Origin of the sequence: Serratia sp. NPDC078593, assembly GCF_050268245.1 — a bacterium.
Lineage (GTDB): Bacteria > Pseudomonadota > Gammaproteobacteria > Enterobacterales > Enterobacteriaceae > JBNNGK01.
This window is the reverse complement of sequence record NZ_JBNNGK010000017.1, coordinates 1-56881: the sequence shown is the minus strand read 5'-3', so window position 1 is coordinate 56881 and position 56881 is coordinate 1. Positions and strand designations below refer to the sequence as shown.

Below are 56881 nucleotides of genomic sequence, written 5' to 3'. Positions count from 1 at the left end.
AAAAACGATGCTTCCGCTTTCCTCCACTAATGCGCAGCGTAATGGCGTAATGACCAATCGCCCGCTGCTATCCGTTTCCGCATGGTTGGCGTCCTGCCAACCCATGACATTACGGGCATATTCCACCACTGCGTATTGGAACCCACCGCAGGAACCGAGAAAGGGAACATTTTGTTCACGCGCGTAGCGAATGGCCATAAAGACGGCGCTGTCGTTCAGATAAGGGCTGCCGGGCACCACCCAAATAGCATGATACTCATTGAGAACTGTAATATCAGTAAGTGTTGTGGTGGGTAACCACTGTGTCTGAATATCAACATCAAGGTGCGAGGCGGCTAGGGCGAGTGCGACGGGAATGGCTTGATGGGCGATGGCCTGTGGCCGGTAGTCGCCGATCAGCGCAATACGGATTTGAGTTTTCATCACCATCTTCCTGTTCGGGAAAGCATGATGTTACACCAAAGTTAAATGTTAATGCGCTGAGTTTTTCTACGGTTAGCAGGATGGGGCGGAGGGAAGCATTATGGGCGCTGCGTATGCAGTGCCCAACAATGGCGGTATTAATAGAGTGAAGGGGCGCCTATCGGCCGAGTCTTAAAGCGGCGGTGTAGCCACATATATTGCTCTGGCGCACGCATAATCTCTTTTTCCACCACTTTATTCATGTAAGCAGCGGCGGCCATTTCATCGTCGATAGGGTAATCTTCCAGCGCGGGTTGGATCAGTAGATCGTAACCGCTACCGTTTTCACGGCGAATCAGGACAACCGGAACCAGAGCCGGTTTCGCCATACGCGCCAGCATAAATGTACCGCTGGTGGTGGCGGCTTGATCGACCGCGAACAGCGGGGCAAAAACGCTGCCGCGCGGGCCGTAATCCTGATCGGGAGCAAACCATACTGCTTCCCCGCGTTTTAACGCCTGCACCATGCCGCGTAAATCTTTACGATCCAGCATGGCTTTGTTGGAGCGCATACGGCCTTTGGTTTGTGCCCACTCCATCGCTTTGTTGTTATGAGGGCGATACATCGCCATCATCGGTTGGCATAGGCCCATCGCCCGGCCGCCAAGCTCCAGCGACATAAAGTGTACGCCAATGACCAATACGCCACGCTCGTTCTGTTGTGCCATTTTCAGGTGATTGATTCCTGAAACATTGAACCAGCGCTTAACGCGTTTATCAGACCAAAACCACGCGATACCGGTTTCCAGCAGACCCATGCCGAGGGATTCGAAGTTACCGATCACTTTACGTTCACGCTGAGCTTCGTCCATTTCTGGGAAACACAGTTCCAGATTACGACGGGTGATGGAAACACGGCGTTTTAGAAAACGCATTGAAGTACGACCCATCCATACGCCCAGCTTGTGCAGAACGGGATAGGGGAGTTGGACGAGGAGAAAAAGTATCGCTAGGCCAAACCAGGTCAGCCAGTAGCGGGGGTGCAGCAAGGTACGTTTGAATTTTTGCGGACGCTTCATATCAACTCATTTATGCGTTTAGGGGTAGAAACCTGTAACGCATAAAGAGGCCACTCGATAGCGATACAATTACTCAGACACCCTAATCAGATTATCGTTTAATCATTGACTAAATCTTTACATTCGAAGGGCGGTTGGCGTGCTAATCAGGCGGAGGACGAACGGCTGTTGGCAAGCCGAAGTGGCTCTAAGAATGTACAGTATACCACAGCCTACGTGAGTGGATAGCAGAGCGGCATACGAATAGTCTGATTCAAACCGAGATGAAGATGCCGCAGTATGAATACCAGCAAAGAAAAAGGCGCTTATCAAATGAGATAAAGCGCCTTTTTTCAACATGTTAACTGACTAGTATCAGTTCATGCCGTATTTTTTCAATTTCTTACGCAGGGTACCGCGGTTGATGCCCATCATCAGGGCTGCACGGGTCTGGTTGCCACGGGTGTATTGCATCACCATGTCCAACAGTGGCTGTTCAACTTCAGCCAATACCAGCTCATACAGGTCGTTAACGTCTTGACCATTCAATTGAGCAAAATAGTTCTTCAGTGCTTGCTTAACCGAGTCACGCAGAGGCTTTTGAGTCACTTGATCCTGTGAGTTCACGGTTGAAACGGTCAGTACGTCAGAATTTACGCGTTGTTCGAACATAGTTCTGTCAGCTCTTTTTTGTTACGCAAGATTTTCGAAATATGCCTCCAACGCCTCCAGCTGTTCGCTGGCATCCTCTATGGCGTTGAATGTGCGCCGAAACTGGTCATTTGGGGCGTGCTCTTGAAGATACCAAGAGACGTGTTTACGAGCGATTCGGAATCCCTTGCCTTGGCCGTAAAAGCCGTGCAATTCCCGAATATGCCCGATCAACAAGCGCTTCACTTCGCCAAGCGGCAGCGGTGGCAGCAACTCCCCAGTGTCCAGATAATGCTGGATTTCCCGGAAGATCCAGGGTCTCCCCTGAGCAGCGCGGCCTATCATCAGGGCATCAGCCCCAGTGTAGTCGAGCACTGCTCTGGCTTTATGCGGGTCAGTAATGTCGCCATTCGCGATAATCGGAATGGAAACGTTCTGCTTAACTGCCCGAATGCTGTCGTACTCCGCGTCGCCGTTGAACAGGCAGGCACGGGTTCGGCCATGAATCGTCAAAGCCTGAATACCACAGTCTTCGGCCAATTGGGCAATCTCTACACAGTTACGGTGTTCTGGCGCCCAGCCGGTACGGATTTTCAGCGTTACCGGCACATCCACGGCATTAACGACCGCGTGGAGGATCTGTTTAACCAGATCCGGGTACTGCAATAAAGCAGACCCTGCAAGCTTCCGGTTCACTTTTTTAGCCGGGCAACCCATATTGATGTCGATGATCTGTGCGCCGCTAGCCACGTTGATCCGGGCGGCGGCGGCCATATCATCCGGGTCGCATCCGGCAATTTGCACGGAGCGAATCCCAGGTTCATCGCTATGAACCATGCGCAGACGCGACTTATCCGTTCGCCATACCTCCGGATTGGAGGAGAGCATTTCGGATACAGCCATCCCAGCCCCCATTGCATGACACAAGGTTCTGAACGGGCGATCGGTGATCCCGGCCATCGGGGCCGCAATCAAGCAATTTGTTAACTGGTGGTGTCCAATGCGCATAGACAAAGATTGACCATACTGTGTCCGCAAGGGCGCGTATATTACGCATTTTTGCGTCGAGATGAAAGGCCAAACTTTGACCGATTTGATGCAGTTGATCAATGAAAATGCTGTTCACAGCGAGAGCTGAAAATATTATATATATTTAACAAAGACTTGACCAAATGTGCTTATTTTGTATGCAGGTAAATAATCGCAAAACAACAGAATATTATCTGCAAATGATGGGCATTTAAGCCGAGAGCGACGGGAATTGACGGCATTTATCAGGGTAATGCATTGACTTGGTTACGGAAAAACCATTTTATCAGTAGGGGGAAGGGGAGGGACTCAGCGGCCCCTCTATGTCGCTAAACACGACAATGCCCAACCCTTAATCGATAATGATACGGCCATTCAGTGGCTGCACAGGACGGTTATTCGTGTGATGGATCACCGTGCTGAACTGACTCACTTGTTCAGCAGAGGCGGTAACCGGTTTATCCAGTACCAGCCAACTGACGCCCTCAGTGCAGGGTGGCGTTGTCAGTGAACCACTAAAGCGATAATAGTTGAATGCGCTAGGCAATAAGGTTTTTATGTCGATTGGCGTAAACAGGTCAGCAGACTCGCCGATATGTGTAGGCATTTGCTGCCAAGCCTGTGCCAACTGAGCATTAGCCGTGCCTTGATTGAACATCAAAGCCAATACCGCTAAAGCGCCAGCGCTGTCCTTATAGACAAAATGCGCCTCTAACGGGAAGTGTTCGCCGTCTATCTCATTTTCGCTGGGGGAATGAAAGTGGAATTGTTGCAGCGTAAAGGTGTTGCCATCCATCACTAGCGTATTACCCGCGTCGACGTTGACTTGAATGGTATGGCCGTTATTGACGATGCGCTGCTTACTGGGATGGAAAACCAGTTCCAGCTTACCGTGGTGAGTTTTCAATGCGTTTTGAATATTGACCGGTGACTGGTTTTTACCAGTGTCACACAGTGAGAAATCCTGAGTCAGTTTGCCCCAACGATCCGGGCCATCTTTGCCCTCGTAACTCCAATGCGTATGTTGCGCTGCGTGGGCAGAGAAGCCGCTCGCCAATATAGCGGCAATCAGTAGTGTGTTTTTCATTTCCAATCCCTTTAAAAACGACAAAATACCAGACTGATAGCAAAGTGAGTGTGGTACTGAATACGTATAGAAAATAGATCCGCAACGCGCTAACCCAATGGTTACGTGGCAGGAATTCCTTACATCCGTAGCGTGCGACAACTTTGTCAGCAGTTTGCAACAGTGGTGCAGTTTTTTCGGTGCGAGGATACGCTTAGCGTTAGACTGGAAAAATAAGAAAATACTGGACAAGAAATAAAAACCATCATAACTATTTAAAATTACGATGGTTTTTTATTTTGGCGGAAAAGTGTAATTATTTGCGTTGGCCGGTGATACGACACCAGTCTTCGCGTTCCGCAACGGGATCAAGCACGAATTTATCCTGATAGGCTTCCGCTACGCTGCTGGCCTGGGTTGCCAATATGCCAGAAAGGCCAAGGTAGCCGCCCGATTTCGGCAGACAACCGATCAAAGGTGCCAGCTCACGCAGCGGGCCTGCTAAAATGTTTGCGACGACGACATCGGCCAGCAGATCGGCTGGCTGGTCTTTTGGCAGGTAAAGCTCCAGACGCTCTGAAACGCCGTTACGTTGCGCGTTGTCACGGCTGGCTTGAATAGCCTGGGGATCGATGTCAATGCCGATAGCGCGTGCGGCACCGAGCTTCAGCGCCGCAATGGCTAGAATGCCGGAACCGCAGCCGAAATCGATCACGGTTTTGCCTGCCAAATCGAGCCCGTCAAGCCATTGCAGGCACAGTGCGGTGGTTGGATGGGTACCGGTGCCAAACGCCAACCCCGGATCCAGCATTACGTTAACTGCATTGGCATCCGGTACGTCGCGCCAGCTTGGGCAGATCCACAAACGTTCGCCAAAACGCATTGGGTGGAAGTTATCCATCCACTCGCGTTCCCAGTCTTTGTCTTCCAACTGCTCGATTTTATGGCGGAAATCATTGCCCAGCAGAGGGTGCAGCGCCAGTAGTTTCACGACTTCCGCCATATCGGTTTCTGCATCGTAAAGGCCGATAACATCGGTATCGCCCCACAGTAGAGTTTCGCCGGGCAGTGGTTCAAACACCGGGTTGTCGTGAGTGTCCTGAAAGGTCACTGAGACCGCGCCGCTTTCGACCAGCGCATCGCTCAGGTCTTCCGCTTGGCTGCCGGTGGTGTTCAGTTTAAGTTGGATCCAAGGCATAACAATTCTCTTCAAGAGGATAAAGATGACGCCGAACGACGTTTTTCGCCGAAGACGTTACCGATGTAAAACGCCAGCAGGCTCAGCAGCAACGCGGGCACAATAGGGTGTAGCCCAGCCAGTTGCAGGTTGAGGCTGGCCAATAGCGTATAGCATACCGCACCTGACGCCATTGAGCTAAGCGCCCCCTGCGCATTGGCGCGCTCCCAATACAGGCCGAGTACCAGCGGCCACAGGAACACCGCCTCCAGGCCGCCAAACGCCAGCAGATTCAACCAAATGATCATTTCCGGTGGTCGCCATGCCGCTAAGAGCACCAGTAACCCCAGGATCAGCGTCGTCAGACTGGAAAAGCGTTTAATCATCTTCTCATTATGTATCTGCTGCGGCCGGATACCGAGGTACAGATCTTTAATGATCGTGGCGGAAGATTGTAGTAGCTGGGCATTGATGGTCGACATGATGGCCGCCATCGGTGCTGCCAAAAAGATACCCGCAGCATAAGGCGGTAGCACAGTGATCATCAGCGTTGGGATCACCTGATCGGGGACTTTTAAATCGGGCAACACTGCGCGGCCCAACGCGCCGGCCAGATGCATACCGAACATCAGCAACGCGACCACAATGGTGCCTAGAATAATGCCGCGATGCACCGCTTTACTGTCTTTATAGGAAATACAACGCACGGCGGTGTGGGGTAGGCCAATGACGCCGAAACAGACCAAGATCCAGAAAGAGGCCATAAAGGGCAGCGTGAGCACCTGTTCGCCGCCCTGTGGTGAGACCAGTGACGGATCGATCTGTTGCAGTGTATCCACTGCGTTGTGCAACCCTCCGGCGGCATGAATTACCGCTACCAGCAGTAAAACGGTGCCCAGCAACATCACTAATCCTTGCATTGCGTCATTTAGCACACTGGCGCGGAAGCCACCAAAGGCGGTGTACAACGCAATACTGATGCCGAAAATCAGCAACCCGGTGTTATAAGGAATACCCGCTGCGGTTTCTAATAGGCGGGCTCCGCCAATAAATTGTACCGTCATGGCACCGATAAACGCCACCAATAGGCTCAGACTGGCGAGCCAAACTAACAAGCGGCTTCGATAACGCGCAAACAGCATATCGTTTAGGGTAATGGCATTATAGCGCCGCGCCAAAATGGCAAATTTTTTGCCCAGTACGCCAAGCGACAGCCATACCGCAGGTAACTGAATCATCGCCAGCAGTACCCAACCTAGCCCATATTTATAGGCAGCACCGGGCCCACCGATGAAAGAGCTGGCGCTAATGTAGGTGGCGGTTAGCGTCATTGCCAACACGAAACCGCCCATGGAACGACTGCCGAGAAAATATTCGTTGAGGAAGTTACCACGCTGGCGGCGGCTGTAGGCATAAGCTGACAACCCAAACACCAGTAATAAATAGGCGATCAGCGGCACAATCACTTCAGTTTGCATCGCTGTCCTCCAGTGGGATGTCGCGGAACACGCCGCGCACCATCAACCAGCATAAAATAATGAACACCAGTGGTACCAACAGGCAGGCCATCTCAAACCAGTGCGGCAGACCGGTGATGCCGATGTCGTTGTCCGGCAGATAGGCCGCTAGCGACCAGGCCAACACATAAAGTAGCGTGAGCCCTAGAGCCCAACGTGCCTCACGGTGGGCTTGAATAAAGCGTTTTTCCATCCGTAGCTCCAAATGGTTTACGGTTTTTTCCCTGTCTGTTTACGCCATGACGTAAAGCAATGGGATTATGGATTGACCAAAGGAAAGGGATTTTACGACAAGACCGGCATTTGCCAAGCGATCAAACTACGGCAGCCGCAAAGAAAAAGGCCGGTGATTCACCGGCCTTGATGACATGACGTCAAGCAGTGTGCCTTAGGTTTCCTGCAGGCCAAGCTTCTTCTCCAGATAGTGGATATTCGTTCCACCGTGCTGGAAGTTTTCGTCGTTCATGATCTTTTGCTGTAGCTCAACGTTGGTTTTGATGCCATCGATGATCAGTTCAGCCAGCGCATTCTTCATGCGAGCAATCGCGACATCACGGTTTTCACCGTAAGTGATCAGTTTACCGATCATGGAATCATAGTATGGCGGCACGGTATAACCGGCGTAAATATGTGATTCCCAGCGAACGCCAAAGCCACCCGGCGCATGGAAGCGGGTGATTTTACCCGGGCTTGGCAGGAAGGTGTTCGGATCTTCGGCGTTAATACGGCATTCTACCGCATGGCCTTGAACCTTCACTTCATCCTGTTTGATCGACAAAGGCTGACCGGCAGCGATGCGCAGTTGCTCTTTGATCAGATCCACGCCGGTGATCATTTCGGTTACCGGATGCTCTACCTGAATACGGGTGTTCATTTCGATGAAATAGAACTCGCCGTTCTCATAGAGAAACTCGAATGTACCGGCACCGCGATAGCCGATTTCTACACAGGCTTTCGCACAGCGATCGCCAATGTAGCGGCGCATTTCATTGGTGATGCCCGGTGCTGGCGCTTCTTCCACCACTTTTTGGTGACGACGCTGCATTGAGCAATCACGCTCTGCCAGATAGATGGCATTACCTTGGCCGTCTGCCAATACCTGAATTTCGATATGGCGTGGGTTTTCCAGGTATTTCTCCATGTAAACCATGTCGTTGTTGAAAGCCGCTTTGGCTTCTGCTTTCGTCATGGAAATGGATTGCTCAAGATCTTTGTCGCTGCGCACAACGCGCATACCACGGCCGCCGCCGCCGCCAGACGCTTTGATAATGACCGGATAGCCGATGCGCTTGGCAAAGGCACGGTTCTTATCCATGTCGTCAGTCAGTGGGCCGTCGGAGCCGGGTACACAGGGAACACCTGCTTTCTTCATGGCATTGATGGCGGAAACTTTATCGCCCATCAGGCGAATAGTTTCGGCTTTCGGGCCAATGAAGATGAAACCGGAGCGCTCAACCTGCTCGGCAAAGTCAGCGTTTTCAGACAAGAAGCCGTAACCCGGGTGGATAGCCACCGCGCCGGTGATTTCAGCAGCGGCAATGATAGCCGGGATGTTTAAATAGCTTTTAACCGATGGCGCAGGACCGATACACACGGTCTCGTCAGCCAGCAGTACGTGTTTCAGATCGCGATCGGCAGCAGAGTGAACGGCAACGGTCTTGATGCCCAACTCTTTACAGGCACGCAGGATACGAAGCGCGATCTCGCCACGGTTGGCGATTACAATTTTATCAAGCATGTGGTGCGCCTCGTTATTCGATGACGACCAGTGGCTCGTCATATTCTACCGGTTGGCCGTTTTCAACCAAGATGGCTTTAACCACACCGGACTTATCCGCTTCGATCTGGTTCATCATTTTCATCGCTTCAACGATGCACAGCGTATCGCCAGCGTTCACTTTCTGACCCACTTCGATGAAGGCTTTCGCGTCTGGACTTGGGGTACGATAGAACGTCCCTACCATTGGAGAACGAACAACGTGGCCACTCATGGCCGCTGGTGCTGCAGGAGTTTCTGCCTCAGGTGAGGTGGCAACGGCGGTCGCCAGAGCAGGTTGCTGCTGTGCTGGCATTGCGTAGGCCTGTTGCATCATTGGGTAAGCCTGCGCCGGTGCGGCACGGCTGATGCGAACTGACTCTTCGCCTTCAGAGATTTCCAGTTCAGAAATGCCTGATTCTTCAACCAGTTCGATCAGTTTCTTGATTTTACGAATATCCATGAGTGTGATTCCGTACTCTTTTTGCGTAAACCCGTAATGCTTGACGTTACAGAGACGTTGGCTGCTCTCACTTATCCCAGCCACGTACCGACAGTACGCAGTGAGGACATGTTGCGTTGCCAGGTTCCTGCAACACCAATGATTTTGGGTATATTAGTTGGATTTTGACAAGCGGTTAGCCGCTGCCTGTAAAGCAAAACTGTAGCCATCCGCGCCAAGACCGCAAATCACCCCTACCGCGATGTCGGACAGGTAAGAGTGATGACGGAAAGGCTCGCGGGCGTGCACGTTAGACAGGTGGATCTCGATAAATGGGATCTGCACTGCCAACAGTGCGTCGCGCAACGCCACGCTGGTATGCGTGAACGCCGCAGGGTTAATCAGAATAAAATCCGTGTTGCCGCGCGCCTGATGAATGCGATCAATCAGCGCATGTTCGGCGTTTGATTGCAGATGGCTCAGGGTTATATTCAGCGCACGCGCCTGGTTTTCCAATCCGTTAACAATCTCGGCCAACGTCGTGCTGCCGTACTTCTCCGGCTCACGCGTCCCCAGCAGATTCAGATTGGGGCCGTTTAGAAGCAAAATGTGAAACTTATCCGCCATTGTGCTGATATCTCCGGCAATAAAACCATCATCGTCCAAAATAACCCGACCTTAGCGATTTGTCACCTATTTCGGGGAAAAATCGCGCTACCCGCAAGGGTAAGGTCGGGCATTATAACGATATCGTAGCAATTCGCAGCTAAATACTGGTCTTATCAGCGAAGATATTCAAGTCCAATCTGCCCAATTTACTGGGTTATGAGGTTTGTTACACAGAAAAGTTCCGCTGGCTTTAGCGCCATCTTGCGCGAAATTTCTTGTAACGCAACGCTAACAGCAGCACGGCCAATAGCGCGTAGATGAGAGGCTGCGGCGATAAGATCTTTACTGACCACAGGTAATGAATCGGGGCGAGGATCGCCACCAGATAGACAAAATTATGCAATTTTTGCCATTTGGCACCTAACTTGCGCATTGCCCATTGGGTTGAGGTTGCCGCCAGTGCCAACAGCACTATCCAACTGATGATACCCAGCGTTAAATACGGTCGGGTGACTAACTCACGGCCAAGCAAGCCGAGATTATTCAGCCCCAGTTCGAGCGCAGAATAGCTTATCAGGTGCAGCGTGCCCCAGGCAAAGCACCACAAGCCGAGCAAGCGGCGGCAACGCATTAATAATGCCTGTCGGCTATAACGCGCCAACGGGGTAACCAGCAGCGTGGCCAGGAGCATTTTTAACGTCATGCGGCCGGTAAAATGCTGAATGTCTTTGGCCGGATCGGCACTGAGCCAACCTTGATTTACCGCCAGCATGAGCCACAGAAGCGGCAGGAATGCGGCCAAATGAATCGCCACTTTTAAGCCGATGATGTGAGCCGGTTTCAGACGCACTTAAAAGTTCTCCCGCAAATTCATATTGCTGTATAGCGAAGCAACCTGATCGCCATAACCGTTAAACATCAACGTAGGTTGACGTTTTACATCTAAAATACCGCCAGAGCCAATAACGCGTTCGCTAGCCTGTGACCAACGCGGATGATCAACCTGCGGATTGACGTTAGCATAAAAACCGTACTCGTTCGGCGCGGAGAGATTCCAAGTGGTCGGCGGTTGCTCACGCGTCAGGCTAATATGTACGATCGATTTAATCCCTTTGAAACCGTATTTCCATGGGGTAATCAGCCGCAACGGTGCCCCGTTTTGCGGCGGTAGCGTTTTACCATAGACGCCTACTGTCAGTAATGCCAATGGATGCATGGCTTCGTCTAAGCGTAACCCTTCAACGTACGGATATTTCAGACCGCCGCCGATAAAACGATCTTTTTGACCCGGCATTTGTTCTGGATCGTACAGCGTTTGAAAGGCTACGAACCGCGCATGGCTGTTCGGCTCCGCCAGTTTTAATAACTTATTCAGTTCAAAACCGATCCACGGCACCACCATCGACCAGGCTTCTACGCAACGCATGCGATAAATACGCTGCTCAAGCGGGAAGCGCTTCATCAGGTCATCAATATCGAGCGTGATCGGATTGGCGACCTCACCATCGATACGTACTTTCCAGCCTTCGGTTTTCAAGCCCCCGGCATTGGCTGCCGGGTCGGCTTTATCCAAGCCAAATTCGTAGAAATTGTTGTAACCGGTCACTTTGTCTTCCGGCGTTAAATCCAATTTGGCCTGCCACTGTGGCGGCTGGCTGAATACTAACGGTTTGCCTGCTGGCGCTTTAGGGCGGTCATTACCTTTAAACCATGACAAGAGATCGGCCTGTGCGCTGAGTGGCAAAGCCAGTGAGGCCGCGCTAATACCTAATGCTTGTAAGACTTTGCGCCGCTGATAAAACACGCTTTCTGGCGTGACATCGGCTTCGGTCAGTTTACGCAATTTGCTCATGGCTATATCCTCTGTGATGATGACTTAAGCATGGCGTGAATTGGCGGTATTAGCGATATGTCAGAAGAAAATATGAAATTTCGCAGAGGAAAAATCACGTGGCTGGCAACGTGCTTATAGGGAGCTAGCCGATGTGCGGCACAGAACGAATACCCTAGCCTCTGGCGCATTTCGCCTATGGTTGAGACGGTGTTCAATCTCTGCCATAGGCGAATTTTGCCGCATCAAAGGGGCGTCAACGGCGTTGCGCCCCTCGACATCAACGAATTTTCACTAACGTACGCCCCGTGACCTGATTATTTAATAAATCGGCGGCGGTCGCAGGCACGTGTTCGAGCGTAATTTCGTGGGTTGCCTGCTGATAGAAGCTATCCGGCAAGATACCCGCCAGCCGTTCCCATGCAGATTGGCGACGGTGCAACGGTGTATGTACGGAATCTACCCCTTGCAAGCGCACGTTGCGCAGGATGAATGGCATAACGGTGGTGGGCAATTGATATCCCCCCGCCAGCCCACAGGCGGCCACGGTGCCGTTGTAATTCATCTGCGCCAATACGCGCGCAAGCAATTTATCGCCGACGGTATCTACCGCGCCAGCCCACAACTGTTTTTCCAGTGGCCGTGGGGTTTCGATATAATCACTGCGTGACAATATTTCTTTGGCTCCCAGCGATTTCAGATAGTCAGTATTACTTTCGCGCCCGCTGATGGCGGTCACCTGATAGCCCAGCGCGGACAGAATCGCGATCGCGGTGCTACCAACGCCGCCGCTGGCACCGGTGACCAATACGTTACCGTCATCGGGGCGGACGCCGCCATCTTCCAGCGCCATCACACAGAGCATGGCGGTGAAGCCCGCGGTGCCGAGGATCATCGCTTTTCGTTCGTCAAGCCCTTGCGGCAGCGGAACCAGCCACTCGCCAGAGACGCGAGCCTGCTCTGCCAAGCCTCCCCAGTGGTTTTCGCCCACGCCCCAACCTGTCAGCACCACACTTTGGCCTTGTTTGAAGCGCGGATCCTTACTGCTGGCCACGGTCCCGGCGAAATCAATGCCTGGCACCATCGGGAAGTTACGGACGATTTTACCTTTACCGGTGATCGCCAGCGCATCTTTATAATTGAGGCTAGACCAATTGACATCGACCGTGACATCGCCTTCGGGCAAGCGATCGTTGTCGATCTCCCGAACCTGGGCTACCGTATGATCGTCTTTTTGTTCCAATAACAGTGCGCGCATCTCGTTTCCCTCGCGTGAGTATTCATAATGTGAATGCTTTATTTGAGTTTATTTGACTATATGCATAATAGAAAATTGATGCCCTGATAAATGACAAAAAAATGCGGATAAAAGGTTTCATTCGCTTGCGAGGCTTGGTAGCTTGTGGGGCAGAACTCAAACTCCAAATCTTAGCTGCTGTAATCAGAAAAAACAGGCAGTTATCGATGAATAAAAACAGGGCAACGCGTTGGAGTTTTTGTACATAGCCGGCACATTTTTTTCTCAAAATGTGCACATTTACTTAACCATAGCGCACAAGGCACAGGGATGCGATTTACTACCAAACTCTCTGCATTGATTACCTTGCTCGTTGCATTGGCTATGTTCTTAATGCTGATAGGCTGCTCGTTCAGCTTTTTCTATGTCACTCAGGAGCGGATGGAGCGCCGGTTTGGCGCGTTGATGACATCGCTCGATCAAGCGATGTTGTTGGAAGCCCCGCCAGAGCAGGAGAAGTGGCTGCCTTTGGTGATGCGGCCATTAGGCGTTGTTGCAATCAGTGTTACGACCTCACGCAGTACCGTACTTGAGTATAAAATCTCGAGCGACGAAGCGCCATGGGATGCGCTGACAGGCTATCGTCAGGCATCTTTGCCTATGATGCAACACCCTGGCAGTTCGCTGAATATTACCTATATTGATTCCTTTGCTGGCGATATGCGCTCGCTGCATTCCACTCTGGCGGTGACGCTATCGATTATCTTGATGGTCGTCATTTTACTGTTTGGTCTGCGTTGGCTGCGCGAGCAAGCCGAAGGTGAAGATCGGTTGGAGTTGCGGGCGCGCCGTATCCTCAATGGTGAACGTGAGGAAGTGGCAAAAGGGGATATGCGCGAATGGCCTGCCAACGTTAGCGGTGCGATCGATCGGTTACTGAGTGACTTGGCGGAAGCGCGTGAAGAGCGCAGCCGGGTTGATACGCTCATTCGGGCTTTTGCCGCGCAGGATGCCAAAACCGGGTTGAACAATCGGCTGTTTTTCGACAATCAATTGACGACCCAATTAGAAGAAGACGGATCGCATGGGATTGTGATGATGGTACGGTTACCGGACTTCGATACCCTGCGTGAAACCCATGGCAACACGGCAGTGCAGGAACTGATGTATTCACTGGTAAACCTGCTGTCTACCTTTGTGATGCGCTACCCAGCCGCCCTGTTGGCGCGTTATTTCCACAGTGATTTTACCGTATTATTACCGCATCGTACGTTGAAAGAAGCGGATGGCATTGCCGCGCAATTAGTGAAGTCGATAGACACCATCCCCCCAACGGCGTTGATCGATCGCGAAACGTTTTTGCACATAGGTATTGTGGCGTACCGCGGCGGTCAAACCACCGAGCAGGTGATTGATTACGCTGAACAGGCTACGCGCCACGCCACGTTGCAGGGGGGAAACGGCTGGTACACCTATGATAGTCAGGTGCCGGAAAAAGGCCGGGGCAGTGTGAAATGGCGTACTTTGTTAGAGCAGATGCTGGCGCGTGGTGGTCCGCGCTTGTATCAAAAACCGGCGGTTACCGTTGACGGTGAGGTTCACCACCGGGAAATTATGAGCCGTATTTATGACGGTACTTTGGAATTATTACCGGCGGAATATATGCCGCTGGTGCAGCAGCTTGGATTAGCAGAAAGTTACGATCGCCAGCAGATGAGCCGTATTATTCCTTTACTGGCGTTATGGCCTGAAGAGACGCTGGCCTTCCCGCTGTGCGTGGATTCATTATTACAGCGTTCATTCCAGCGTTGGCTACGTGATACCTTACTGCAATGTGAAAAAAATCATCGGCGACGTATTCTGATTGAACTTGCAGAGGCAGATGTGTGTCAACATATCGATCGTTTGCGCCCGGTACTGCGATTGCTTTCAGGGTTGGGTTGCCGTTTGGCGGTTTCTCAGGCGGGGTTAACCGTGGTCAGTACCTCCTATATCAAATCGTTGCAGGTTGAAATTGTTAAGCTTCATCCTGGCTTGGTGCGGAGTATTGATCGGCGCGATGAAAATCAACTGTTTGTTCAAAGTCTGACCAGTGCCTGCAACGGCACCAGCGCGCAAGTGTTTGCTGCCAGCGTGCGTACACGTAATGAATGGCAAACGCTGAAGGAGCGTGGGATCCTTGGTGGACAGGGTGACTTTTTCGCATCGCCAGAACCGATCGACGTCGGGCGCAAAAAATATTCGCGTCGATATCGTGTTTAAGCTGAATATTTGAGTGATTTTTAACGTAGAATAGCCCGTCCTTTCCCGTAGTGCGTTGGTGGGCACTTACCATCGGTGGCAATCAGGGAAAATGTTAGATTTTATGAGCTGTGTTACGCCGTTTTGTGCGTTGACAGGGTGCTAAACTGAACCCGTGTTCAGGGAGTTCAGGACTCATCCCATTTCCGCGCATTTGTGCAGAAACAATACAGACTATTTTTCACCGAAGTAGAACGTTTTTGCGCCTTGTCGCTGCTTCGTGTGGTTGGTAAAGTAGGCGGATTTTATTTTCCGCCCCCAGCTTGCAGGATTATCCTTTAGTTATGTTTAAGAAATTTCGTGGCATGTTTTCTAATGACTTGTCCATCGACTTGGGTACCGCCAATACCCTGATTTATGTTAAAGGGCAAGGCATTGTACTGAATGAACCGTCGGTGGTTGCCATTCGCCAAGATCGTGCCGGTTCACCGAAGAGCGTTGCGGCCGTGGGTCATGATGCTAAACAAATGCTGGGGCGTACGCCTGGCAATATCGCAGCGATTCGTCCAATGAAAGACGGCGTTATTGCCGATTTCTTTGTGACAGAGAAAATGCTACAGCACTTCATCAAGCAAGTTCACAGCAATAGCTTCATGCGCCCAAGCCCGCGTGTGCTGGTGTGTGTGCCGGTTGGCGCCACTCAAGTTGAACGCCGTGCTATTCGCGAATCTGCCCAAGGGGCCGGTGCGCGAGAAGTGTTCCTGATTGAAGAGCCGATGGCTGCTGCGATTGGTGCGGGGCTGCCGGTTTCTGAAGCAACCGGCTCGATGGTGGTTGATATCGGTGGCGGTACCACTGAAGTGGCGGTGATCTCACTGAACGGTGTGGTTTACTCTTCTTCTGTACGCATTGGCGGCGATCGATTCGACGAAGCCATCATTAATTATGTGCGTCGTAACTATGGCTCACTGATTGGTGAAGCGACCGCTGAGCGCATCAAGCACGAGATCGGTTCGGCTTATCCTGGCGATGAAGTGCGCGAGATCGAAGTGCGTGGTCGTAACCTGGCTGAGGGTGTACCGCGTGGCTTTACCTTGAACTCCAACGAAATCCTCGAAGCCTTGCAAGAGCCGTTGACCGGTATTGTCAGCGCGGTGATGGTGGCGCTGGAACAGTGTCCGCCGGAGTTGGCTTCCGACATTTCCGAACGTGGTATGGTGTTGACCGGTGGCGGCGCGCTGCTGCGTAACTTAGATCGTCTGCTGATGGAAGAAACCGGTATTCCAGTCGTGGTCGCAGAAGATCCACTGACCTGCGTGGCTCGCGGTGGTGGTAAGGCGTTGGAAATGATCGACATGCATGGCGGCGATTTGTTCAGCGAAGAATAGTCAGCCACTGGAGGGAGGTATCATAATAGATGAATGCTGATGGCGTTCGTCTTCTAAGGTGCCTCCTTCTGTAGTCGAGGAACACGCATAATTTATGAAGCCGATTTTTAGCAGGGGGCCCTCCCTGCAGCTACGACTTTTTTTGGCGGTGATCGCGGCTATTGCCCTGATTATCGCCGACAGCCGGCTCGGTACGTTTGCTAAAATACGCAACTACATGGATACCGCTGTCAGTCCCTTCTATTTTTTGGCCAATGGGCCGCGTAAAGTTTTGGACAGCGTGTCAGAAACGCTGGCAACCCGCCAACAGCTTGAGCTCGAGAATCGCGCTCTTCGCCAGGAACTGCTGCTGAAAAACAGCGATATTCTTCTTCTTGGTCAATTTAAGCAGGAAAATGCCCGTTTGCGTGAGCTGTTAGGCTCGCCGCTGCGTCAAGACGAACATAAAATGGTCACGCAGGTGATCTCAGCCGGCTCAGATCCTTACAGCGATCAGGTGGTGATCGATAAAGGTTCCGACAATGGCGTGTATGAAGGCCAGCCGGTCATCAGTGATAAAGGCGTCGTTGGGCAGGTTGTGGCGGTAGCGAAAGTGACCAGCCGCGTGTTGTTGATTTGCGATGCGTCTCACGCGCTGCCGATTCAGGTGTTGCGTAATGATATTCGGGTTATCGCGGCAGGGGGCGGTTGTGCCGATGATTTACAGTTAGAGCATCTACCCGGGAATACCGATATTCGCGTTGGCGATGTGTTGGTCACTTCTGGCCTAGGCGGCCGTTTCCCCGAAGGTTATCCGGTGGCCGTGGTGTCTTCGGTCAAAGTCGATAATCAACGAGCCTATACCGTGATTCAAGCACGGCCGACAGCCGGTCTGCAACGTTTACGATACCTGTTATTGTTGTGGGGTGCCGATCGTGACGGCGAGGCGCCATTACCGCCTGCAGACGTACACCGCGTGGCAAATGAGCGTTTGATGCAGATGATGCCACATGTTTTGCCGCCAGCTGATGCCATGGGCCCTCCGGCACCGTTGCCTGCACCGTCGACCGGCTTAGCGGTTCCGCGGCCAGCGGCCGCAGCCGTGAAGCCTGGAGCTGCGCAATGAATCGCTATCGTAGCAATGGGCGCTGGATTATCTGGCTATCATTCCTGATCGCGCTAGTGCTGCAAATCATGCCTTGGCCGGAACAGATCTACATGTTCCGTCCTTCTTGGGTGGTGCTAATCCTAATCTATTGGGTCATGGCTTTACCCCACAGGGTCAATGTGGGAACAGGTTTCGTCTTGGGCTTGATCATTGATCTGATTCTTGGTTCAACGCTTGGCGTACGTGCGTTGGCGTTAGGCGTTATCGCTTATCTGGTGGCATTCAGATTCCAACTGTTCCGCAACATGGCCTTGTGGCAGCAGGCATTAATGGTGGTGCTATTGTCATTGGCGATGGACGTGATGGTGTTCTGGGTCGAGTTTTTGGTGATCAATGTCTCGTTCCGGCCAGAGGTATTCTGGAGTAGCGTGGTTAACGGCATTTTGTGGCCGTGGTTGTTCCTGCTGATGCGCAAAATTCGCCGTCAGTTCTCTGTACAATAAGGGGATTCATGACTTCACTCTATTTGGCTTCGGGTTCGCCACGTCGTCGTGAACTACTGACTTTGCTTGGTGTGCCGTTCGATATCATCCTGACTCATACCGAAGAACAACGCCAGCCAGGCGAAACGGCGCAAGCCTACGTGCGCCGTTTAGCGCAGGATAAGGCGCAGGCTGGAGTGCGCCTAGCGCCGGAAGCGCGGCCCGTGTTGGGGGCCGATACCATTGTCGTGCTGAATGGCCAAGTGTTGGAAAAGCCGCGTGATGAAGCGCATGCGGCAGAGATGCTGGCGTTGCTTTCCGGCAAGCAGCATCAGGTCATGACGGCCGTGGCGATCGCCGATCGGCACGATGTGTTATGTCAACGGGTGGTGACCGATGTGACCTTCCGCAATCTGTCGCAGCAGGATATTCGCGACTATATTGCTACAGGTGAACCGATGGATAAAGCGGGCGCCTACGGGATTCAAGGAAAGGGTGGTTGTTTCGTCAGAACGATAACCGGGAGTTATCACGCGGTGATGGGTTTGCCGTTGGTCGAGACACATGAGCTGCTCAGTAATTTTGTCGCATTACGTGATGTAAGAGCGAGCTGATGGACGTTGTGTTGGTCTGTCAATTGGCTCTGAGGAGAAGAGATGACAGCTGAGCTATTGGTAAATATCACACCGTCTGAAACGCGGGTTGCCTATATAGATGGCGGCATCCTGCAAGAGATCCACATCGAACGTGAATCCAAACGTGGCATCGTTGGCAATATCTATAAAGGGCGTGTCAGCCGGGTATTGCCGGGGATGCAAGCGGCCTTTGTCGACATCGGTCTGGATAAAGCGGCATTTCTGCATGCCTCGGATATTATGCCGCATACCGAATGCGTCGCCGGTGACGAGCGGAAAAACTTCCACGTTCGTGACATCGCAGAGTTAGTCCGTCAGGGGCAGGATCTGATGGTGCAGGTGGTAAAAGACCCGCTGGGCACTAAGGGGGCGCGTCTGACGACTGACATCACGCTACCGTCGCGCTATCTGGTCTTCATGCCAGGTGCCGCGCACGTCGGGGTGTCACAACGGATTGAAAGCGAAGCTGAGCGCGAACGGTTAAAGAAAATCGTCGGTGCCTACTGTGACGATCTCGGCGGATTTATCATCCGTACGGCGGCGGAAGGGATTGGCGATGATGAACTGGCGCAAGACGCTGCGTTTCTTAAACGTCTGTGGACCAAGGTCATAGAGCGTAAGAAGCGCAACAAGACCAAGTGCAAACTGTATGGTGAACTGGCGCTGGCGCAACGCATTCTGCGAGATTTCGCCGGTGCTGAACTCGATCGCATTCGGGTCGATTCACGGCTGACGTTTGAGTTATTGGTGGAGTTCACCGCCGAATACATTCCTGACATGAGCCGTAAACTGGAGTTGTATTCAGGCAGTCAGCCAATCTTCGATTTGTACGATGTGGAAAACGAAGTACAGCGCGCACTTGAACGCAAGGTTGAACTGAAATCAGGGGGTTACCTGATTATCGACCAGACCGAAGCCATGACCACTATCGATATCAACACCGGTGCCTTTGTGGGCCACCGTAACCTCGATGAAACGATTTTCAATACCAATACGGAGGCGACACAGGCAATTGCCCGGCAACTCCGTTTACGTAATTTGGGCGGCATTATCATTATTGATTTCATTGATATGAATAATGAAGATCATCGTCGCCGGGTATTACATTCGTTGGAGCAGGCGCTGAGCAAAGATCGCGTTAAAACCACCATTAATGGTTTCTCGCAGTTGGGGCTGGTCGAAATGACACGTAAACGAACGCGTGAAAGCATTGAACATGTGCTGTGTCACGATTGTCCTACGTGTAATGGTCGCGGTACGGTTAAAACGGTCGAAACGGTCTGTTACGAAATCCTGCGTGAAATCGTGCGGGTGCACCATGCTTATGATTCCGATCGCTTCCTGGTTTACGCGTCTGCCGCAGTGGGTGAAGCGCTAAAAAGTGAGGAGTCTCATGCACTGGCCGAAGTGGAGATCTTCGTCGGTAAGCAGGTGAAGGTGCAAATCGAACCGTTGTACAGCCAGGAGCAGTTCGACGTCGTCATGATGTAAGCTGCCGATGATGAGGGGCAGCCTGCAAAGCCCATAAATTCCCGTTGCCGGGCAGCGGAGGTAAGGAGATAGTGTGAGGCGACTGCCTGGGATATTGTTAGCAACAGGCGCCACGCTCATCGTAGTTGTGGCGTTGGTGGTTAGCGGGTTGCGCCTGATGCTGCCTGAATTGAATCAGTATCGCCCACAGTTACTTGCGAAAATCGAGGCCATTTCTGGCATACCGATTCAGGCAGGCTTTATGCAGGGAAGTTGGGAAACCTTTGGCCCAACGTTAGAGGTGCGCAATGTTCACGCCCAGTTACCGAAAGGTCAGTTGCAGATCGACCGTGTCACTCTCGCGCTGGACGTATGGCAATCTTTACTGCATTGGCGTTGGCAATTCCGTGACCTTACCTTTTATCAATTTCAACTCGATCTGGATACCACGCTGGGCGGCGAAGCGCATAAGGGCAGTACCGTTGAGCCGGGCACCATCAGCGATTTACTTCTGTATCAGTTCGACCATTTCGATTTGCGCAATAGCCGTATTTCTTTTCTGACCCCCTCAGGCTCGCGTGCCGAGTTTGCCATCCCGCAATTGACCTGGCTGAACAGCCACGAGCGCCACCGTGCCGAAGGGCAAATTAGTCTGTCGACCCTCAACGGCCAGCATGGTGTGGTGCAAGTTCGGATGGATTTGCGTGACAATCGCGGATTATTAAATACCGGCACGGTCTATATGCAGGCCGATGATATTGATATGAAACCGTGGTTCAGCCGCTGGTTGACAGCCAATACCGGCCTTAACAGCGCGGACTTCAGTCTGGCTGCCTGGCTGCAAATTGAAAACGGTGAGATATACGGCGGGCATGCGCTGCTAAAGCAGGGCGTGGCCAATTGGACGGTGGGTAAACAGTCACATCGGTTGGATGTCGATAATATGTCGTTGGCGATATCTCGCCGAGGCAACGGCTGGCAGGTAGATGTGCCGCAGCTCAACGTGAAGACGGACGGGCAAGCATGGCCGCAGGGCGCGTTGTCTGGCCTATGGCTGCCGGAAAATAACCGCTTTCTTGGCCCAGCGCAGGGGGAAGAGCTTCGTATCCGTGCCAGCGATATTCAACTGGAGCGATTAGAGGCGCTGTTGCCAACGTTCTCTTTCCTTAGCCCTGCGGTGCTCGAACGTTGGAGTGACCTGCAGCCAAAAGGGCAACTCGATGCGCTGGCGCTGGATATTCCGCTCAAACAGCCGGAGAAAACCCGTTTTCAAGCCCGTTGGCAGGATATGAGCTGGCAACCGTGGAAACAGCTGCCGGGGGTAAATCACTTCTCTGGCGAACTGAGTGGTGGAGTAGACAATGGCCGCCTGATACTGGATTTGCAAGACAGCACCTTGCCTTACGGTGAGACTTTCCGCGCGCCGCTGGCGGTCAGCAGTGCTAATGGTACGCTCTCATGGCAGCGCAACCCACAAGGCTGGGAACTGACCAGTCATAATCTGGACGTGAAAGCCAAATCACTGTGGGTCAAGGGAGATTTCCGTTATCAGCAACCGGTCAAAGGTGAGCCGAGATTAAGCATCTTAGCGGGGATACGGCTGTATGATGGCGCAGATGCTTGGCGTTACTTCCCCGAGCCGCTGATGGGAACCCACTTAGTCAATTACCTCAGCGACGCGATTCAAGGTGGGCAGGTCGACAACGCAACGTTAATTTTTTCTGGCGATCCACAGCATTTTCCATTCGAGAAAAATGAAGGCCAATTTGAGGTGTATGTACCGCTGCGTCATGCAACCTTCCAGTTCCAGCCGGGCTGGCCAGCGCTGACCGATCTGGCGATTGATCTCGACTTCCTGAATAACGGGCTGTGGATGCATGCGCCAGCGACCCAATTGGGCAAGGTCGACGGCAAGAACATTCGTGCGGCTATCCCTGATTATCTGAAAGAACGCTTGCTGATCGATGCTGATGTTACCGGGGCGGGGTCAGACATCCGCGATTATTTCAAACAGACACCGTTGGATGATTCGGTTGGCACTGCGCTGGATGAGTTGCAGGTGGGTGGTAATGTCAGTGGGCGCTTACATCTTGATATTCCCTTAAATGGTGAGGAAGTTGCGGCCAAAGGGGACGTGACATTGAATAACAATTCCCTGTTGGTCAAACCGCTGAGTAGCACTCTGGAGCAGGTGAGCGGCAAGTTTCGTTTCGCCAATGGCAACCTGGCTAGCGATACCTTGACGGCCAACTGGTTCGGCCAGCCCATCGCAGTGGATTTTACCACTCAGGAAGGCGCTAAGGATTATAAGGTGAACGTCGGCTTGAAAGGCAACTGGCAACCGAGCAAGTTCCCCGGGATACCGTCAGCGGTTGCCGAAGCGTTGAGCGGAAGTGCGCCGTGGAACAGCTCAGTTGCTATTACTCTGCCGCACAAGGGAACAGCGCGGTATGACATTGGCGTCACGGCTGACATGAAGAGTGTAAGCAGTCACTTACCCTCTCCACTAGCTAAACCGGCCGGTGAGCCGCTACCGCTGAATGTAAACGTGAAAGGTGGCCTAAATGGTTTTAACCTGACGGGCAACGTCGGTAAGCAGAATAATTTCAACAGCGAATGGTCGTTTGCTAAACAGCAGGTGACATTAACACGTGCGGCGTGGCGCAACGGAGCGGGTACGCCCCCCTTGCCGGAAAACCCGTCATTAACGCTCAATTTGCCGCCGCTAGACGGTGAAAAATGGCTGGGGCTGCTGGCTCCGGCCATGACATCGGGCAGCGCCAGCGGGAAGCTGGGCGGCATTCACTTTCCAAGCACCGTCGCGTTGACAACGCCACAGTTGCTGTTGGGCGGACAGGCGTGGCATAAGCTGCACTTGGCGGCACAACAACAGTTCGGCGGCGTTAATGTCACGGTCAACGCTGAGGAAGTCGAGGGTAGCTTGCACATGGCCGAACGCGGGCCGTGGCGAGCAGATATCCACTACCTCTACTACAATCCGCCGTTTGCTGACGAGAGCGGTGCCGCCAAAGTGACCGATCCGTTGGCGGTTGCTGAACGTGTTTCGTTCCGCGATTGGCCTTCCTTGATGTTACGTTGTCAATCTTGTTGGATCATGGGGCAGAAGCTTGGCAAAGTTGAGGCGGATCTGAACGTCGCTGGCGATACGCTGACGCTTGAACACGGCCTGATTGATACCGGCAAGGGGCGGATGACCGCGAGCGGTTTGTGGAAGCAGAACGATCAAGAAGAGCGTACTGCCCTGAAAGGTAAGCTGCTAGGCAGCAATATTGATGAGACGGCCCGTTTCTTTGGCATTGTCACACCGTTAAAAAATGCACCTTATGATGTTGATTTCGATCTGCATTGGCGTGGTCAACCGTGGCAGCCCAACATGAATACGTTCAACGGCACCATGCAAATTGATATCGGCAAAGGGGAGATCGACAGCCTGGGCGGCGGCCGTGCCGGGCAATTGCTGCGTTTGGTTAGCTTTGACGCCTTACTGCGCAAACTGCGGTTTGATTTCAGTGATACCTTTGGCAAAGGTTTTTACTTCGACTCTATTCGCAGCACCATATGGTCGAAAGATGGCATAATGCACACAGAAAACTTATTGGTCGACGGGTTGGCGGCGAATATCGCCATGAGCGGTCAGATCGATCTGGTAAAACGTCAGATTGATATGGAAGCCGTCGTCGCGCCGGAGATCTCAGCCACGGTAGGCGTCGCGACCGCATTCGTGATTAATCCTATCGTTGGCGCTGCGGTGTTTGCTGCTTCTAAGGTATTGGCACCGCTGTGGAACAAGATTTCACTGATTCGCTACCATATTAGTGGCAGTATGGATCAGCCGAAAATCAATGAGGTTTTGCGTAAGCCAAAAGAGGATAAGGCGTCATGAGAAATGCTAACGTTGCGTTGTTACAACTGTGCAGTGGCGAGCAGGTACGGGATAACCTGGCGCAAATTGAGCAGCAGATAAAGCAGCTCAATGCGGGGATTAAACTGGTCATGACGCCGGAAAATGCGCTGCTTTTCGCTGATGCGCAAGCCTATCGTCAACATGCGGAAACGGAAGGTGATGGCCCGCTACAGCAGGCCGTGCGTGAGTTGGCGCGCCGTTATCGCGTATGGTTGCTGATTGGCTCCATGCCATTGGTGAGCCGCGAAAACCCGCAGCGTATCACCACCAGCAGTGTGCTATTTGACGACCAAGGCGTTATTCGCGCCCGCTACGATAAATTGCATATGTTTGATGTCGATATTAATGATATGCACGCCCATTATCGGGAGTCGGATATTTATCAGTATGGCCAGCAGTTGAGTGTGGTGGATACGCCGGTGGGGCGTTTGGGTATGACGATATGCTACGATCTGCGTTTCCCCGGTTTGTTCCAGGCATTGCGGGAGCAGGGGGCGGAGTTGATTTCGGTGCCTGCGGCCTTTACCCGTGTGACCGGCGAGGCGCACTGGGAGATTTTGCTCCGCGCCAGAGCGATAGAAAACCAGTGCATAATACTGGCGCCAGCACAGGTTGGCCGTCACGGCCTGACACGTCGCACTTGGGGGCACTCGATGGCGGTGGACGGTTGGGGTAAGGTCTTGGCAGAAAACCCGGACGCCGTTTCTGCACTGAAGGTGCGCGTTGATACCGATGCGCTAAAGACGATTCGCGCTCAGATGTCGGTACAGCGGCACAATAGATTCCAAACGTCGCTCACTGCGCCGTTTGAAAATACATCCTCCAATAAGAGTGAATAATTATGAGCCTGACGCTTGTCAGTGAACACTTACTTGCTGCGAATAAGCTGAGTCATCAAGACCTGTTCGCTGTATTAGGGCAACTGGCTGAACGCCGCCTCGATTACGCCGATCTCTATTTCCAGTCCAGTTTCCATGAGTCATGGGTTATTGAAGACGGCATCATTAAAGACGGTTCTTACAACATCGATCAAGGCGTTGGCGTGCGTGCCGTCAGCGGTGAGAAAACCGGCTTTGCCTACGCAGACCAAATTACGCTCAATGCCTTGCAACAAAGTGCGCAAGCGGCGCGCAGTATCGTGCGTGAACAGGGAGACGGTAAAGTACGTACGTTGGGTGAAATTGTGCATCCCGCCATGTACTCGTTACTCGATCCGTTGCAAAGTTTACCGCGTGAAGAAAAAATCGCGTTGCTGCATCGAGTGGATAAAATCGCCCGTGCCGCCGATAAGCGAGTGCAGGAAGTCAGTGCTAGTATCACTGGCGTCTATGAGCAAGTGCTGGTAGCGGCCACTGACGGTACGCTGGCGGCGGATATTCGCCCGTTGGTGCGTCTTTCCGTGAGTGTTTTGGTTGAAGAAAACGGTAAACGTGAACGGGGATCGAGTGGCGGCGGCGGCCGTTTCGGGTATGACTATTTCCTAGAAAAGGTTGACGGTGAAACGCGCGCCGATGCGTTTGCCAAAGAAGCGGTACGGATGGCCTTGGTCAATCTTTCTGCGATCGCCGCGCCGGCTGGCGGTATGCCCGTCGTGCTGGGCGCAGGCTGGCCGGGCGTGTTGTTGCATGAAGCGGTCGGCCATGGTCTTGAAGGGGATTTCAACCGTCGCGGTACTTCCGTGTTCAGCGGCCAAATGGGCCAACTGGTGGCATCGGAACTGTGTACCGTGGTCGACGATGGCACCATGCAGGGCCGTCGAGGGTCGTTGGCGATCGATGATGAGGGCGTACCCGGTCAATACAACGTATTGATTGAGAATGGCATTCTGAAAGGTTATATGCAGGATAAGCTTAATGCGCGTCTCATGGGTGTCGCGCCAACGGGCAACGGCCGCCGTGAGTCTTATGCGCACCTACCGATGCCACGCATGACCAATACCTACATGCTGGCCGGTAAATCGACGCCGGAAGAGATTATTGCCAGCGTCGAATATGGCTTGTATGCGCCAAACTTTGGCGGTGGTCAGGTGGATATTACCTCCGGTAAATTTGTTTTCTCCACGTCGGAAGCCTATCTGATTGAAAATGGTCAGATCACCAAACCGGTGAAAGGCGCGACGCTGATTGGTTCAGGCATTGAAGCTATGCAGCAAATTTCGATGGTGGGTAACGATCTGGCGTTGGATAAAGGCGTGGGCGTGTGCGGTAAAGAAGGCCAAAGTTTGCCTGTCGGCGTTGGTCAGCCGACGCTGAAGCTGGATAATTTGACCGTTGGCGGAACCGCGTAATAGTTATCGTATCCATGAATATCAAGGGCGCACAGTGCGCCCTTTTTTACGATAGGAAAGAGGCTTAAGCGGCTTTCACGGTGTCAGCCAGAGCGTATTCATCACGTTCAGTTCTGCCAAACGCGACGGGTTGCAGCATTTGCGTGCTGTCTCTCAATAAAACGGTTTCGCTATCAAACGGTTGTAACAATAAATTAACCTCACTTCGTCAAATCCCTGCTCGCGAAATTGAGCTTATTCACGAAGAGAGGCATATATGTCATATCCAACAAGCAAACTTATCGGCCTGACGGGCTTTGCCAAAGCGGCTAAAGTGACCGGCGGATGGTCAGGTTCCGTGGTCAATATTAACACCCTCGAACAATTGAAAAGCAATATCGCCGATACCACACCGCGAGTGTTGGTGTTAAATAGTAATATTTCAGCCTCAAGCCTGACTAAAGTCTCAATGGGAGCGAATAAAACGCTGGTTGGATCTTTCCAGAACCGGGTCCTCAAAAATATTCATCTGCGGGCGACCCCTAGCTCGCAAAATATCATCTTGCAGAATGTCGTTTTCCAGCATTCTCAAGGGATTAATCAGAATGATGATATTCAGGTGTATCTCAACTACGGCAGTAAATATTGGATCGACCACTGTTCCTTTGTCGGGCATAGCTGGTCAGCAGATGATGGTAGCACGGATAAATTACTGTATGTAGGGGATAAAGCTGACTATATCACTATTAGTAATTGTTCATTTGCCAATCATAAGTATGGTCTGATTTTGGGACATCCGGCTGATGACAATAACCCGGCGTATAATGGTTATCCGCACCTGACTATTTGCCACTGCCATTTTGAAAATATGCAGGTTCGGGCGCCAGGCTTGATGCGTTACGGTTACTTCCATGTCTACAATAATTATATTAATCAATTCCAGTTAGGTTTTACGTTGGCGCAAAACGCTAATATTCTCTCCGAAAATAACTATTTCGGTGCCGGTAGTGAGCGTAACGGCATGCTGGATGATAAGGGTAACGGTACTTTTACTGATAAGGGCAGTATTCCTGCTATTACCAATCAGACATCGTCCCCAGCCAAATGGACTGCGTCGTCCAATTACAGCTATATACTGCAAACAACGGCGGAGGCAAAATCCTTTGCTGCCGCCAATGCAGGCGCGAAGCCCGGCTCGCTGGTTTTCGGTGGATAACCCTTTGTTGTTAATTTATTGTTAAAAGCTGCCAGCCATAAGACGTGGCCGGTAAACACAACGTCATCGTTCTATCCGTACTTAACGATGAATAGTGAGGTGGTGAGTGGATGAGGGGTTAACGATAGCCCTGATAAATCTCGCCAACTTTCTGAAAGTATTCAGTCAGATAATTAATGCAGACCTGTACCTTGAGCGGCATTTTGTCTTTTTCCGTGTAAAGTGCGTAGACGGGGCGCGGATCGGAGTGATAGCGTTTAAATAGGATCTCGATCTCGCCGCGTTTGATCTCTTCAATCACCCACATCAGAGGAACATAGGCGATACCCGCACCGGCTTTTAACCAGCGGATCATCGTTTGGGAATCATTAGTGACGAAGCGTCCTTGCGGCGAAATGCGCGTGCTGATGCCTTCCGGGGCGATCAGTTCGAATTGGCTGTCCGGCCTCACGCTGTATTCCAACCAAGAAAAATTCACCATGTCATTGGGTTTTTGTGGCGTGCCGAAGTGGGCCAAATAACTTTTGGCGGCGCACACCACCATTGGCATCGACCCGAGGCGTTTAGAAAACAGGCTGGAATCTTGCAGTGCGCCGACGCGGATCACCACGTCCAACCCATCTGCGATCAGATCCGGTGCTGGAATGCCGGTCACGAGGTTCACCGTCAGGCCGGGGTATTCTTTCAGCATATCGGCGGTCATCGTCGCCAATACATTTTGCGCCATTGTGGAAGAACTGCCAATGCGTAGACTACCGGTGGGAGTATTGTTAAACGCATAAAGTTGTTCGTGAACTTCGCTGACTTCCTGCAGCATACGGCGGCAACCTTGATAATAAATTTTACCGGCTTCAGTCAGACCAATGCTGCGTGTGCTGCGATTGAGCAGCTTCACTTGTAATTCATTTTCCAGTTTAGACACTGTTTGGCTGATGGATGAAACGCTCATGTCGAGCTGGCGTGCGGCGGCGGTAAACGAGCCACACTCAACGACTTTTGCGTACACCGACATCCGTTTAAGTCTTTCCATTGTTCACTCTGGCTTAAAAGTGATTTAGATCACAGATTGTTGATGCCTTGATAGTAAGCAGGCTAATATAATGCGTACAACGAAGTTTTGTGACGCCACCGTCGCTAATTATCCTCGCATTCCCATTCACGGACGTATGTCCTGAGTTTAACTCTTTTTCAGGTTTATGACCTGGACAACCTGTCTGGGAAACACCGTGTGGCGTTCTTCCGCTAGAATGTAAAGAGAATGTGAATGAGAATGAGAATAGTGCTTGTTCCCCGGCTAAGTAAACAATAAGGAAAACTTGATGAGTTTGCTTCCGGTTATGGTCATCTTTGGACTGTCATTTCCACCGATATTTTTTGAGCTGATTGTCTCGCTGGCGTTGTTTTTTGTGCTTCGCCGCCTATTACAGCCGACCGGGATTTATGATTTTGTCTGGCATCCTGCGCTGTTTAACAGCGCGCTGTATTGCTGCCTGTTTTATCTGATTTCGTGTCTTTTTATTTGAGGTCGCTGTGAAAAATTTTTCAATAAAAATAGCCAGAATCGCGATCACTTTGATTCTTGTTTTGCTGGGGATTATCGCCGTATTTAAAGCTTGGGTGTTTTATACCGAATCGCCTTGGACGCGGGATGCCAAATTTACTGCCGATGTGGTGGCGATCGCGCCGGATGTGAGTGGTTTGCTGACCCAGGTGCCGTTGCAAGATAACCAGTTGGTCAAGAAAGGCCAGGTATTGTTTGTTATCGATCAGCCGCGTTATCAACAGGCATTGGCAGAAGCCAACGCCGATGTGGCCTATTACAAGACGTTAGCCGCAGAGAAACGGCGCGAAGCCGGTCGCAGAATTAAACTCGGTATCCGGGCGTTGTCGCAGGAAGAGATCGATCAGGCGAATAACGTGCTGCAAACCGTGCAACATCAGTTATCGAAAGCGATCGCGGTACGCGATCTGGCAAAATTGGATCTGGAACGCACCACTGTGCGCGCCCCGGCCGATGGTTGGATCACCAATCTCAATGTGCACGAAGGGGAATTTATCACCCGTGGCTCAACCGCCGTGGCGTTGGTGAAAAAGAACACCTTCTATGTGCTGGCCTACCTGGAAGAAACCAAGCTGCACGGTTTGAGCAAAGGTGACAGGGTTGAAATTACGCCGTTGGGGAGCAACCGCATTATGCGCGGAACGGTGGACAGTATTGCGGCGGGGGTGAATAACAGCAGCAGTACCAACAATCCTAAAGGGCTGGCGGCCATCGACAGTAATCTGGAGTGGGTGCGTTTGGCTCAGCGTGTACCGGTGAAAATTATCCTTGATGCGGAAGACCAACAGCATCCTTATCCCGCCGGGACGACCGCGACCGTGGTGGTCACCGGTAAAGACGTGCGCCACAAGGATAAAAGCTCGCCTTTCGTGAGACTGATGCATCGGCTGCGTGAGTTCGGTTAATGAATAATCCCGTATTTATTCGCCTGAGGTTTGCCTTCAAGCTGAGTTTTGCGATTGTGTTCGCACTGTTTGTCGGTTTTCACCTCAACCTGGAAACGCCGCGTTGGTCAGCCATGACCGCTGCTATCGTCGCTGCCGGCCCGGCATTTGCCGCCGGTGGTGAACCCTTCTCTGGTGCAATCCGTCATCGTGGTTGGTTACGTATTATCGGCACGTTCATTGGCTGTTTTGTTGGCCTAATTATCATTGTGATGACCGCGCGTGCTCCGGTGGTGATGCTGTTACTGTGCTGCGCTTGGGCCGGTTTCTGTACCTGGGTTTCCTCGCTGATTAAAGTAGAAAACTCTTACGCGTGGGGTCTGGCTGGCTATACCGCCTTGATTATTATCGTCACCGTGGCGACCAGTGAGGCGCATCTGCTGGAGGCGCCTCAGTTTGCCGTGGAGCGCTGCAGTGAGATCGTGCTCGGTATCGTCAGTGCTGTGTTGGCCGATCTGATTTTCTCGCCACGTTCGATTAAACAAGATATCGATCGTACGGTGGATAAATTACTGGTGGATCAGTACAAACTGATGCAGATGTGTATCAGCAATGCGGAAAAAGAAGATATCGACCGCGCCTGGAGCAATTTGGTGAAAGGTGCGACGGCGCTGAACGGTATGCGTAGCAGCCTGATGTTGGAGTCTTCGCGCTGGCAGAAGGTGAACCGCCGCGTACGTGCGCTGCATACGCTATCGTTGACGCTGATTACCCAAGCATGTGAAACCTATTTAATCTTGCTTAATCATCCGAATGCGGTGAAAGAGAACGTGCGTGAACTGCTGATGGTACCCGCGGAAACGCCGCAGGCGATCCATAAGCGCCTGAAACTGTTGCGCCAAGTGTTGACCACCAATCGCACCGATGAAACGTTGTTAACCGTCACCAGTTGGGTCGGTGCCGCGACTCGCTACCTGCTGTTGTCCAAAGGTGTTCACACCAACAGCAGCATCAGCGCAGTGGAAGAGGGCGTATTGAGCAGTGAAGTGGTGGTCAAACCGACGTCGGCGGAAGGGCATCACGCAATGATCAATGGGTTGCGAACCTTCACCGCGACAGCGTTGGGGAGTTTGCTGTGGCTGTGGACTGGCTGGACATCAGGCAGCGGTTTTATGGTGATCATCGCGGTGATTACCTCACTGGCGATGCGTACGCCGAACCCGCGCATGGTGGGGTTGGACTTTGTCCTCGGTATGATGATGGCCGTCCCTATTGGCGCACTGTATTTTATGGTGATCATCCCTGCGACCCAGCAAAGTATTTTGTTGCTGTGCCTGAGTTTGGGGATACTGGCTTTCTTTATCGGCATTGAAGTGCAAAAACGGCGATTGGGCTCATTGGGTACGCTGGCGGGCACCATCAACATTTTGGTGCTGAGTAACCCCATGGAGTTCAATGTCACACAGTTTCTTGATGCATCACTCGGGCAGCTTCTTGGCAGTTGCGTTGGCCTGATGGTGTTGCTGTTGATTCGTGATAACTCGCGTGAACGTACCGGGCGTACCTTATTGAATCAGTTTGTCAGCAGCGCGGTGTCTGCGTTGACCACCAAAGCCGCCAAGCGCCATGAAAACCATTTGCCGGCGCTGTATCAACAATTGAATCAATTGCTGATGATGTTCCCCAATGACATTGCCAAGTATCGTTTGGCGCTGAATCTGATTATTGCGCACCAGCGTATGCAACGTGCCAATATTCCGGCGAGCGAAGAGTTATCGGTATTCCACAAGCAAATTCGTAAAACGGCAGATTGGGTGGTTAATGCCAAAAATGACGTCAAGCGCGCCTATTATTACGATCGGCTGTTGGATGAGATGAATGAATACCAGCAGAAGCTGGTGGAGAATCAGGCTCCGCTGAGTGTGACTGGGCCGGTGAAAAGGTTGGCAGATATGCTGCACCGCTATCGCCATGCCTTGATCGATTAATATTCGTGCACGGATGCTGCCGCAGAGTGCTGTGCGCGGCACTATACTGAATATCTGTAGGGCTTGCGTGTCAGCAGCGCCTGAAAGTGGCATCATTAGCACTGATGAACGTGCAGTGTCCGTCGTGTTGGCACTGTTTGAGAGTATGACAGCCGTGTACAGGTCACGGGAAGTGAAAACGTTACACATTGGTCATATTGAGTTCATAATATTCAGATATATAACTAACCAGCGAGTGGCATACCGTGTCACCCATGTCAGGGAAAGTAATGAATAAGCGAATTCTTGTCGCGGTGTTGATCGCCGTAATCATTGCCGGTTTTACTGCGTTGCGAGGTAATGGCGATCGGGTGATTGCGGATGTGCCGGCGGTGGCGGTAACGGACAGTATTGATCAACTGACGCAGCAAAAGCGGGTCGTGAGCTATCTCAAGCAGCATCAGCGTTTACCGAACTACTACATCAGCAAAAAACAGGCGCGAAATCAGGGATGGGATGCGCGTAACGGCAATTTATGTTCCGTCTTGCCGGGCAAAGCGATTGGTGGCGATCGTTTCTCAAACCGTGAGGGGCGCCTGCCCGCGACGCATAAGCGTGTCTGGCACGAGGCAGATATCAATTATCAATGTGGCCGGCGCGGTGCCGATCGCCTGCTGTATTCCAATGATGGTCTGATTTTTGTTACGCGTGACCATTATAAAACCTTCATTCGGGTGGAGTGAGCGTGATGGAAAAAGTAGAGTTTGATTTTAGCCAGATACTCGATCTACCGGCTTTCTACCGTGATTTTGCCGCTAAGTTCTCACTGGGCAACGAGTTTGGGGCTAATCTGGATGCGCTCTGGGACGTGGTGACGGGGGATATCGGATTACCGGTCGAGATTGAATTTATCAACCTCGATAACCGTCGTAAGCGTCGCTTTGGCGCGATCATTTTGCTGTTTGAAGAAGCAGAAGAAGAGCTGGAAGGCCGCCTGCATTTTAATATTCGTGAGGGCAGCAGCGCACCGGCGCATCATTAGGGATGAACGCTGAGGTTCATCCCATCATGCGGGCGGCGCTGCGGCCTTTCATTCTGCCGTCTCGGCCAGTTCACGCAGATATTGGAAGATCTGGCGATAAGCTTTAGGCGGCTTGTTGGCTGCCTTTTCTTTCTGGGCGTTACGTACCAGTGAGCGCAGCTGTTGGCGATCGGCTTCTGGGTAGAGATCCAGCACCGATGGGATCGCATCATCCCCTTCTTCCACCAGGCGGTCACGCAGTGTTTCCAGCTTATGAAACAGCGAAACCTGTTGGTTATGGCGGTTTTTCAGCTTGTCGAGCGCGGTTTGAATCGGTTCGACATCGCGGGCGCGCAACATTTTGCCAATCAATTGGATCTGGCGGCGGCGGCCTTCTTTTTTGATCTTTTGCGCCAGTTCAATGGCCGTGCGCAGATCTTCATCAAGCGGGATACGTTCCAGCGCGTTTTTCCCCAGTTCAACCAATTCGGTTCCTAGGTCTTTCAGCGCTTCTGCATCACGTTTGATTTCACTTTTACTCACCCAGATAATCTCGTCATCGTCCTCGTTGTTGTTCTCCGGGACTTCGTCGAGCCAGTCTTCAGGCTGTTTGTTCATGGTAGGCTCCGTTAAAAAGAGGCTAATCCTAACAGGTTGCTGCCTTTATGCGAAATTCCACGCAGTTCCTGTTAGACTCAAAGGCATTATTCATCTGATTTTGCGTGCCCGCTCGTTCCATCATGCCGGCACGGCACTTTTCTCAACGATTCTAATTATGGCAGATTGATGAAAGTAGAAACGACAGTGGCAGAACAGCGCAAGACGCTAGAACGAGCCGTTTCGCAGGCTCTGGAACTGGCAGGTGCCGATTCCGACGCGGCAGAAGTTGCCGTCACCAAAACCACCGGTATCAGTGTGAGCACCCGCTTTGGCGAGGTAGAAAACGTTGAGTTCAACAGCGATGGCGCTTTGGGTATCACCGTTTATTATCAGCAACGCAAAGGCAGTGCGTCATCGACCGATCTGAGCCCTGATGCCATTGCGCGTACCGTCAGAGCCGCGCTTGATATTGCACGTTATACTTCGCCGGATCCGTACGCTGGTCCGGCTGAAAAAGATCTGTTGGCGTTTGACGCGCCGGATCTTGATCTGTTCCATCCGGCCGAATTGGATGCCGAACGCGGCATTGAGCTGGCCGCCCGTGCTGAACAGGCTTCTTTGGCAGCAGATAAACGCATTACCAACACCGAAGGTGGCAGCTTTAACAGCCATTATGGCATTAAAGTGTTTGGTAATAGTCATGGCATGCTACAAAGTTATTGTTCCAGCCGTCATTCGCTTTCAAGCTGTGTGATCGCGGAACATCAAGGCGACATGGAACGCGATTATGCCTACACCATTGGCCGTGCGATGAGCGATTTAGCAAGCCCTGAGTGGGTCGGCGAAGAGTGTGCTCGTCGAACGCTCTCGCGTTTGGCTCCCCGCAAACTATCGACGATGAAAGCACCGGTACTGTTTGCCTCTGAAGTGGCGACTGGCTTATTTGGCCATCTGGTTGGGGCGATCAGCGGCAGCAGCGTGTACCGTAAGTCGACTTTCTTGCTGGATTCGCTGGGTAAACAGATCCTGCCGGAATGGCTGACCATTGAAGAGCATCCGCACCTGTTAAAAGGATTAGCGTCGACGCCGTTCGATAGCGAAGGGGTACGCACCCAACGCCGTGACATTGTCAAAGATGGCGTCTTGCAGACTTGGCTGTTGACCAGCTACGCGGCACGTAAGCTGGGCATGCATAGCACCGGCCATGCCGGTGGTATCCATAACTGGCGTATTGCCGGTCAGGGTAATGATTTTGCGGGTATGTTGAAACAATTGGGCACGGGATTGGTGGTAACCGAGCTGATGGGGCAGGGTGTCAGCGGCGTTACCGGTGACTACTCACGCGGTGCAGCTGGGTTCTGGGTAGAAAATGGCGAAATCCAATACCCGGTCAGTGAGATAACCATTGCGGGAAATCTAAAAGATATGCTGCGCAATATCGTGAGCATCGGCAGTGATATTGAAACGCGCAGTAATATCCAGTGCGGTTCAGTGCTGCTGCCAGAAATGAAAATCGCCGGCGAGTAATCGCCATGTTGGCCGGCGTTCGTCGGCCAGCGCTTTTCCACCCTCGCTTCCCCGTTTTAATCTTGTCTCTAGTCTAGAGACAGCATTGTCGTTTGCAAGATCATGGCGAACAGGTATGCCGGAAGGTCTGCTCCAGATAAGAGATGGACACGGCGTTACAGATTATCGCGAGTTATCGATCGGGGTTGTTGAGGTGCCGTGCGGCACAATCACTGTTACGGTACTGTGACATACAGGGCGGCGTTGTTGCCGCCCTTCGTAGCACGGATTAGTGATGCTCTCCTGCCGCTTCCGGCTGATACAGCAATTCCAGCACTTCGATCTGTGCTTCTTCGCCGTTCGGCAATGTCCAGTCAATCTTATTGCCGACGTGCATGCCGAGCAAAGCGGCACCTAACGGTGCCATAACCGAAAGCTGTTCGTTGCCATCCTGATGTGCACCCGGATACACCAACGTGCGCACATGTTCTTCGTTGGTATGCAGATCACGGAAACGTACGCGGCTGTTCATGGTGACAACATGCGCGGGGATCTGGGCCGGCGGTAGGATTTCAGCGCGATCCAGCTCGGCGTTCAGCGTAGCGGCGACGTCGCTATTGGCATAGGCTGGCTTTTCCAATAACGCATCCAGGCGTTCCGCATCCAGCTCATTAATAGTAATGGTTGGTTTGGTCATTCCACTCTCCAGTAACCTCACAGGGCGATAGTTCATACGCCCAAGCAAATTCAGAACACAATACAAAGCAACACCCCCGCGCCGTTGGGAGCGGGGGTGTTGGAAATGTCAGTTTGTCCTTCAGATAGTAGGCGGTTCGCGACGGAAAAGAAAGAGATCTCGATCACGAACTTCTTGCTGGCGGCAGTGCCTTCGAAAAATGTTCGCCGTGTTATCTGTTTGTATGTTGATTCATTTTTTTGCCAGGAATCTATTTTGCGAATTGGATCTCTGACAATCACCCGATTTCCACTTTGAACTGGAAAAAAATACGCTACACACATCCTGAGAGTGGGGTTAGGGTAAAGCCATCAGATAAAAAAGGTTATTCAGGAGTAACGGAAAGTGAATGAAGGGGCAACGTCGGTAAAAACAGAACAGGCTGATATTGATCAAGCGGCAGAAATAACGGCACAGGTATTGTCTGATATTACCACTATGTTAAATGAAGAGAATATTTATACTAATGCCGTGCAACAACAAATGCTGGAGTCACATATTTTGGCCATGGTGTTGCGCTCCATTACTGGTGAACCTTTACCAGAGGTGGATAAATCATTGTTTGACGAAATATCAGAAGACTCAATGAAAATGGCGCAGCGAGTGGTCAATCAATTTAACACGCTGCCGATCGAAGAGGCCTATTTGTTGTCTGTGCATTTTGAAGTGGCAAAAGATAATAACCAATAAACATCCATCAAATTAAATCAGGAGAATACATCATGGGTCAAATTACCGTTGTGATCGGCGATCGTTTGGGTAAAGGTCAGAAAGTAGGGCAAGGTGTTGAAAGTGCAGGTGGAAAAGCCGTAGTCATTCCCGGCGTAGCGGCGGATATGAAACTCGGCGACGTGATGAAAGCTGAAAATGCGCAGTTGGGTATTTCTTTCTGCGGTAGCGGCGGTGCCGGTGCCATTACGGCACAAACCAAATATGGTTATAAAGCAAAATACGGCATGCGTTCCATTGATGAAGGTGTCACTGCAATTAACGAAGGCTGTAACGTGCTGGGCTTTGGTTTTATGGATAAAGAAGAACTGGGGCAAAAATTGGTGGAAGCCTACGTTAAAAAATATGGCGTAGCATAATGAAAGAAAGTTATACCACCTCAGTAACCGTTGCGGGTAAAGGCGACAGCAAAGCGAAAGCCTTTGCTTCCGCTTTGGCAAACGTTCAGGGCGCGGTATTAAAATCTACCAATAATATTCTGCTGCGTATCGAACCGCAGGACATCAGCGTATTAAAAGCGGAGGAGAAAATAACCCGCGAAAGGTTTCTTTTCTTTTTTTTGCCGCGTGAAAGAAAAAGTTATGCCGTTTCTCTGGAAGTGACCGTAAATGTGATCATCATCAACACAGAACAGGTTGTTTTCACCTCGAAATAATAAGGGCAGACTCATGTTCCTCATAATTTTATTTAAGTCGATTATTATCGGCGGGCTGGTGGGCGTTGGCGTGGGTGCCGGTGCTGCTCGTATGTTCCATGCTCCGACGACACAGGGTATGGGTGCTTTTCGCACCCTTGGCGAGTTGAATTCTTGCGAAGGCGATCCGGCTTCACACTTCTCCTTTGGTCTGGGTTTCTTCTTTAACGCTTGGGCATCATCAGTGGCGGCGGGGGCCTTCACGCAAGATGTTGATCACCGCATCATCCCTAACTGGGGCGCGGCTGCGTTGATGATCAAAAATCGTAACGTGGCACAAACGCTGCACGATCCGAAAAAAATGGCTATCGCCTGCGGCATCATCGGCATGGTGGTGGTGGCTTTCCTTAACTCTACCGCCTCGGCGGTGCCGGCTGCGTTGCAGGTCACGGCCATCAAGGTGTTGGTGCCTGCCGCTAACCTGTTGGTGAACATCGTGATGCCGGTAATTTTCTGGTTGGCAGCGATTGATGCCGGTAAACGTTCCGGTTTTTGGGGCACGATTTTCGGCGGTCTGGCGCAGTTGATCATGGGTAACGCCGTGCCGGGGTTGGTACTGGGGATTTTGATTGGCAAGGGCGTAGAAGAAAGCGGTTGGAATAAAGTCACCAAAATCATGATGTCAGTGATCGTATTGCTGTTCGTGTTGAGTGGTTTCTTCCGCGGCTTTGATATGCAACTTCTGGAGTCCTTCCGCCTAGGTGTTCCTGGCTGGTTGGATGCCATTCACAACACCCTGGGTGGTAAATAAGGCGGCTTGATGATGGAAGAACAAACTCAACTGAAAGGTTTTTGGTACGCCGATTGGTCATTCCCGATTTTTGTCGGCCTGCTCTCCGCCGGCGTGTTTGCCGGAACCCATATGTACTATCTGTACGGCATCGGCGCGTTTAACGAGGTGGCATTTGTCTCGATGCTGCGTGCTGGGATGGATACCGGCGTATATGGCGCGGTGGCAGCATTTGGTGCCAGTTTCTTGTTTGCGCGAATCATCGAAGGTTCTCTGGTTGGGATTTTGGATATTGGCGGCGCGATCCAAACCGGTGTTGGGCTGGGCGTTCCGGCCTTGTTACTCGGGGCGGGGATTGTGTTCCCGGTTGCCAATTTCGCCGCTTCGTTGGTGACTGGCTTGGTGATTGGTCTGGCGATCGGCTACCTGATCATTCTGGCGCGTAAATTCACGATTAACCAGAGCAATTCGACCTACGGTGCCGATGTGATGATGGGGGCGGGTAACTCTTCCGGGCGTTTCCTTGGGCCGTTGATCATTCTGTCGGCCATGACCGCGTCGATACCTATTGGTATTGGTTCATTGCTCGGTGCATTGCTGTTTTACATCTGGGCTAAACCGATTACCGGCGGTGCGATCCTTGGCGCGATGATTCTGGGGGCGATTTTCCCCGTCGCGATTTAGTCGCCGTATGCCGATTAATAAAGTGTACCCGATGTCTTTCGCGCTGCGGCTTACTGCGCCGTGGCACGAAAGACGCAGGGTATCAGGAGTAAACCATGATTTATGACTTAATCATCCGGCGTGCAAGGCTGGCTGATGACCAAATCGTTGATGTTGCGGTTCAGAACGGCAAAATAGCCGTGGTGGGGCAATTGGGCGCCGATGTACAGGCGAAACGCCACCTGGATTTGGCCGCTAACTATCGTTTGAGTGCCGGTTGGATCGATGCCCACGTACACTGTTTCCCTTCTTCGCCTATTTACCATGACCAACCGGATTGCGTCGGTACGGCCTGTGGCGTGACCTCAGTCGTGGATGCGGGCAGCACGGGGACCGATGACGTAGATGAGTTCTATACGCTGACGCGCAGCGCTAAAACTAACGTATTTGCCTTCCTGAATATTTCGCGGATTGGTTTGCTGCGCCAGAACGAACTGGCAGACATGGCGGATATTGATAAGCAGTGCGTGAATCAGGCCATTGAGCGGCATCGCGGGTTTATCATCGGCATCAAGGCGCGCATGAGTAGCAGCGTGGTCGGGCGAAACGGCATTACACCGCTAGTACGCGCTAAAGAAATTCAGCAGGAAAATGCCCAATTGCCGTTGATGGTGCACATTGGTAATAACCCACCAGATTTGGATGAGATTGCCGAGTTACTGACGCGTGGCGATATTATCACCCATTGTTATAACGGCAAGCCGAACCGTATTTTGACCCCGGCAGGCACGTTGCGTGAGTCCATACAGCGAGCGTTAAAACGCGGGGTACTGCTCGACGTCGGGCACGGTACGGCGAGTTTCAGTTTCGAGGTGGCGCGACAGGCGATTGCCCTAGGTATTTTGCCGCATACCATCAGTTCCGATATCTATTGCCGCAACCGTCTGTCCGGGCCGGTACATAGCCTAGCGACGGTCATGTCTAAGTTCTTCACGTTGGGGTTGTCGTTGCAGCAGGTCATTGACTGCGTGACGGTCAACGCGGCCTCCGCGCTACATTTGGCGACCAAAGGACAGTTGAAACCGGGCTTTGATGCCGATCTGACCATTTTTGAACTTCGCCAGGCACCGCAGGTGTTTGCCGATTCAGAGGGGCAATCTGCCCAGGGCGAACAAGGTTTGGTGCCGTTGGCTGCGGTGGTGGCCGGGGAACTCCTATTAACCGATGAAGGGAAAGCCGCTAATGTCTTCGATTTATGAAAAATATAATTTAAAACAGGTCATTAATACCTCAGGCCGCATGACGATTCTTGGCGTTTCAACGCCCCGACAGGATGTGATCGATGCGGTTGATTATGGCCTGAATCATTACTTTGAAATCAAGGATCTGGTCAATAAAACCGGTGCTTACATCGCCAATTTGCTGGATGTGGAAGATGCGGTGATAGTGTCTTGCGCATCAGCGGGGATCGCGCAATCGGTCGCGGCGGCGATTGTAAAAGATAGCGCTAATCTGCTGGTTAACCTGCATGCCGCAGCGGTGAATGAACCGCGCGAAATCGTGTTGCCGCGTGGGCATAACGTTAATTTTGGTGCACCGGTTGACACCATGGTGGCGCTCGGTGGCGGCAGGGTGGTTGAAGCGGGATATGCTAACGAATGTTCCGCCGAACAGCTCGATGCCTGCGTTACGCCACAAACTGCAGCAATCTTGTATGTCAAATCTCACCACTGCGTGCAAAAAAGTATGCTGTCAGTCGAACAGGCAGCGGCGGTGGCGCGCAAACATGATGTGCCACTGATTGTTGATGCCGCCGCCGAAGAAGATCTGAGGTGTTATTACCAAATGGGTGCCGATCTGGTGATCTACAGCGGTGCGAAAGCCATTGAAGGGCCAACCAGCGGCTTGGTGATTGGCAAGAAGCGATGGGTTGAGCGGGTGAAAGCGCAAGCAGCCGGCATTGGTCGCGCAATGAAGGTTGGCAAAGAAGGCATTCTTGGGCTGACGCAGGCGATTGAGAGCTATCTGACGCTGGAAAAAATCGCCGGTGCGCAAATGGTGGCACGCATGACGCCTTTCATACAGGCATTAAATACGCTGAGTGGCGTAAGCGCTAACACCGTTTGGGACAGCGCAGGGCGTGATATTGCACGTACGGAAATTACCTTTGATGAGGCGGCGCTGGGTTTATCGACGTATGACATCGTACAGGCGTTAAAAACTGGCGATATCGCGATTTATTTCCGGGGCTACAAAGCCAATGAAGGCAAAGTTGAAGTGGATGTACGCAGCGTCGATGAACAGCAACTGATGACCGTCTTTACCTGTATCAAACATCTATTGGAGAAAAAAGCATGAAGCTGAAGCCGAATTATTACCGTGACCGCGTGTGCCTGAACGTGTTGGCGGGCTCGAAAGAAAATGCGCAGGAGATTTTTGCGGCGGCGGAAGGCCATGTATTAGTTGGCGTTTTGTCCAAGAATTACTCGGATGTTGCCAGCGCAATAAAGGACATGCAACGGTACGCTAACCTGATTGAGAATGCGCTCTCGGTGGGGCTGGGGGCTGGCGATCCGAAACAATCGGCGATGGTTAGCCTGATTGCACAACAGGTTCAACCGCAGCACGTGAATCAGGTATTCACCGGCGTGGGAACTAGCCGCGCGTTACTCGGGCAGAGTGAAACCGTAGTGAATGGTTTGGTATCGCCTACCGGCCGCGTCGGTTGGGTGAAGATTTCGACTGGCCCACTGAGCGCAGCGTCACCGGATGGGATCGTACCGGTTGAAACTGCCATAGCACTGCTGAAAGATATGGGCGGTAGCTCTATCAAGTATTTCCCGATGGGGGGCTTAAAGTGCAAAGAAGAGTATCAGTACGTCGCGAAAGCCTGTGCTGAGCATGATTTCTTGTTGGAGCCAACGGGCGGTATCGATCTGGACAACTATGAACAGATCCTCGAAATCGCGCTGGAGGCAGGCGTTAAACAAGTGATCCCACATATTTATAGCTCGATCATTGATTCTGCTAACGGTAATACACGCCCGCAGGATGTCAAAACGTTGCTGGCGATGACCAAAAAGTTGGTGGGCTAAGCGCAGGCAAGCCGGGATCATGAGTGGTTTTTCGTAATGTGTTGTTCTTTAGGAATAAAAGGAATAAATATGCGAAACTGGCAAGGTATGACAACACGTATTGCGGTATCTCTGGCGCTGTTAGCGATGACCAGCTCGATGCTGCAGGCTGAGGATGCAATGAAGCCCCTATCATCTCATTTTGCCTATATCGGTACTTATAACCCTCATGGCGAAGGTATCTATCGCGTTAAGGTCGATCCCGCCAGTGGCGCGCTAAGCGATAAAACCTTGGTCAGTCGTCTGCCGAATCCGGCGCAGTTGGCTGTGGATGCGGCAGGCCGTACGTTATATGTTGCCAGCGAAGTGGCAAATTTTAACGGAGGTAAACACGGCGCGATTGCCGCGTTTCGTATCAATGCGAAAGACGGCAGCCTGACACCGCTGAATCAGGTTGATTCACAAGGGGCGGGGCCGGTCTTTCTTTCGTTGATGCCAGATGGCCGGCACTTGCTGGTGGCGAATTACATCAGTGGCAGCGTGGCCGTGTTTCCGCTCGACAGTGAAGGCCGGTTGCAGCCAGCCAGTTCGGTACAGCAGCAACAGGGCGCGGCTGGCAAGTCTGAACCTGAAGCCGCAGTGGAAGGGAGCTTTGCCAGCAGCGATCACGATGGGCCTCATGCACATATGATCGCCAGCGATCCGAGCGGTAAGTTTGTCTTCTCTACCGATTTGGGATTGGATCGGATCTATCAATGGCGTTTTGATCGTGCCAGTGGTGGGCTAATACCAAACGATCCTCCGTGGATCAGTGCGTCCTCTGCGGGCGCTGGCCCACGGCATTTTGTGTTCCATCCTGATGGCAACATGCTGCTGTTGGTCAATGAAGAAGCGTCTACGCTGACCAGCTACCGTTTTGATCGGCAAACCGGGACATTGGCACAGCAACATACCGTATCGACCCTACCCTCTGACTATAAAGGCACCAGCTTTGCTTCCGGTCTGGCATTAAGTCATGACGGTAAAAACCTCTACGTTGGCAATCGCTTACATAACAGCATTGTGCAGTTTAGCGTTGGCAACGAGGGCGAGTTGTCGTGGGTGGGGGAAACTTGGACGCGAGGCGACTATCCACGCACCATCACGCTCGATCCGAGCGGGCATTATCTCTATGCGCTCAACCAACGCAGCGATAATGTCACGCGCTTTAGCGTGGAGAACCAGAGTGGCAAACTCAGTTATGTGAACGGCTATACCCCGGTGGGCAGCCCTTCACAGATGGTATTTACGCCCCTAGTGAAGTAATCCTCTGCTCGTCGGGTGACAGGCGGGCAGCTTAACCTCGGAAAAAGTATGGTGAGATTTCCTTATCCCCGTTTGGCTTATCTGTTCGATGCCTTACAGTCTGAAACATTGCCTCAGGATGAACTGGCAAAACGCTTTGCCGTTTCCACGCGTACGGTACGTGCCGATATTACTGCGTTGAATGATATTCTGGATAAATATGGCGCGCGTTTTGTGCACAATCGTGGTGCGGGTTATCGGCTTCAGATCGATGACGCCGCGCGCTTTCGTGCGTTACAGCAACAGACACCTCGAAAACATGCCACGCCGCGCAGTGCGCAGGAACGCGTGCATTATCTTTTGATTCGCTTTTTGACCTCAGCCTTCTCTCTGAAGTTGGAGGATTTAGCCGATGAATGGTTTGTTAGCCGAGGTACGCTGCAAAACGATATGGCTGAGGTGAGGGAGCGGCTGGCGTACTATCAACTAGCGATTGAAACCAAACCGCGCTACGGAATGAAGCTGTTTGGTTCTGAGATGGCGATCCGTGCTTGTTTGACCGATTTATTATTCCAGCTTCACTTGGCCAATCCGGAAAACCCATTACTGAATAACGAAATCTTATTACAACCGCAGGTGGCGACGTTTGCCGGGTTGTTGCATCCGCTGCTGTCGCAGTATGCCATTCGGTTGACGGATGAAGGCGAGCAATATCTGATCTTTTATTGCGCAGTCGCACTGCGCCGTATCTGCGACGGTTATCCGTTACCCGATTTTGACGTTGAAGATGGGGATGACGCGGTACGCAAGGCCTCTACCTGGCTGGCGGGTGAATTGCGCAAAGCGGCGGGAAAGGACGTATCGGCGGCGGAAGAGGCGTATCTGCGAGTCAATATCGCTGCACGGCGCGTACAGGATATACAGCCAACTGAGATCAATGCCGACGATGAAGAGGCGTTGGTGAATTACATTCTTTCCTATATTAATGCGCACTATAACTATAACTTGCAGGGCGACAAACAGCTGCGCGCCGATCTGCTCACTCATATCAAGACCATGATTACTCGGGTGAAATATCAAATCAATATCCCTAATCCGCTGCTGACTAACATCAAACAGCACTATCCTATGGCCTACGATGTGACGCTGGCGGCGGTGTCGAGTTGGGGTAAATATACCCCTTATACGCTGAGCGAAAATGAGATCGGTTATTTGGTGCTGCACATTGGCGTTGGGCTTGAGCGCCACTACAACATCGGTTATGAACGCCATCCGCAGGTGATGCTGGTGTGCGATACGGGTAATTCGACGGTACGGATGATTCAGGCTCAGGTTGCGCGTAAATATCCGCAACTCGTCATGACGCGCACGGTTTCGCTGCGTGACTACGAGGTGTTGGAGCATATTGATGAAGACTTTGTCATTTCCAATGCACGTATTAATGAAAAGAATAAACCGGTGGTGGTGATGTCGCCATTCCCGACAGAGTATCAGCTCGAACAGTTAGGCAAACTGGTACTGGTGGATCGTACTAAGCCCTACATGCTGGAAAAGTTCTTCGATGCCGATCATTTCATGATCGTCGATGAGCCACTGACACAGGAGCAATTATTCCGCAAAGTGTGTTCGCAGTTAGAGCGGGAAGGCTATGTTGGTGAGGATTTTTATCCGTCCGTGGTAGAGCGCGAAGCGATTGTGTCGACCCTGTTGGGCGAAGGCATAGCATTACCGCATTCATTGGGATTATTAGCGAAAAAGACGATCGTGGTCACGCTATTAGCGCCGCAAGGCATTGCCTGGGGGGAAGGGGAAATTGCGCAGGTGATTTTCCTGTTGGCAATCAGCAAAAGTGACTATGAAGAAGCGATGGCGATTTACGAGCTGTTCGTCACGTTTGTGCGCGAACGTTCGATGAGCCGTTTGCTGGGGAGTAAAGACTTCGACAGCTTCAAAGCCGTCGCACTGGACTGCCTAAGCCGTATTTGATCTTAATCTTCATCAAAGCCGGCGTTGAACAATTCAATCACCGCGGTCAGTGCTTGCTGCTCCTCTGGCCCGGTCGCCTCAACCTCAATCTGACGGCCTTGGGCGGAATCTAGCATCAACAGCGCGATTACGCTGCTGGCTTCAGCCTCGGTGCCGCTGTCATTGCGGAGCAGCACCTCGGCGTCAAAACTCTGCACCAATTCAAACAGTTTCATCGCCGGGCGCGCATGCATGCCCAGCTTGTTCTTGATTTCAACCGTTTGCTTGACCGTCATTGCTTACGTTTTTCCAGCGTACGGTGGCGAGACTGCACGTTCTTGCCGCGTGAACGGAAGTAATCGGCCAACTGTTCCGCCACATAAACCGAACGGTGCTTACCGCCGGTACACCCAATGGCTACGGTCAGATAACTGCGATTATTGGTTTCCAACATTGGTAACCACTGTTCGAGGTAGCTGCGTGTTTGGTAGATGAAGTTGTGTACTTCTGTGTGGCGATCGAGGAATGACGCGACGGGTTTATCCAAGCCGGTCATCGGGCGTAGTTTAGGATCCCAATGCGGGTTCGGCAGGAAACGCACGTCGAACACGTAATCGGCATCGATTGGGATACCATGTTTGAAACCAAATGATTCAAACACCATCGTCAGTTCACGTTCGCGTTTACCTAACAGCCGTGTTCGCAGCATTTCGGCCAGCTCATGCACCGACATCTCTGAGGTGTCGATGATCAAATCGGCACGCGATCGCAGAGGTTCCAGTAAATCACTTTCTTCATCGATGGCACTTTCCAGCGACAAGTTTTTGCTGGATAGCGGGTGCAGGCGGCGAGTATCGCTGTAACGGCGGATCAGGGTATTGCGGTCGGCATCAAGAAACAGCAACTGCGGAGAGAAACTGTCCGGCAGCTGTGTCATGGCGTACTCAAACACCTCTGGTGATTCCGGCATATTACGCACGTCAATGCTCACGGCGGCGGAGCTATTGCGTTCTGCCAACGTGCGGGCAAGTTGTGGCAATAGCACCACGGGCAGGTTATCGACGCAGTAAAAACCCATATCTTCCAGCGCTCGCAAAGCGACGGATTTCCCTGAACCGGAACGGCCGCTGACAATCATCAGCACCATGTGGCAACTCCCCCTGGCATCTCAATGGCGCTCATCGCCACTGTGGAAAATATGAACCCAGCTATCGCCGGGCTCCACGACAAATAAAACAGGATACCTTTCATACTTCAAGCGGCTTTTTACCGGCAGCTTGCTCCCCCACGGCATTGTTAATTAAGCTGCGGGGAATTGAGTAACGTTGTTGCCGCAATATAAGGCGGCTGGCTTAGCATATCGCGTCGACGATGGCTGAAAGCCACGCCGGTAAAAATATTATTCGGTAATGATTTGGTAGAGCTCTTCGTCACTCTGTGCAGCACGTAGGCGACGACAGACGGTTTTATCGGCCAGACGCTTGGCGACTAGCGACAGCGTATGCAAATGTGTTTTGCATTGATCGGCGGGCACCAGCAAGGCGAACAACAGATCGACCGGCTGATTATCGATCGCATCAAAGGCGATCGGTTGATCGAGACGGATAAACACGCCAACGGCACGCAATGTGTCCTCCTCCAGTTTCCCATGGGGAATGGCGATGCCATTGCCGATACCGGTGCTACCCATGCGTTCACGAGTGAGAACCGCGTCAAACACCACCTGCGGGGGCAGGTTAAGCTGCGCTGCGGCCAGTTCGCTGATAATCTCCAGAGCGCGCTTCTTGCTATTGCAATGGACTGCGCTTCTGGTGCACTCGATATTTAATACCGAGTTTAATTGCATTGTTTCGTTGTTCATCTCATCTTCACTCAAACCTGGTCTCCGAATTATCTGTGAGCCGGGTTTTGCGTCTGTTAAACCCTGATGGCTTATCGGCGCGTTACTCGAATGAGTAACACGCCGATGGCTGCCGGGTAGCGCTAAGGCTACGTTCGGGCCACTGCTGTAAGCTGGTGGCCCAGAGTGTCAGTGTTGCTTCAGTTTGTCTTTATGTTTGTTCAATTGACGCGCCAGTTTATCAATAAGGCAATCAATTGCAGCATACATATCTTCTTTTTCCGAGGTGGCGTGCAACTCGCCTCCATTCACGTGCAGCGTCGCTTCCGCGATCTGCTGCACTTTTTCCACACTTAAAACGACATACACCTGATTAATACGATCGAAATATTGCTCGAGTTTAGCGAATTTCGTATTCACAAACTCACGTAAAGGTTCGGTGATGACGATGTGGTGTCCGGTAATGTTGAGCTGCATAATGTCTTCCTTCTCTATTGAGGTCAAACCAACTGTTTACGTTGGTTCGACGGCGGGATGGACAAAGACTCTCGGTACTTGGCGACCGTACGCCGTGCCACCCTGATCCCCTGATCGGAGAGCAAGGTTGCAAGCCGGCTGTCGCTCAGCGGTTTGGCGGGGTTTTCCGCCGCGATCAATTTCTTCACCAATGCCCTGATGGCCGTCGAGGAGGCTTCGCCACCGCTGTCGGTATTCACATGGCTGGAGAAGAAATATTTCAATTCGAAAATGCCGCGCGGGCTGTGCAGGAATTTCTGCGTAGTCACGCGTGAGATCGTCGATTCATGCATATCCACGGCCTGAGCGATGTCAGCCAGCACCATGGGTTTCATAAATTCTTCGCCTTGTTCAAAGAACGCTTCTTGCTGCTCGACGATGCATCGTGTGACTTTCAGCAGCGTGTCGTTACGACTTTCCAGGCTTTTTATCAGCCACTTTGCTTCTTGCAGGTTGCTGCGAATAAACTGACCATCGGCTTCGCTACGCGAACTGCTGCCCAGTGCGGCGTACTGTTGGTTGATCTTCAAACGCGGGATACTGTCAGCGTTGAGCTCAACGGCCCACTTGCCCTGAACCTTACGCACCAACACATCAGGGATCACATATTCCGACTCCCCGGTATTGATCGATTGCCCAGGTCGCGGGTCGAGTGACTGAATCAACAGCATCGCTTCTTTCAGTGTATCTTCTTTTGAGCGGGTTGTTCGCATTAGGCTGCGAAAGTCGTGGTTGGCCAATAAATCCAGATGCTCGCTGATAATTAACCGCGCCTCAGCCAGATAAGGCGTGTCCTTGGCATACTGAGAAAGTTGGATTAACAGGCAGTCGCGCAGGTCGCGTGCAGCCACCCCAATGGGATCGAAACGCTGCACCCGTTTGAGCACGGCTTCGACTTCGTCCATCGAGACGCTCTCATCGCCAATGCTTTCCAGAATGTCTTCCAGCGGAACGGTAAGGTAACCGGTGTCGTCAACGGCATCGACAATTGATGTGGCAATGGCGGCGTCGGTATCAGAAAACGGCGTCAGATCCACTTGCCACATCAGGTAATCCTGTAGCGTTTGCGTGGTTTCGCCCTGATAGACCGGCAATTCATCGCCGCTGTAATCGCTGCCGGTGCCGGAGGGGGTGCCCGCGGTGTAGATTTCATCCCAAGTGGCGTCCAGCGGCAGCTCTTCAGGCATATCTTTCTGCTCTAACGCTTCGCGGGTATCTAGCCCTTCAGTTTCGGCGGTTTCTTTGGCGTCGATCTCGTCGTGCAGGTCTGTTTGTTCAAGCAGCGGGTTGCTCTCTAACGCCAGTTGGATCTCCTGCTGGAGTTCAAGCGTGGACAGCTGCAGCAAGCGTATCGCCTGTTGTAGCTGGGGGGGCATGGCCAGTTGTTGACTAAGCCTGAGTTGCAAACCTTGCTTCATAATCTTCTTTCTACTTCCCTTATCCGCCGTTCATTGGGAACAGCTGGCAATCACAGGCGGAATTCTTCGCCCAGATAAACGCGTTTCACCTGCTCATCGGCCAGGATAACGTCTGGCGTGCCGTGGGCGATCAGTTGCCCTTGGCTGACGATGTAGGCGCGCTCGCACACGTCCAGTGTTTCGCGCACGTTGTGGTCAGTGATCAGCACACCCAAGCCGCTGTCACGCAAATGCTCAATGATTTTTTTGATATCGATAACGGAAATAGGATCGACCCCGGCAAAGGGTTCATCCAACAGGATAAATTTCGGGTTGGCAGCCAGAGCGCGGGCAATTTCCACGCGGCGACGTTCACCGCCAGACAGCGCCTGCCCCAGATTGTCGCGCAAATGGCCGATGTGGAACTCCTCCATCAGCTCGTTGGCGCGGTCAGCGCGCTGCTCGCTGGTCAGATCGTCGCGGATTTCTAACACCGCCATCAGGTTGTCGTACACGCTAAGGCGGCGGAAGATCGAGGCTTCCTGTGGAAGATAACCGATCCCGCGACGGGCGCGGGCGTGCAACGGCAGAATGCTGATATCTTCATCGTCAATCACGATGCGTCCGGCGTCACGTTGCACAATGCCAACCACCATGTAGAACGTGGTGGTTTTGCCTGCGCCGTTTGGGCCTAACAGGCCGACGATTTCGCCAGATTTCACTTTCAGGCTGACGTCTTCAACGACTTTACGGCCCTTGTAGGCTTTCGCCAGGTTTTCTGCGATAAGTGTTGCCATAAGTGATTAGTTACTCTTTTTCTGACCGTTGTTGTCCTGCAACTGCGACGGTACTAGCACCGTTTTCACGCGGTTGCCTTTATCGCTGAACGCCTGCATCTGCTGCTGTTGCACCAGGTAGGTGATGCGATCGCCTTTCACGTTGCTATCGAGCTGTTCAAGATAGGCATTACCGGTCAGGGTGACCAGTTGCGGCGCGACGTCGTAACGGACTTTCTGCGCGTGGCCCTTCACCGGTTTGCCGTTGTCTTGCATTTGGTAGAAGGTTACCGGTTTACCGAACGCTTCGATATAGGTCTTATTCTGATCGCCGCCCGGGCGGGTGACCACCACTTTATCGGCTTTAATCTCGATAGTACCTTGTTTGATCACCACGTTATCAGTAAAGGTGCTGACGTTGCTTTGCATATCCAGAGCTTGTTTTAACGAGTCGATACTAACCGGTTGGCTGGAGTCGGATTTCAACGCCAGAGCCGGAGCGCTGGCGGCCAAAACTACGCTGCCGATCAACAGATTACGGAGTGGTGTTTGGGTTCTGAATTTCATAGTGGGTCTTAACCTTATCAATCAGCTCAGCGGTTTTGGTCCGCAGATTTCCACGCATTTTCATGCCGTTAGAGGTAAAATTGGTACCAAAAAGCGTGACTTCATCATCAGATGAGACATCCTGAGTTACCAGGTTCACCTGAGCATTGTCCGTTTTAATTTTTTCCAGCTGTGAGGTGGTCGTCAGGCTGTTCACCTCGACGTGACCATACAGATACAGCATCCGGTCTTTGGTCAGTTTGGCGCGATCGGCGCGTATTGACCACGTCGCGACGGCATTTTCATCAAACAGCGTCATCACCGGCTGGGTAAACCAGCTCAGCTCATCGGTGGTGTAATACTTCACGTCTTCTGCCACCAGTTTATAACTTAATTTACCGGCCGGGTTGTAGACGATCGTGACCGTGTGCTGGCTCTGATAGGTCGGATCTTGAGTATTGATCGGCCCGGCGGTGGCTTCATCGTCGAAGTCCGCCATATTCCAGCCAATCAGGGCCATAACGATCACCGCCAGAATCAGGGTGACCCACAGTTTGGTTTTGCTCATATTGACAGCCCTTTGGCGTCCTCCAGCTTGTTCTGAGCCAAAAGAATAATGTCACACAGTTCACGCACTGCGCCGCGCCCACCGGCAATTCGGGTAACGTAATGGGCGCGTGGCGTTAGTAGAGGATGGGCGTCTGCTACCGCAACGGCCAAGCCTACCTGCGCCATCACCGGCCAATCAATCAAATCGTCGCCAATATAGGCGACCTGATCTGCCGTCAGCGACAGTGTATCCAACAGTTCGCGGAAGGCCAAAAGCTTATCCGATTGTCCTTGATACAGATAGGTAATACCGAGCGTTTTTGCGCGATCTTCTAACAACTTGGCCGAGCGCCCGGTGATGATGCCGACTTCGATATCTGAGGTTTTCAGGCAGCGAATGCCATATCCGTCGCGGACGTTGAAGGCTTTCAGTTCTTCACCGCTGTTGCCCATGTAAATCAGCCCATCTGACAAAACACCGTCGACATCGCAGATTAGCAGCCGGATTTTCCCGGCTCGCGCCATCACGTCTTTCGTTACCGGTCCGTAGCAGGTTTCGACCATACTCATTGGTTTTCCTAAATTCTCTTTTACATCAGGTGATGATTTGATCGCCTGAGCCGTCTAAACACTTACACCACGCCAGCGCGTAGCATGTCATGCATATGTACCACACCCAGCAATTGGTCGCCATCGGCAACCAAGAGCGCGGTGATATGGCGCTGTTGCATCAGGTTAAGTGCGTCGACCGCCAGCATGTTGGGGCGGACTCGCACACCACCCAGCGTCATTACATCGGCGATTTTGGCATGGTTAAGATCGATACCCATATCAAAGATGCGGCGCAGGTCACCATCGGTAAAAATACCGGCGATTTTCATCAAATCGTTGCAGACCACTGTCATGCCAAGATTCTTGCGGGTAATTTCCAGTAATGCATCGCGCAGCGAAGCGTCGGCACTGACCTGCGGGATGTCATCACCGCTGTGCATGATATCACTGACGCGCAGCAGCAGGCGGCGGCCCAATGCACCGCCCGGATGTGACAGGGCAAAATCTTCTGGGGTAAACCCGCGAGCTTTCAGCAACGCAACCGCCAACGCATCGCCCATGACCAGTGTCGCCGTGGTGCTGGTCGTGGGAGCAAGGCCAAGTGGGCAGGCTTCCTGCGGCACTTTGATGCACAGATGAATATCGGCCGCTTTACCCATTGAGCTGTCTGGGTTATTCGTCATGCAAATCAATTGGATTTGCTGGCGCTTCAATACCGGAATCAACGCTTGGATCTCGTTGGACTCGCCAGAGTTGGAAATGGCCAACACGATGTCCTGCGGCGTGACCATCCCCAGATCGCCGTGGCTGGCTTCCGCCGGATGCACAAAGAATGAAGGCGTGCCGGTACTGGCGAAGGTGGCGGCGATTTTGCAACCAATATGGCCGGATTTACCCATCCCCATCACCACCACTTTACCGCTGCATGCGGCGATCGCTTCGCAAGCGCGGGTGAAATCTTCATTGATATAGCGATCGAGCTGGGCTAGCCCGTCGCGTTCAATTTGAAGTACTTCTTTACCGGCTTGCTGAAAATCGAAGCCTTGATGCAATTCACTATTCGACATGCTTATTCCCGTCATTTATCCCCGTCATCTCAGGCTGCCTTGTACCAACAAGGCTAGTGGGGATAGCCAAATAAACCGAAAGGGTTAAAAAACAGCACCGCAAGATACGCAACAAAGCCACATAATAACAGAGCGCCAGCCAGATGGCCGATGCGATGTTTGCGGCTAATACACAAGGCGCTCAGCACAATGCTGACTGCCAGCATCACCCAATAATCACGCTGATAGGCGACTGGATCGATACGACCCGGTGAAAGTAGCGCGGGAACGCCAAGCACAATCACCGTGTTGAAAATAGTTGAGCCGATGATATTGCCAATCGCCATATCGTCTTCGCCCTTGAGGGCACCGGCAATGGTGGTTGCAAGCTCGGGTAAACTGGTGCCGATGGCGATCAGCGTTAATCCGACGACCCACTCACTCATACCAAAATAATGGGCGATGGCAGTGGCATTATCGATAATCATACGGGACGAGAGCGGCAAAATAATCAATGCCAACACCAGCCAGAGAATAGCCACCGTATTGCTACTGTCTTGCGGCAGTTCAGAAAGTTGTTCAACCGTTAGGCTATCACTGCCTTCGCGCTGCGCCAGGCGAGCGATTTTGAGCATCAATACGATAAACCCGACGGCAGTGGCTAACAGCACCAGGCCATCTAACCGGCTGAGATAATTGTCCATCAACACAAAACCGCATAATACTGTGACCGCTAACATCAGTGGCAGTTCGCGTCGTAGCACTTCAGAACGTACAGCCAGAGGATGAATTAAGGCGGCGACACCAAGTATCAGTAAAATATTGGTAATGTTGGAGCCGATAACGTTACCGACCGCCATGTCGATCTGGCCGTTCAACGCCGCAGTTGTTGATACGATTAACTCCGGCAGCGATGTGCCTATCCCCACAATGGTCATGCCGATAATCAGCGGCGGCACGCCCAGCGAGCGGGAAATCACAGCCGCACCATAAACTAAACGGTCGGCACCATACACCAGTAAAAATAAACCAACGATTAATAATGCTATCGCGAGAAACATGCAGATTCCTTTGTGGGAATTATCCCGTTCGTTGGTTAACAGCTGCAATTCAGCTATCTTGCTTGCCCATTGTGGTGTGCGGCAACGCCGCGCAGGTTTTTCTGGCTAAAAAGCGAACAGTTTTATTTTTTTTGCGTTATATGTCTAATTTTGACCGTGTGCAGCTCAAAAGTAAAACCTATGGCACCATTGGTAGCGAAATGCCGGTAAGTTTTTGTAAAGATGAACCGCGTCGTGCCCATTCGATTATTATCACGGGTAAATATGTATTCCAATGCGCTGAAAAGAGCGATGGAACGTGCTCAATGAGGCGTACGTAAGGATTTAATATGCAGCATAAGGCAGAGCATCTGGTCGAGGTGCGCGGGATGAGCTTCTCCCGTGGTGAAAGGCTGATATTCGACGACATCAACCTGACGGTTCCGCGTGGCAAAGTAACGGCGATCATGGGGCCGTCCGGCATTGGCAAAACAACGTTGTTACGTTTGATCGGCGGGCAGTTGACGCCAGATAGCGGCGAGATTTGGTTTGACGGTGACAATATTCCCGCTTTATCGCGCCATCAACTGTATGAGGCGCGCAAAAAAATGAGCATGCTGTTTCAATCGGGCGCGTTGTTTACCGATTTGACCGTGTTCGAAAATGTGGCCTTTCCGCTGCGTGAGCATAGCGCGTTGCCGGAAGAGATTTTACGTACCACGGTGCTGATGAAGCTAGAGGCAGTAGGGTTACGTGGGGCGGCGGAGTTGATGCCGAATGAGCTGTCTGGTGGCATGGCGCGTCGAGCCGCACTGGCGCGTGCTATCGCGCTCGATCCACAATTAATTATGTTTGATGAGCCGTTCGTCGGGCAAGATCCCATTACCATGGGGGTGCTGGTCAAACTGATTGACGAACTGAACCATGCACTGGGTATTACGTGTATTGTGGTCTCGCACGATGTGCCTGAAGTGTTGAGCATTGCCGATTACGCTTACATTGTGGCGGAAAATCGCGTGATTGCTGAAGGTACCACACCGGAATTACAGAATAATCCAGATGCGCGCGTGCGCCAGTTCTTGGATGGTATTGCCGATGGGCCAGTACCCTTCCGTTACCCGGCCGGTGATTACCGTGCCGAACTGTTAGGATAAGGGAGTAACTATCCTCATGTTATTACAGGCGTTAGCGTCTTTTGGACGCCGAGGCATCAACACCAGCGCCGCATTTGGCCGCGCCGGACTGATGTTATGGGGCGCGCTAGTCGGGCGGCCTGAACCGCGCAGGCAGTGGCCGTTGTTGATCAAGCAACTCCATAGCGTTGGCGTGCAGTCCTTGTTGATCATCATGGTTTCCGGGCTGTTTATCGGCATGGTGTTAGGCTTGCAGGGGTATTTGGTGCTCACCACATACAGTGCTGAGGCCAGTCTCGGTATGATGGTGGCGCTGTCACTGCTGCGTGAATTAGGTCCAGTGGTGACCGCGTTGTTGTTCGCCGGGCGTGCCGGTTCAGCGCTTACCGCAGAAATTGGCTTGATGAAAGCCACCGAGCAAATCTCCAGTCTGGAGATGATGGCCGTTGATCCGCTGCGCCGCATCGTGGCACCACGTTTCTGGGCCGGGTTGATCAGTATGCCGTTGTTGACCATTATCTTTGTCGCCGTGGGTATCTGGGGGGGCTCGATAGTGGGGGTAGACTGGAAGGGTATCGACAGTGGCTTCTTCTGGTCGGCAATGCAAGGCGCTGTGGAGTGGCAGCAAGATTTAGTGAATTGTGTGCTCAAGAGCGTGGTCTTTGCCATTACCGTTACCTGGATTGCTATCTTTAACGGATATGATGCTGTACCGACTTCTGAAGGGATTAGCCAGGCGACGACCCGAACCGTGGTACATTCGTCTCTGGCGGTGTTGGGATTAGATTTCGTGCTGACAGCACTGATGTTTGGGAATTGAGTCGATGCAAACGAAGAAGAGTGAAATCTGGGTTGGGGCATTCATGCTGATCGCACTGTGCGCCATTATTTTTATTTGCTTGCAGGTGGCGAACGTGAAATCGATCGGCAGCGAGCCGACCTACCGTATCTACGCGACCTTCGATAATATCGGTGGTTTGAAAGCGCGTTCGCCGGTGAGAATTGGTGGGGTGGTGGTAGGCCGTGTGGCAGACATTGCCCTGGATCCTAAAACCTATACCCCGCGCGTCGCGCTGGATATTCAAGAGAAATTTAACCACATTCCAGATACCAGTTCGCTGGCCATTCGTACTTCTGGCTTGCTGGGGGAGCAATATTTGGCATTGAACGTGGGTTTTGAAGATCCAGAAATGGGAACGTCTATCCTCAAAGAGGGTGGCACCATTCAAGACACTAAATCAGCGATGGTTCTGGAAGACTTGATAGGCCAGTTCCTGTACAAAAGCGGCAGCCAGGATAGCGCAGCCAAACCGGAAGATGCGGCACCGGCAGCCGGTGAAGCCCCGTAGTTTACCTACTACGCCAAGTCATTTAAGAGGAAACTTGCATGTTTAAACGTTTATTAATGGTTGCGTTGTTGGTGGTGGCACCGCTGGCGAATGCGGTCGACCAAACCGACCCTTACAGCATGATGCAAGAGGCCGCGCAGAAGACGTTCGATCGCCTTAAGACTGAGCAGCCAAGAATCAAGCAGGATCCTAACTATCTGCGCACGATCGTACATCAGGAACTGATGCCATTTGTACAGGTTAAATACGCTGGTGCGTTGGTGCTGGGCCGTTACTACAAAGAAGCGACACCGGCACAGCGTGAGGCTTACTTCTCCGCTTTCCAATCTTATCTGGAACAGGCTTACGGGCAGGCATTGGCGATGTATCATGGCCAAACCTATCAGATTGCGCCTGCAAAACCGTTGGGTGATGCGAATATTATTGCCATTCGCGTGACCATCATTGATGCCAGTGGCCGCCCGCCGGTTCGTTTAGATTTTCAGTGGCGTAAAAACACCAAAACGGGCCATTGGCAGGCTTATGACATGATTGCCGAAGGTGTCAGCATGATTACCACCAAGCAAAATGAGTGGGCATCGACACTGCGTACTAAAGGTATCGACGGTTTGACGCTGCAGTTGCAGGCCGCAGCCAAACAGCCGATTACGCTGGATCAGAAATCGTAATGACGGAATCTCTTCGCGTTGAAACGCAGCAAAAGACGCTGGTATTAAGCGGCGATCTGGATCGGGAAACGCTGTTGCCATTATGGCAGCAGCGCGCAACTTTGCTGACGGATAAAACGGCTATTGACGTGGCACAACTCCAGCGGGTGGATTCTTCTGGGTTGGCGCTGTTGGTGCATTTGTGCGAACAACACGGCACAGAGTTAAAAATTTCTGGTGCGACCGATCGGCTGAAAACACTGATAACCTTGTATAATCTACAGGACATTATCCCGGTCGATACTGAGTAAGCGCGTTTTTGCTGTACTGACTGTCGATTTATTCAGAAAGCGCCTGTTGCGCGGGGACTTTGAGGTTGATGATAATGTTGCCTTTGAACCTGAGAACCGCGGGCCTAGCGCCCCATTCAGCACGTTTTCTCTAATCACAAGCGTTGTCAGCAGTTTGAAAGCTCCTGTTACACAGGGGCTTTTTCTTGTGCACAGAAAACCTCCAGCTAGGCTGGAGGTTCCGTAAAGCTTTCAGCTTTGAGCCAGTTATAAAAACCCCTTTTGATTTGTTAAAACAGTT

Annotated in this window: 59 protein-coding genes (1 of these 59 cut by a window edge); 31 read left to right on the top strand and 28 right to left on the bottom strand. The window is 52.1% G+C overall.

Annotation, left to right across the window (positions count from 1 at the left end):
• The 14 genes from ACQKDS_RS16710 to ACQKDS_RS16645 form a co-directional block, all read right to left on the bottom strand.
• Positions 1 to 423, bottom strand: the 5' portion of a protein-coding gene (locus ACQKDS_RS16710) for a CTP synthase C-terminal region-related (seleno)protein (RefSeq protein WP_399672641.1). Its footprint begins 270 nt before the window's first position; the window shows 423 of its 693 coding nt (coding positions 1-423); its start codon is at positions 421 to 423; the stop codon falls past the left edge of the window.
• Positions 424 to 560: 137 nt separating this feature from the next.
• Complete coding sequence (gene lpxP / locus ACQKDS_RS16705; RefSeq protein ID WP_399672639.1) at positions 561 to 1481, bottom strand: kdo(2)-lipid IV(A) palmitoleoyltransferase; 921 nt, start codon at positions 1479 to 1481, stop codon at positions 561 to 563.
• Positions 1482 to 1835: 354 nt separating this feature from the next.
• On the bottom strand, positions 1836 to 2132 hold the full coding sequence (gene fis / locus ACQKDS_RS16700) for a DNA-binding transcriptional regulator Fis (RefSeq protein WP_000462905.1): 297 nt from the start codon (positions 2130 to 2132) through the stop codon (positions 1836 to 1838).
• A 21-nt stretch (positions 2133 to 2153) separates the two neighbouring features.
• A complete protein-coding gene (gene dusB, locus ACQKDS_RS16695; RefSeq protein WP_399672697.1) occupies positions 2154 to 3119 on the bottom strand; it encodes a tRNA dihydrouridine synthase DusB in 966 nt (321 codons plus the stop codon).
• 373 nt (positions 3120 to 3492) lie between these two features.
• Positions 3493 to 4227 (bottom strand): carbonic anhydrase, encoded by a 735-nt coding sequence (locus ACQKDS_RS16690; RefSeq protein WP_399672637.1) that lies wholly within the window; start codon positions 4225 to 4227, stop codon positions 3493 to 3495.
• Positions 4228 to 4522: 295 nt separating this feature from the next.
• Entirely contained in the window at positions 4523 to 5404 is an 882-nt protein-coding gene (gene prmA / locus ACQKDS_RS16685) for a 50S ribosomal protein L11 methyltransferase (protein WP_399672635.1), read from the bottom strand.
• Positions 5405 to 5415: 11 nt separating this feature from the next.
• Positions 5416 to 6861, bottom strand: coding sequence for a sodium/pantothenate symporter (gene panF / locus ACQKDS_RS16680; protein ID WP_399672633.1), 1446 nt, complete (start codon positions 6859 to 6861; stop codon positions 5416 to 5418).
• Positions 6851 to 7093 (bottom strand): YhdT family protein, encoded by a 243-nt coding sequence (locus ACQKDS_RS16675; protein WP_399672631.1) that lies wholly within the window; start codon positions 7091 to 7093, stop codon positions 6851 to 6853. Before ACQKDS_RS16675 ends, panF begins: the two co-directional genes overlap by 11 nt.
• A 195-nt stretch (positions 7094 to 7288) precedes the next feature.
• Complete coding sequence (accC, locus tag ACQKDS_RS16670; protein ID WP_399672629.1) at positions 7289 to 8638, bottom strand: acetyl-CoA carboxylase biotin carboxylase subunit; 1350 nt, start codon at positions 8636 to 8638, stop codon at positions 7289 to 7291.
• Positions 8639 to 8651: 13 nt separating this feature from the next.
• Entirely contained in the window at positions 8652 to 9119 is a 468-nt protein-coding gene (accB, locus tag ACQKDS_RS16665; protein ID WP_399672627.1) for an acetyl-CoA carboxylase biotin carboxyl carrier protein, read from the bottom strand.
• A gap of 153 nt (positions 9120 to 9272) precedes the next feature.
• Complete coding sequence (gene aroQ, locus ACQKDS_RS16660) at positions 9273 to 9725, bottom strand: type II 3-dehydroquinate dehydratase (protein ID WP_399672625.1); 453 nt, start codon at positions 9723 to 9725, stop codon at positions 9273 to 9275.
• 232 nt (positions 9726 to 9957) lie between these two features.
• Positions 9958 to 10557 (bottom strand): protein-methionine-sulfoxide reductase heme-binding subunit MsrQ, encoded by a 600-nt coding sequence (gene msrQ, locus ACQKDS_RS16655; RefSeq protein WP_399672623.1) that lies wholly within the window; start codon positions 10555 to 10557, stop codon positions 9958 to 9960.
• Entirely contained in the window at positions 10558 to 11559 is a 1002-nt protein-coding gene (msrP, locus tag ACQKDS_RS16650) for a protein-methionine-sulfoxide reductase catalytic subunit MsrP (protein ID WP_399672621.1), read from the bottom strand.
• 259 nt (positions 11560 to 11818) lie between these two features.
• Positions 11819 to 12796: an MDR family oxidoreductase gene (locus ACQKDS_RS16645; RefSeq protein WP_399672619.1), complete on the bottom strand. Its 978-nt coding sequence runs from the start codon at positions 12794 to 12796 to the stop codon at positions 11819 to 11821.
• Positions 12797 to 13105: 309 nt separating this feature from the next.
• Between ACQKDS_RS16645 and csrD the strand changes: the two genes are divergently transcribed.
• The 10 genes from csrD to ACQKDS_RS16595 all read left to right on the top strand — a co-directional run bounded on the left by csrD (position 13106) and on the right by ACQKDS_RS16595 (position 27485).
• Positions 13106 to 15037, top strand: a complete 1932-nt coding sequence (gene csrD, locus ACQKDS_RS16640) for an RNase E specificity factor CsrD (protein WP_399672617.1) — start codon at positions 13106 to 13108, stop codon at positions 15035 to 15037.
• A gap of 323 nt (positions 15038 to 15360) precedes the next feature.
• The gene (gene mreB, locus ACQKDS_RS16635) at positions 15361 to 16404 is read left to right on the top strand and encodes a rod shape-determining protein MreB (RefSeq protein WP_003855260.1); all 1044 of its coding nucleotides are present in this window, start codon (positions 15361 to 15363) and stop codon (positions 16402 to 16404) included.
• A 94-nt stretch (positions 16405 to 16498) separates the two neighbouring features.
• On the top strand, positions 16499 to 17509 hold the full coding sequence (gene mreC / locus ACQKDS_RS16630; RefSeq protein ID WP_399672615.1) for a rod shape-determining protein MreC: 1011 nt from the start codon (positions 16499 to 16501) through the stop codon (positions 17507 to 17509).
• The gene (gene mreD, locus ACQKDS_RS16625; protein ID WP_399672613.1) at positions 17506 to 17994 is read left to right on the top strand and encodes a rod shape-determining protein MreD; all 489 of its coding nucleotides are present in this window, start codon (positions 17506 to 17508) and stop codon (positions 17992 to 17994) included. Before mreC ends, mreD begins: the two co-directional genes overlap by 4 nt.
• Before the next feature lie 8 nt (positions 17995 to 18002).
• Entirely contained in the window at positions 18003 to 18587 is a 585-nt protein-coding gene (locus tag ACQKDS_RS16620; protein ID WP_399672611.1) for a Maf family protein, read from the top strand.
• Positions 18588 to 18629: 42 nt separating this feature from the next.
• Positions 18630 to 20099: a ribonuclease G gene (gene rng / locus ACQKDS_RS16615; RefSeq protein ID WP_399672609.1), complete on the top strand. Its 1470-nt coding sequence runs from the start codon at positions 18630 to 18632 to the stop codon at positions 20097 to 20099.
• 73 nt (positions 20100 to 20172) lie between these two features.
• Complete coding sequence (gene yhdP / locus ACQKDS_RS16610) at positions 20173 to 23982, top strand: AsmA2 domain-containing protein YhdP (protein ID WP_399672607.1); 3810 nt, start codon at positions 20173 to 20175, stop codon at positions 23980 to 23982.
• Positions 23979 to 24842, top strand: a complete 864-nt coding sequence (gene nit1 / locus ACQKDS_RS16605; protein WP_399672605.1) for a deaminated glutathione amidase — start codon at positions 23979 to 23981, stop codon at positions 24840 to 24842. The genes yhdP and nit1 overlap by 4 nt, the downstream gene beginning before the upstream one ends.
• A gap of 2 nt (positions 24843 to 24844) precedes the next feature.
• Entirely contained in the window at positions 24845 to 26290 is a 1446-nt protein-coding gene (gene tldD / locus ACQKDS_RS16600; RefSeq protein ID WP_399672603.1) for a metalloprotease TldD, read from the top strand.
• A 256-nt stretch (positions 26291 to 26546) separates the two neighbouring features.
• The gene (locus tag ACQKDS_RS16595) at positions 26547 to 27485 is read left to right on the top strand and encodes a pectate lyase (RefSeq protein ID WP_399672600.1); all 939 of its coding nucleotides are present in this window, start codon (positions 26547 to 26549) and stop codon (positions 27483 to 27485) included.
• A gap of 118 nt (positions 27486 to 27603) precedes the next feature.
• Here the strand turns inward: ACQKDS_RS16595 and aaeR are convergent, their stop codons facing one another.
• Entirely contained in the window at positions 27604 to 28515 is a 912-nt protein-coding gene (aaeR, locus tag ACQKDS_RS16590; protein WP_399672598.1) for an HTH-type transcriptional activator AaeR, read from the bottom strand.
• 289 nt (positions 28516 to 28804) lie between these two features.
• Between aaeR and aaeX the strand changes: the two genes are divergently transcribed.
• The 5 genes from aaeX (at position 28805) to ACQKDS_RS16565 (ending at position 32939) form a co-directional block, all read left to right on the top strand.
• The gene (aaeX, locus tag ACQKDS_RS16585; protein ID WP_399672596.1) at positions 28805 to 29008 is read left to right on the top strand and encodes a p-hydroxybenzoic acid efflux pump operon protein AaeX; all 204 of its coding nucleotides are present in this window, start codon (positions 28805 to 28807) and stop codon (positions 29006 to 29008) included.
• Positions 29009 to 29015: 7 nt separating this feature from the next.
• Positions 29016 to 29951: a p-hydroxybenzoic acid efflux pump subunit AaeA gene (aaeA, locus tag ACQKDS_RS16580; RefSeq protein WP_399672594.1), complete on the top strand. Its 936-nt coding sequence runs from the start codon at positions 29016 to 29018 to the stop codon at positions 29949 to 29951.
• Positions 29951 to 31918 carry a p-hydroxybenzoic acid efflux pump subunit AaeB gene (gene aaeB, locus ACQKDS_RS16575; RefSeq protein WP_399672592.1) on the top strand — a complete coding sequence of 656 codons (1968 nt, stop codon included), beginning with the start codon at positions 29951 to 29953 and terminating at the stop codon, positions 31916 to 31918. The genes aaeA and aaeB overlap by 1 nt, the downstream gene beginning before the upstream one ends.
• Positions 31919 to 32187: 269 nt before the next feature.
• Positions 32188 to 32640, top strand: a complete 453-nt coding sequence (locus tag ACQKDS_RS16570) for a ribonuclease (RefSeq protein WP_399672590.1) — start codon at positions 32188 to 32190, stop codon at positions 32638 to 32640.
• A gap of 5 nt (positions 32641 to 32645) precedes the next feature.
• A complete protein-coding gene (locus ACQKDS_RS16565; RefSeq protein WP_399672695.1) occupies positions 32646 to 32939 on the top strand; it encodes a barstar family protein in 294 nt (97 codons plus the stop codon).
• A 48-nt stretch (positions 32940 to 32987) separates the two neighbouring features.
• Here the strand turns inward: ACQKDS_RS16565 and yjgA are convergent, their stop codons facing one another.
• A complete protein-coding gene (yjgA, locus tag ACQKDS_RS16560; protein ID WP_399672588.1) occupies positions 32988 to 33536 on the bottom strand; it encodes a ribosome biogenesis factor YjgA in 549 nt (182 codons plus the stop codon).
• 168 nt (positions 33537 to 33704) lie between these two features.
• Between yjgA and pmbA the strand changes: the two genes are divergently transcribed.
• A complete protein-coding gene (gene pmbA, locus ACQKDS_RS16555) occupies positions 33705 to 35045 on the top strand; it encodes a metalloprotease PmbA (RefSeq protein WP_399672586.1) in 1341 nt (446 codons plus the stop codon).
• Positions 35046 to 35313: 268 nt separating this feature from the next.
• Here pmbA and rnk read toward each other — a convergent pair whose 3' ends face one another.
• Positions 35314 to 35721, bottom strand: coding sequence for a nucleoside diphosphate kinase regulator (rnk, locus tag ACQKDS_RS16550; protein WP_399672584.1), 408 nt, complete (start codon positions 35719 to 35721; stop codon positions 35314 to 35316).
• Between the two features lie 426 nt (positions 35722 to 36147).
• Here rnk and ACQKDS_RS16545 point away from each other — a divergent pair, with 426 nt between their 5' ends.
• The 10 genes from ACQKDS_RS16545 (at position 36148) to ACQKDS_RS16500 (ending at position 44920) form a co-directional block, all read left to right on the top strand.
• Entirely contained in the window at positions 36148 to 36450 is a 303-nt protein-coding gene (locus ACQKDS_RS16545) for a glycine dehydrogenase (protein ID WP_399672693.1), read from the top strand.
• Positions 36451 to 36482: 32 nt separating this feature from the next.
• A complete protein-coding gene (locus tag ACQKDS_RS16540; protein ID WP_399672582.1) occupies positions 36483 to 36848 on the top strand; it encodes an SFCGS family glycine-rich protein in 366 nt (121 codons plus the stop codon).
• Entirely contained in the window at positions 36848 to 37144 is a 297-nt protein-coding gene (locus tag ACQKDS_RS16535) for a DUF4312 family protein (protein WP_399672580.1), read from the top strand. The genes ACQKDS_RS16540 and ACQKDS_RS16535 overlap by 1 nt, the downstream gene beginning before the upstream one ends.
• Positions 37145 to 37157: 13 nt before the next feature.
• Positions 37158 to 37934, top strand: coding sequence for a DUF4311 domain-containing protein (locus ACQKDS_RS16530; RefSeq protein WP_399672578.1), 777 nt, complete (start codon positions 37158 to 37160; stop codon positions 37932 to 37934).
• Positions 37935 to 37946: 12 nt separating this feature from the next.
• Positions 37947 to 38597: a DUF4310 family protein gene (locus ACQKDS_RS16525; protein WP_399672691.1), complete on the top strand. Its 651-nt coding sequence runs from the start codon at positions 37947 to 37949 to the stop codon at positions 38595 to 38597.
• A gap of 98 nt (positions 38598 to 38695) precedes the next feature.
• Positions 38696 to 39835 carry an amidohydrolase/deacetylase family metallohydrolase gene (locus ACQKDS_RS16520; RefSeq protein WP_399672689.1) on the top strand — a complete coding sequence of 380 codons (1140 nt, stop codon included), beginning with the start codon at positions 38696 to 38698 and terminating at the stop codon, positions 39833 to 39835.
• On the top strand, positions 39819 to 40934 hold the full coding sequence (locus ACQKDS_RS16515; protein ID WP_399672576.1) for a DgaE family pyridoxal phosphate-dependent ammonia lyase: 1116 nt from the start codon (positions 39819 to 39821) through the stop codon (positions 40932 to 40934). The genes ACQKDS_RS16520 and ACQKDS_RS16515 overlap by 17 nt, the downstream gene beginning before the upstream one ends.
• Positions 40931 to 41671 carry a 2-dehydro-3-deoxy-phosphogluconate aldolase gene (gene dagF, locus ACQKDS_RS16510; RefSeq protein ID WP_399672574.1) on the top strand — a complete coding sequence of 247 codons (741 nt, stop codon included), beginning with the start codon at positions 40931 to 40933 and terminating at the stop codon, positions 41669 to 41671. Before ACQKDS_RS16515 ends, dagF begins: the two co-directional genes overlap by 4 nt.
• Positions 41672 to 41740: 69 nt before the next feature.
• A complete protein-coding gene (locus ACQKDS_RS16505; protein WP_399672572.1) occupies positions 41741 to 42955 on the top strand; it encodes a lactonase family protein in 1215 nt (404 codons plus the stop codon).
• A 48-nt stretch (positions 42956 to 43003) separates the two neighbouring features.
• A complete protein-coding gene (locus ACQKDS_RS16500; protein WP_399672570.1) occupies positions 43004 to 44920 on the top strand; it encodes a BglG family transcription antiterminator in 1917 nt (638 codons plus the stop codon).
• A 2-nt stretch (positions 44921 to 44922) separates the two neighbouring features.
• On the opposite strand, the gene npr is transcribed toward ACQKDS_RS16500, so the two are convergent.
• From npr to ACQKDS_RS16445, 11 genes are all read right to left on the bottom strand, one after another.
• Positions 44923 to 45195: a PTS phosphocarrier protein NPr gene (gene npr, locus ACQKDS_RS16495; protein ID WP_399672568.1), complete on the bottom strand. Its 273-nt coding sequence runs from the start codon at positions 45193 to 45195 to the stop codon at positions 44923 to 44925.
• Positions 45192 to 46046: an RNase adapter RapZ gene (rapZ, locus tag ACQKDS_RS16490; RefSeq protein WP_399672566.1), complete on the bottom strand. Its 855-nt coding sequence runs from the start codon at positions 46044 to 46046 to the stop codon at positions 45192 to 45194. The genes npr and rapZ overlap by 4 nt, the downstream gene beginning before the upstream one ends.
• Before the next feature lie 252 nt (positions 46047 to 46298).
• Positions 46299 to 46760, bottom strand: a complete 462-nt coding sequence (gene ptsN, locus ACQKDS_RS16485; protein ID WP_399672564.1) for a PTS IIA-like nitrogen regulatory protein PtsN — start codon at positions 46758 to 46760, stop codon at positions 46299 to 46301.
• A gap of 168 nt (positions 46761 to 46928) precedes the next feature.
• On the bottom strand, positions 46929 to 47216 hold the full coding sequence (gene hpf, locus ACQKDS_RS16480) for a ribosome hibernation promoting factor (RefSeq protein WP_399672562.1): 288 nt from the start codon (positions 47214 to 47216) through the stop codon (positions 46929 to 46931).
• Positions 47217 to 47239: 23 nt separating this feature from the next.
• Entirely contained in the window at positions 47240 to 48673 is a 1434-nt protein-coding gene (rpoN, locus tag ACQKDS_RS16475; RefSeq protein WP_399672560.1) for an RNA polymerase factor sigma-54, read from the bottom strand.
• Positions 48674 to 48723: 50 nt separating this feature from the next.
• Positions 48724 to 49449, bottom strand: a complete 726-nt coding sequence (gene lptB, locus ACQKDS_RS16470) for an LPS export ABC transporter ATP-binding protein (RefSeq protein WP_399672558.1) — start codon at positions 49447 to 49449, stop codon at positions 48724 to 48726.
• A 6-nt stretch (positions 49450 to 49455) separates the two neighbouring features.
• A complete protein-coding gene (lptA, locus tag ACQKDS_RS16465) occupies positions 49456 to 49995 on the bottom strand; it encodes a lipopolysaccharide ABC transporter substrate-binding protein LptA (protein ID WP_399672556.1) in 540 nt (179 codons plus the stop codon).
• Positions 49964 to 50542, bottom strand: coding sequence for an LPS export ABC transporter periplasmic protein LptC (gene lptC, locus ACQKDS_RS16460; RefSeq protein WP_399672554.1), 579 nt, complete (start codon positions 50540 to 50542; stop codon positions 49964 to 49966). Before lptC ends, lptA begins: the two co-directional genes overlap by 32 nt.
• Positions 50539 to 51093: a 3-deoxy-manno-octulosonate-8-phosphatase KdsC gene (gene kdsC / locus ACQKDS_RS16455; RefSeq protein ID WP_399672552.1), complete on the bottom strand. Its 555-nt coding sequence runs from the start codon at positions 51091 to 51093 to the stop codon at positions 50539 to 50541. Before kdsC ends, lptC begins: the two co-directional genes overlap by 4 nt.
• A gap of 62 nt (positions 51094 to 51155) precedes the next feature.
• Positions 51156 to 52142, bottom strand: coding sequence for an arabinose-5-phosphate isomerase KdsD (gene kdsD / locus ACQKDS_RS16450; protein WP_399672550.1), 987 nt, complete (start codon positions 52140 to 52142; stop codon positions 51156 to 51158).
• A gap of 53 nt (positions 52143 to 52195) precedes the next feature.
• Positions 52196 to 53182 carry a calcium/sodium antiporter gene (locus ACQKDS_RS16445; RefSeq protein WP_399672548.1) on the bottom strand — a complete coding sequence of 329 codons (987 nt, stop codon included), beginning with the start codon at positions 53180 to 53182 and terminating at the stop codon, positions 52196 to 52198.
• Positions 53183 to 53511: 329 nt separating this feature from the next.
• On the opposite strand from ACQKDS_RS16445, the gene mlaF reads away from it, so the two are divergent.
• From mlaF to mlaB, 5 genes are read left to right on the top strand one after another with little or no spacing between them, the layout of a single operon-like run.
• Positions 53512 to 54315 (top strand): phospholipid ABC transporter ATP-binding protein MlaF, encoded by an 804-nt coding sequence (gene mlaF, locus ACQKDS_RS16440; protein ID WP_399672546.1) that lies wholly within the window; start codon positions 53512 to 53514, stop codon positions 54313 to 54315.
• Positions 54316 to 54331: 16 nt separating this feature from the next.
• The gene (gene mlaE, locus ACQKDS_RS16435; RefSeq protein WP_399672544.1) at positions 54332 to 55114 is read left to right on the top strand and encodes a lipid asymmetry maintenance ABC transporter permease subunit MlaE; all 783 of its coding nucleotides are present in this window, start codon (positions 54332 to 54334) and stop codon (positions 55112 to 55114) included.
• Positions 55115 to 55118: 4 nt separating this feature from the next.
• Positions 55119 to 55643, top strand: a complete 525-nt coding sequence (gene mlaD / locus ACQKDS_RS16430; protein WP_399672542.1) for an outer membrane lipid asymmetry maintenance protein MlaD — start codon at positions 55119 to 55121, stop codon at positions 55641 to 55643.
• A gap of 38 nt (positions 55644 to 55681) precedes the next feature.
• A complete protein-coding gene (gene mlaC / locus ACQKDS_RS16425) occupies positions 55682 to 56311 on the top strand; it encodes a phospholipid-binding protein MlaC (RefSeq protein ID WP_399672540.1) in 630 nt (209 codons plus the stop codon).
• On the top strand, positions 56311 to 56601 hold the full coding sequence (gene mlaB, locus ACQKDS_RS16420; RefSeq protein ID WP_399672538.1) for a lipid asymmetry maintenance protein MlaB: 291 nt from the start codon (positions 56311 to 56313) through the stop codon (positions 56599 to 56601). The genes mlaC and mlaB overlap by 1 nt, the downstream gene beginning before the upstream one ends.
• Positions 56602 to 56881 lie beyond the last annotated feature (280 nt).

Excerpts from the sequence above, each read along its gene's own strand:
- rpoN (WP_399672560.1), bottom strand. The coding sequence starts at position 48,673 with ATGAAGCAAGGTTTGCAACTCAGGCTTAGTCAACAACTGGCCATGCCC.
- aaeR (WP_399672598.1), bottom strand. The coding sequence starts at position 28,515 with ATGGAAAGACTTAAACGGATGTCGGTGTACGCAAAAGTCGTTGAGTGT.
- ptsN (WP_399672564.1), bottom strand. The coding sequence starts at position 46,760 with ATGAACAACGAAACAATGCAATTAAACTCGGTATTAAATATCGAGTGC.
- rng (WP_399672609.1), top strand. The coding sequence starts at position 18,630 with ATGACAGCTGAGCTATTGGTAAATATCACACCGTCTGAAACGCGGGTT.
- ACQKDS_RS16530 (WP_399672578.1), top strand. The coding sequence starts at position 37,158 with ATGTTCCTCATAATTTTATTTAAGTCGATTATTATCGGCGGGCTGGTG.
- mlaB (WP_399672538.1), top strand. The coding sequence starts at position 56,311 with ATGACGGAATCTCTTCGCGTTGAAACGCAGCAAAAGACGCTGGTATTA.
- lptA (WP_399672556.1), bottom strand. The coding sequence starts at position 49,995 with ATGAAATTCAGAACCCAAACACCACTCCGTAATCTGTTGATCGGCAGC.
- ACQKDS_RS16505 (WP_399672572.1), top strand. The coding sequence starts at position 41,741 with ATGCGAAACTGGCAAGGTATGACAACACGTATTGCGGTATCTCTGGCG.
- mlaF (WP_399672546.1), top strand. The coding sequence starts at position 53,512 with ATGCAGCATAAGGCAGAGCATCTGGTCGAGGTGCGCGGGATGAGCTTC.
- mlaD (WP_399672542.1), top strand. The coding sequence starts at position 55,119 with ATGCAAACGAAGAAGAGTGAAATCTGGGTTGGGGCATTCATGCTGATC.
- ACQKDS_RS16595 (WP_399672600.1), top strand. The coding sequence starts at position 26,547 with ATGTCATATCCAACAAGCAAACTTATCGGCCTGACGGGCTTTGCCAAA.
- tldD (WP_399672603.1), top strand. The coding sequence starts at position 24,845 with ATGAGCCTGACGCTTGTCAGTGAACACTTACTTGCTGCGAATAAGCTG.
- hpf (WP_399672562.1), bottom strand. The coding sequence starts at position 47,216 with ATGCAGCTCAACATTACCGGACACCACATCGTCATCACCGAACCTTTA.
- ACQKDS_RS16525 (WP_399672691.1), top strand. The coding sequence starts at position 37,947 with ATGGAAGAACAAACTCAACTGAAAGGTTTTTGGTACGCCGATTGGTCA.
- accB (WP_399672627.1), bottom strand. The coding sequence starts at position 9,119 with ATGGATATTCGTAAAATCAAGAAACTGATCGAACTGGTTGAAGAATCA.
- lptC (WP_399672554.1), bottom strand. The coding sequence starts at position 50,542 with ATGAGCAAAACCAAACTGTGGGTCACCCTGATTCTGGCGGTGATCGTT.
- accC (WP_399672629.1), bottom strand. The coding sequence starts at position 8,638 with ATGCTTGATAAAATTGTAATCGCCAACCGTGGCGAGATCGCGCTTCGT.
- yjgA (WP_399672588.1), bottom strand. The coding sequence starts at position 33,536 with ATGAACAAACAGCCTGAAGACTGGCTCGACGAAGTCCCGGAGAACAAC.
- kdsD (WP_399672550.1), bottom strand. The coding sequence starts at position 52,142 with ATGTCGAATAGTGAATTGCATCAAGGCTTCGATTTTCAGCAAGCCGGT.
- ACQKDS_RS16565 (WP_399672695.1), top strand. The coding sequence starts at position 32,646 with ATGGAAAAAGTAGAGTTTGATTTTAGCCAGATACTCGATCTACCGGCT.
- ACQKDS_RS16645 (WP_399672619.1), bottom strand. The coding sequence starts at position 12,796 with ATGCGCGCACTGTTATTGGAACAAAAAGACGATCATACGGTAGCCCAG.
- lptB (WP_399672558.1), bottom strand. The coding sequence starts at position 49,449 with ATGGCAACACTTATCGCAGAAAACCTGGCGAAAGCCTACAAGGGCCGT.
- mlaE (WP_399672544.1), top strand. The coding sequence starts at position 54,332 with ATGTTATTACAGGCGTTAGCGTCTTTTGGACGCCGAGGCATCAACACC.
- ACQKDS_RS16570 (WP_399672590.1), top strand. The coding sequence starts at position 32,188 with ATGAATAAGCGAATTCTTGTCGCGGTGTTGATCGCCGTAATCATTGCC.
- ACQKDS_RS16675 (WP_399672631.1), bottom strand. The coding sequence starts at position 7,093 with ATGGAAAAACGCTTTATTCAAGCCCACCGTGAGGCACGTTGGGCTCTA.
- aaeX (WP_399672596.1), top strand. The coding sequence starts at position 28,805 with ATGAGTTTGCTTCCGGTTATGGTCATCTTTGGACTGTCATTTCCACCG.
- ACQKDS_RS16540 (WP_399672582.1), top strand. The coding sequence starts at position 36,483 with ATGGGTCAAATTACCGTTGTGATCGGCGATCGTTTGGGTAAAGGTCAG.
- fis (WP_000462905.1), bottom strand. The coding sequence starts at position 2,132 with ATGTTCGAACAACGCGTAAATTCTGACGTACTGACCGTTTCAACCGTG.
- dagF (WP_399672574.1), top strand. The coding sequence starts at position 40,931 with ATGAAGCTGAAGCCGAATTATTACCGTGACCGCGTGTGCCTGAACGTG.
- ACQKDS_RS16500 (WP_399672570.1), top strand. The coding sequence starts at position 43,004 with ATGGTGAGATTTCCTTATCCCCGTTTGGCTTATCTGTTCGATGCCTTA.
- rapZ (WP_399672566.1), bottom strand. The coding sequence starts at position 46,046 with ATGGTGCTGATGATTGTCAGCGGCCGTTCCGGTTCAGGGAAATCCGTC.
- aaeB (WP_399672592.1), top strand. The coding sequence starts at position 29,951 with ATGAATAATCCCGTATTTATTCGCCTGAGGTTTGCCTTCAAGCTGAGT.
- csrD (WP_399672617.1), top strand. The coding sequence starts at position 13,106 with ATGCGATTTACTACCAAACTCTCTGCATTGATTACCTTGCTCGTTGCA.
- msrP (WP_399672621.1), bottom strand. The coding sequence starts at position 11,559 with ATGAGCAAATTGCGTAAACTGACCGAAGCCGATGTCACGCCAGAAAGC.
- prmA (WP_399672635.1), bottom strand. The coding sequence starts at position 5,404 with ATGCCTTGGATCCAACTTAAACTGAACACCACCGGCAGCCAAGCGGAA.
- lpxP (WP_399672639.1), bottom strand. The coding sequence starts at position 1,481 with ATGAAGCGTCCGCAAAAATTCAAACGTACCTTGCTGCACCCCCGCTAC.
- mreB (WP_003855260.1), top strand. The coding sequence starts at position 15,361 with ATGTTTAAGAAATTTCGTGGCATGTTTTCTAATGACTTGTCCATCGAC.
- pmbA (WP_399672586.1), top strand. The coding sequence starts at position 33,705 with ATGAAAGTAGAAACGACAGTGGCAGAACAGCGCAAGACGCTAGAACGA.
- ACQKDS_RS16690 (WP_399672637.1), bottom strand. The coding sequence starts at position 4,227 with ATGAAAAACACACTACTGATTGCCGCTATATTGGCGAGCGGCTTCTCT.
- rnk (WP_399672584.1), bottom strand. The coding sequence starts at position 35,721 with ATGACCAAACCAACCATTACTATTAATGAGCTGGATGCGGAACGCCTG.
- ACQKDS_RS16515 (WP_399672576.1), top strand. The coding sequence starts at position 39,819 with ATGTCTTCGATTTATGAAAAATATAATTTAAAACAGGTCATTAATACC.
- nit1 (WP_399672605.1), top strand. The coding sequence starts at position 23,979 with ATGAGAAATGCTAACGTTGCGTTGTTACAACTGTGCAGTGGCGAGCAG.
- mreD (WP_399672613.1), top strand. The coding sequence starts at position 17,506 with ATGAATCGCTATCGTAGCAATGGGCGCTGGATTATCTGGCTATCATTC.
- ACQKDS_RS16620 (WP_399672611.1), top strand. The coding sequence starts at position 18,003 with ATGACTTCACTCTATTTGGCTTCGGGTTCGCCACGTCGTCGTGAACTA.
- mreC (WP_399672615.1), top strand. The coding sequence starts at position 16,499 with ATGAAGCCGATTTTTAGCAGGGGGCCCTCCCTGCAGCTACGACTTTTT.
- ACQKDS_RS16535 (WP_399672580.1), top strand. The coding sequence starts at position 36,848 with ATGAAAGAAAGTTATACCACCTCAGTAACCGTTGCGGGTAAAGGCGAC.
- aroQ (WP_399672625.1), bottom strand. The coding sequence starts at position 9,725 with ATGGCGGATAAGTTTCACATTTTGCTTCTAAACGGCCCCAATCTGAAT.
- ACQKDS_RS16445 (WP_399672548.1), bottom strand. The coding sequence starts at position 53,182 with ATGTTTCTCGCGATAGCATTATTAATCGTTGGTTTATTTTTACTGGTG.
- npr (WP_399672568.1), bottom strand. The coding sequence starts at position 45,195 with ATGACGGTCAAGCAAACGGTTGAAATCAAGAACAAGCTGGGCATGCAT.
- panF (WP_399672633.1), bottom strand. The coding sequence starts at position 6,861 with ATGCAAACTGAAGTGATTGTGCCGCTGATCGCCTATTTATTACTGGTG.
- kdsC (WP_399672552.1), bottom strand. The coding sequence starts at position 51,093 with ATGAGTATGGTCGAAACCTGCTACGGACCGGTAACGAAAGACGTGATG.
- dusB (WP_399672697.1), bottom strand. The coding sequence starts at position 3,119 with ATGCGCATTGGACACCACCAGTTAACAAATTGCTTGATTGCGGCCCCG.
- mlaC (WP_399672540.1), top strand. The coding sequence starts at position 55,682 with ATGTTTAAACGTTTATTAATGGTTGCGTTGTTGGTGGTGGCACCGCTG.